This is a genomic window from Pseudomonas sp. B22(2017) (assembly GCF_002113105.1).
Lineage (GTDB): Bacteria > Pseudomonadota > Gammaproteobacteria > Pseudomonadales > Pseudomonadaceae > Aquipseudomonas > Aquipseudomonas asiatica.
Window position 1 is genome coordinate 57,672 of sequence record NZ_NEJN01000013.1, and the last position, 55,723, is coordinate 113,394.

General features: G+C 61.7%; 55 protein-coding genes, 2 tRNA genes and 3 pseudogenes (2 of these 60 only partly in view). 21 read left to right on the forward strand and 39 right to left on the reverse strand.

All coding sequences use genetic code 11. The features are described 5' to 3' along the window. From CAG18_RS21755 to CAG18_RS21765, 3 genes are all read left to right on the forward strand, one after another. Window positions 1-558, forward strand: partial view of a dihydrodipicolinate synthase family protein gene (locus CAG18_RS21755; protein ID WP_013973780.1) — the 3' portion only. The gene continues 390 nt to the left of window position 1, outside the view; the window shows 558 of its 948 coding nt (coding positions 391-948); its start codon lies beyond the left edge, outside the window; its stop codon occupies window positions 556-558. Between the two features lie 157 nt (window positions 559-715). Next, on the forward strand, window positions 716-2,293 hold the full coding sequence (locus tag CAG18_RS21760; RefSeq protein WP_085721522.1) for an aldehyde dehydrogenase (NADP(+)): 1,578 nt from the start codon (window positions 716-718) through the stop codon (window positions 2,291-2,293). Between the two features lie 2 nt (window positions 2,294-2,295). Then, window positions 2,296-3,543 (forward strand): FAD-binding oxidoreductase, encoded by a 1,248-nt coding sequence (locus CAG18_RS21765; protein WP_085721523.1) that lies wholly within the window; start codon window positions 2,296-2,298, stop codon window positions 3,541-3,543. 118 nt (window positions 3,544-3,661) lie between these two features. Here the strand turns inward: CAG18_RS21765 and xenA are convergent, their stop codons facing one another. Further along, entirely contained in the window at window positions 3,662-4,753 is a 1,092-nt protein-coding gene (gene xenA, locus CAG18_RS21770) for a xenobiotic reductase XenA (RefSeq protein ID WP_085721524.1), read from the reverse strand. Between the two features lie 50 nt (window positions 4,754-4,803). Here xenA and CAG18_RS21775 point away from each other — a divergent pair, with 50 nt between their 5' ends. Beyond that, entirely contained in the window at window positions 4,804-5,139 is a 336-nt protein-coding gene (locus CAG18_RS21775) for a helix-turn-helix transcriptional regulator (protein WP_003259528.1), read from the forward strand. 119 nt (window positions 5,140-5,258) lie between these two features. On the opposite strand, the gene CAG18_RS21780 is transcribed toward CAG18_RS21775, so the two are convergent. The 3 genes from CAG18_RS21780 to mqo form a co-directional block, all read right to left on the reverse strand. Beyond that, window positions 5,259-5,876 (reverse strand): metalloregulator ArsR/SmtB family transcription factor, encoded by a 618-nt coding sequence (locus tag CAG18_RS21780; protein WP_085721525.1) that lies wholly within the window; start codon window positions 5,874-5,876, stop codon window positions 5,259-5,261. Further along, entirely contained in the window at window positions 5,876-6,520 is a 645-nt protein-coding gene (locus tag CAG18_RS21785; RefSeq protein WP_085721526.1) for a hypothetical protein, read from the reverse strand. The genes CAG18_RS21780 and CAG18_RS21785 overlap by 1 nt, the downstream gene beginning before the upstream one ends. 244 nt (window positions 6,521-6,764) lie before the next feature. Continuing rightward, the gene (gene mqo, locus CAG18_RS21790) at window positions 6,765-8,402 is read right to left on the reverse strand and encodes a malate dehydrogenase (quinone) (protein WP_085721527.1); all 1,638 of its coding nucleotides are present in this window, start codon (window positions 8,400-8,402) and stop codon (window positions 6,765-6,767) included. Between the two features lie 404 nt (window positions 8,403-8,806). On the opposite strand from mqo, the gene CAG18_RS21795 reads away from it, so the two are divergent. Continuing rightward, window positions 8,807-9,859, forward strand: coding sequence for a proline racemase family protein (locus tag CAG18_RS21795; RefSeq protein ID WP_085721528.1), 1,053 nt, complete (start codon window positions 8,807-8,809; stop codon window positions 9,857-9,859). A gap of 152 nt (window positions 9,860-10,011) precedes the next feature. Here the strand turns inward: CAG18_RS21795 and CAG18_RS21800 are convergent, their stop codons facing one another. Beyond that, window positions 10,012-10,203, reverse strand: a complete 192-nt coding sequence (locus CAG18_RS21800) for a YhfL family protein (RefSeq protein ID WP_003254720.1) — start codon at window positions 10,201-10,203, stop codon at window positions 10,012-10,014. Between the two features lie 220 nt (window positions 10,204-10,423). Between CAG18_RS21800 and CAG18_RS21805 the strand changes: the two are divergent. From CAG18_RS21805 to CAG18_RS21815, 4 genes and pseudogenes are all read left to right on the forward strand, one after another. Further along, a pseudogene (locus CAG18_RS21805) lies at window positions 10,424-11,878 on the forward strand (TrkH family potassium uptake protein). A gap of 161 nt (window positions 11,879-12,039) precedes the next feature. Continuing rightward, window positions 12,040-13,401 (forward strand): Na+/H+ antiporter NhaA, encoded by a 1,362-nt coding sequence (gene nhaA / locus CAG18_RS21810; RefSeq protein WP_085721529.1) that lies wholly within the window; start codon window positions 12,040-12,042, stop codon window positions 13,399-13,401. Window positions 13,402-13,439: 38 nt separating this feature from the next. Further along, window positions 13,440-13,520 (forward strand): annotated as a pseudogene (locus CAG18_RS26800) (chloride channel protein); the annotation flags it as partial. Between the two features lie 448 nt (window positions 13,521-13,968). Further along, entirely contained in the window at window positions 13,969-14,712 is a 744-nt protein-coding gene (locus CAG18_RS21815) for a hypothetical protein (protein WP_085721530.1), read from the forward strand. A gap of 6 nt (window positions 14,713-14,718) precedes the next feature. On the opposite strand, the gene CAG18_RS21820 is transcribed toward CAG18_RS21815, so the two are convergent. Further along, on the reverse strand, window positions 14,719-15,201 hold the full coding sequence (locus CAG18_RS21820) for a DUF2514 domain-containing protein (RefSeq protein ID WP_085721560.1): 483 nt from the start codon (window positions 15,199-15,201) through the stop codon (window positions 14,719-14,721). Window positions 15,202-15,455: 254 nt separating this feature from the next. Between CAG18_RS21820 and CAG18_RS21830 the strand changes: the two genes are divergently transcribed. Further along, window positions 15,456-15,719, forward strand: a complete 264-nt coding sequence (locus CAG18_RS21830) for an AlpA family transcriptional regulator (RefSeq protein WP_085721531.1) — start codon at window positions 15,456-15,458, stop codon at window positions 15,717-15,719. Here the strand turns inward: CAG18_RS21830 and CAG18_RS21835 are convergent, their stop codons facing one another. The 8 genes from CAG18_RS21835 to dapA form a co-directional block, all read right to left on the reverse strand. Continuing rightward, window positions 15,720-16,661, reverse strand: a complete 942-nt coding sequence (locus CAG18_RS21835; RefSeq protein WP_085721532.1) for a hypothetical protein — start codon at window positions 16,659-16,661, stop codon at window positions 15,720-15,722. A 120-nt stretch (window positions 16,662-16,781) separates the two neighbouring features. Continuing rightward, entirely contained in the window at window positions 16,782-17,210 is a 429-nt protein-coding gene (locus CAG18_RS21840; protein ID WP_143492679.1) for a hypothetical protein, read from the reverse strand. Between the two features lie 14 nt (window positions 17,211-17,224). Beyond that, window positions 17,225-18,202, reverse strand: a complete 978-nt coding sequence (locus CAG18_RS21845; protein ID WP_085721534.1) for a site-specific integrase — start codon at window positions 18,200-18,202, stop codon at window positions 17,225-17,227. A 108-nt stretch (window positions 18,203-18,310) separates the two neighbouring features. Beyond that, window positions 18,311-18,400: transfer RNA gene (locus CAG18_RS21850), tRNA-Ser, on the reverse strand. 91 nt (window positions 18,401-18,491) lie between these two features. After that, window positions 18,492-19,202 (reverse strand): phosphoribosylaminoimidazolesuccinocarboxamide synthase, encoded by a 711-nt coding sequence (gene purC, locus CAG18_RS21855; RefSeq protein WP_004375217.1) that lies wholly within the window; start codon window positions 19,200-19,202, stop codon window positions 18,492-18,494. Between the two features lie 30 nt (window positions 19,203-19,232). Then, the gene (locus CAG18_RS21860; RefSeq protein ID WP_085721535.1) at window positions 19,233-19,991 is read right to left on the reverse strand and encodes an MBL fold metallo-hydrolase; all 759 of its coding nucleotides are present in this window, start codon (window positions 19,989-19,991) and stop codon (window positions 19,233-19,235) included. Continuing rightward, on the reverse strand, window positions 19,992-21,113 hold the full coding sequence (gene bamC, locus CAG18_RS21865; RefSeq protein WP_085721536.1) for an outer membrane protein assembly factor BamC: 1,122 nt from the start codon (window positions 21,111-21,113) through the stop codon (window positions 19,992-19,994). 15 nt (window positions 21,114-21,128) lie between these two features. Beyond that, entirely contained in the window at window positions 21,129-22,016 is an 888-nt protein-coding gene (dapA, locus tag CAG18_RS21870; RefSeq protein ID WP_061552682.1) for a 4-hydroxy-tetrahydrodipicolinate synthase, read from the reverse strand. 259 nt (window positions 22,017-22,275) lie between these two features. On the opposite strand from dapA, the gene CAG18_RS21875 reads away from it, so the two are divergent. Further along, the gene (locus CAG18_RS21875) at window positions 22,276-22,836 is read left to right on the forward strand and encodes a glycine cleavage system protein R (RefSeq protein WP_013973793.1); all 561 of its coding nucleotides are present in this window, start codon (window positions 22,276-22,278) and stop codon (window positions 22,834-22,836) included. A gap of 11 nt (window positions 22,837-22,847) precedes the next feature. Continuing rightward, complete coding sequence (locus CAG18_RS21880) at window positions 22,848-23,321, forward strand: peroxiredoxin (RefSeq protein WP_004375231.1); 474 nt, start codon at window positions 22,848-22,850, stop codon at window positions 23,319-23,321. Between the two features lie 120 nt (window positions 23,322-23,441). Here CAG18_RS21880 and CAG18_RS21885 read toward each other — a convergent pair whose 3' ends face one another. Both CAG18_RS21885 and CAG18_RS21890 read right to left on the reverse strand, forming a co-directional pair. After that, the gene (locus CAG18_RS21885) at window positions 23,442-24,512 is read right to left on the reverse strand and encodes an AI-2E family transporter (protein WP_015271461.1); all 1,071 of its coding nucleotides are present in this window, start codon (window positions 24,510-24,512) and stop codon (window positions 23,442-23,444) included. 19 nt (window positions 24,513-24,531) lie between these two features. Further along, on the reverse strand, window positions 24,532-24,771 hold the full coding sequence (locus CAG18_RS21890) for a sulfurtransferase TusA family protein (protein WP_004375233.1): 240 nt from the start codon (window positions 24,769-24,771) through the stop codon (window positions 24,532-24,534). A 122-nt stretch (window positions 24,772-24,893) separates the two neighbouring features. On the opposite strand from CAG18_RS21890, the gene CAG18_RS21895 reads away from it, so the two are divergent. Beyond that, window positions 24,894-26,330 carry a M48 family metalloprotease gene (locus CAG18_RS21895; RefSeq protein ID WP_015271462.1) on the forward strand — a complete coding sequence of 479 codons (1,437 nt, stop codon included), beginning with the start codon at window positions 24,894-24,896 and terminating at the stop codon, window positions 26,328-26,330. 118 nt (window positions 26,331-26,448) lie between these two features. Here the strand turns inward: CAG18_RS21895 and nadA are convergent, their stop codons facing one another. Both nadA and CAG18_RS21905 read right to left on the reverse strand, forming a co-directional pair. After that, window positions 26,449-27,507: a quinolinate synthase NadA gene (nadA, locus tag CAG18_RS21900; protein ID WP_003254747.1), complete on the reverse strand. Its 1,059-nt coding sequence runs from the start codon at window positions 27,505-27,507 to the stop codon at window positions 26,449-26,451. 297 nt (window positions 27,508-27,804) lie between these two features. Further along, a complete protein-coding gene (locus CAG18_RS21905) occupies window positions 27,805-29,313 on the reverse strand; it encodes a YdgA family protein (protein WP_085721537.1) in 1,509 nt (502 codons plus the stop codon). A gap of 445 nt (window positions 29,314-29,758) precedes the next feature. Here CAG18_RS21905 and CAG18_RS21910 point away from each other — a divergent pair, with 445 nt between their 5' ends. From CAG18_RS21910 to CAG18_RS21920, 4 genes and pseudogenes are all read left to right on the forward strand, one after another. Beyond that, the gene (locus CAG18_RS21910) at window positions 29,759-31,111 is read left to right on the forward strand and encodes an APC family permease (protein WP_015271464.1); all 1,353 of its coding nucleotides are present in this window, start codon (window positions 29,759-29,761) and stop codon (window positions 31,109-31,111) included. A 285-nt stretch (window positions 31,112-31,396) separates the two neighbouring features. Then, window positions 31,397-32,383: pseudogene (locus tag CAG18_RS27570) on the forward strand (HAMP domain-containing protein); the annotation flags it as partial. 102 nt (window positions 32,384-32,485) lie between these two features. Beyond that, the gene (locus CAG18_RS27575; RefSeq protein WP_371807319.1) at window positions 32,486-33,241 is read left to right on the forward strand and encodes a methyl-accepting chemotaxis protein; all 756 of its coding nucleotides are present in this window, start codon (window positions 32,486-32,488) and stop codon (window positions 33,239-33,241) included. Between the two features lie 155 nt (window positions 33,242-33,396). Then, the gene (locus CAG18_RS21920) at window positions 33,397-34,356 is read left to right on the forward strand and encodes a cation diffusion facilitator family transporter (protein WP_013973800.1); all 960 of its coding nucleotides are present in this window, start codon (window positions 33,397-33,399) and stop codon (window positions 34,354-34,356) included. Between the two features lie 234 nt (window positions 34,357-34,590). Here CAG18_RS21920 and CAG18_RS21925 read toward each other — a convergent pair. The 18 genes from CAG18_RS21925 to CAG18_RS22010 form a co-directional block, all read right to left on the reverse strand. Next, window positions 34,591-34,666, reverse strand: a tRNA-Lys gene (locus CAG18_RS21925). 60 nt (window positions 34,667-34,726) lie between these two features. After that, on the reverse strand, window positions 34,727-35,401 hold the full coding sequence (gene queC, locus CAG18_RS21930; RefSeq protein ID WP_015271467.1) for a 7-cyano-7-deazaguanine synthase QueC: 675 nt from the start codon (window positions 35,399-35,401) through the stop codon (window positions 34,727-34,729). Window positions 35,402-35,418: 17 nt separating this feature from the next. Further along, window positions 35,419-36,066, reverse strand: coding sequence for a 7-carboxy-7-deazaguanine synthase QueE (gene queE / locus CAG18_RS21935; RefSeq protein ID WP_085721539.1), 648 nt, complete (start codon window positions 36,064-36,066; stop codon window positions 35,419-35,421). Window positions 36,067-36,226: 160 nt separating this feature from the next. Next, the gene (gene ybgF, locus CAG18_RS21940) at window positions 36,227-37,033 is read right to left on the reverse strand and encodes a tol-pal system protein YbgF (RefSeq protein ID WP_054572634.1); all 807 of its coding nucleotides are present in this window, start codon (window positions 37,031-37,033) and stop codon (window positions 36,227-36,229) included. A gap of 6 nt (window positions 37,034-37,039) precedes the next feature. Then, window positions 37,040-37,540: a peptidoglycan-associated lipoprotein Pal gene (gene pal, locus CAG18_RS21945; RefSeq protein ID WP_003254755.1), complete on the reverse strand. Its 501-nt coding sequence runs from the start codon at window positions 37,538-37,540 to the stop codon at window positions 37,040-37,042. A gap of 53 nt (window positions 37,541-37,593) precedes the next feature. Next, complete coding sequence (tolB, locus tag CAG18_RS21950) at window positions 37,594-38,865, reverse strand: Tol-Pal system beta propeller repeat protein TolB (protein WP_038408273.1); 1,272 nt, start codon at window positions 38,863-38,865, stop codon at window positions 37,594-37,596. Window positions 38,866-38,891: 26 nt separating this feature from the next. Then, window positions 38,892-39,998: a cell envelope integrity protein TolA gene (gene tolA / locus CAG18_RS21955; RefSeq protein ID WP_013973804.1), complete on the reverse strand. Its 1,107-nt coding sequence runs from the start codon at window positions 39,996-39,998 to the stop codon at window positions 38,892-38,894. Continuing rightward, window positions 39,998-40,450, reverse strand: coding sequence for a protein TolR (gene tolR / locus CAG18_RS21960; RefSeq protein WP_003254760.1), 453 nt, complete (start codon window positions 40,448-40,450; stop codon window positions 39,998-40,000). Before tolR ends, tolA begins: the two co-directional genes overlap by 1 nt. Window positions 40,451-40,464: 14 nt before the next feature. Further along, window positions 40,465-41,160: a protein TolQ gene (gene tolQ, locus CAG18_RS21965; RefSeq protein WP_015271471.1), complete on the reverse strand. Its 696-nt coding sequence runs from the start codon at window positions 41,158-41,160 to the stop codon at window positions 40,465-40,467. Between the two features lie 2 nt (window positions 41,161-41,162). Next, window positions 41,163-41,615, reverse strand: a complete 453-nt coding sequence (ybgC, locus tag CAG18_RS21970) for a tol-pal system-associated acyl-CoA thioesterase (RefSeq protein ID WP_015271472.1) — start codon at window positions 41,613-41,615, stop codon at window positions 41,163-41,165. Window positions 41,616-41,740: 125 nt separating this feature from the next. Next, entirely contained in the window at window positions 41,741-42,787 is a 1,047-nt protein-coding gene (ruvB, locus tag CAG18_RS21975; RefSeq protein WP_004375289.1) for a Holliday junction branch migration DNA helicase RuvB, read from the reverse strand. Beyond that, window positions 42,784-43,401, reverse strand: coding sequence for a Holliday junction branch migration protein RuvA (gene ruvA / locus CAG18_RS21980; RefSeq protein WP_015271473.1), 618 nt, complete (start codon window positions 43,399-43,401; stop codon window positions 42,784-42,786). The genes ruvB and ruvA overlap by 4 nt, the downstream gene beginning before the upstream one ends. Window positions 43,402-43,510: 109 nt before the next feature. Beyond that, window positions 43,511-44,035, reverse strand: a complete 525-nt coding sequence (gene ruvC, locus CAG18_RS21985; protein WP_004375291.1) for a crossover junction endodeoxyribonuclease RuvC — start codon at window positions 44,033-44,035, stop codon at window positions 43,511-43,513. 185 nt (window positions 44,036-44,220) lie between these two features. Next, complete coding sequence (locus tag CAG18_RS21990; RefSeq protein ID WP_013973810.1) at window positions 44,221-44,967, reverse strand: YebC/PmpR family DNA-binding transcriptional regulator; 747 nt, start codon at window positions 44,965-44,967, stop codon at window positions 44,221-44,223. A 114-nt stretch (window positions 44,968-45,081) separates the two neighbouring features. Beyond that, complete coding sequence (gene aspS, locus CAG18_RS21995) at window positions 45,082-46,857, reverse strand: aspartate--tRNA ligase (RefSeq protein WP_023661313.1); 1,776 nt, start codon at window positions 46,855-46,857, stop codon at window positions 45,082-45,084. A gap of 95 nt (window positions 46,858-46,952) precedes the next feature. Next, on the reverse strand, window positions 46,953-47,174 hold the full coding sequence (locus CAG18_RS22000) for an FmdB family zinc ribbon protein (protein ID WP_003254776.1): 222 nt from the start codon (window positions 47,172-47,174) through the stop codon (window positions 46,953-46,955). Window positions 47,175-47,266: 92 nt separating this feature from the next. Next, complete coding sequence (locus tag CAG18_RS22005; protein WP_015271475.1) at window positions 47,267-47,596, reverse strand: ribbon-helix-helix domain-containing protein; 330 nt, start codon at window positions 47,594-47,596, stop codon at window positions 47,267-47,269. 238 nt (window positions 47,597-47,834) lie between these two features. After that, on the reverse strand, window positions 47,835-48,308 hold the full coding sequence (locus CAG18_RS22010) for a Dps family protein (RefSeq protein WP_013973814.1): 474 nt from the start codon (window positions 48,306-48,308) through the stop codon (window positions 47,835-47,837). 280 nt (window positions 48,309-48,588) lie between these two features. Here CAG18_RS22010 and CAG18_RS27415 point away from each other — a divergent pair, with 280 nt between their 5' ends. Further along, window positions 48,589-49,182, forward strand: coding sequence for a cold shock domain-containing protein (locus CAG18_RS27415; RefSeq protein ID WP_015271476.1), 594 nt, complete (start codon window positions 48,589-48,591; stop codon window positions 49,180-49,182). A 94-nt stretch (window positions 49,183-49,276) separates the two neighbouring features. Here the strand turns inward: CAG18_RS27415 and CAG18_RS22020 are convergent, their stop codons facing one another. After that, window positions 49,277-49,483, reverse strand: coding sequence for a SlyX family protein (locus CAG18_RS22020; RefSeq protein ID WP_015271477.1), 207 nt, complete (start codon window positions 49,481-49,483; stop codon window positions 49,277-49,279). Window position 49,484: 1 nt separating this feature from the next. Continuing rightward, on the reverse strand, window positions 49,485-49,904 hold the full coding sequence (locus CAG18_RS22025) for an HIT domain-containing protein (protein ID WP_085721540.1): 420 nt from the start codon (window positions 49,902-49,904) through the stop codon (window positions 49,485-49,487). 690 nt (window positions 49,905-50,594) lie between these two features. On the opposite strand from CAG18_RS22025, the gene CAG18_RS22030 reads away from it, so the two are divergent. The 3 genes from CAG18_RS22030 to CAG18_RS22040 all read left to right on the forward strand — a co-directional run bounded on the left by CAG18_RS22030 (window position 50,595) and on the right by CAG18_RS22040 (window position 54,713). Beyond that, window positions 50,595-51,863: an OprD family porin gene (locus tag CAG18_RS22030; protein WP_013973818.1), complete on the forward strand. Its 1,269-nt coding sequence runs from the start codon at window positions 50,595-50,597 to the stop codon at window positions 51,861-51,863. 160 nt (window positions 51,864-52,023) lie between these two features. Next, a complete protein-coding gene (locus tag CAG18_RS22035) occupies window positions 52,024-53,739 on the forward strand; it encodes a proline--tRNA ligase (RefSeq protein WP_015271479.1) in 1,716 nt (571 codons plus the stop codon). A 20-nt stretch (window positions 53,740-53,759) separates the two neighbouring features. Continuing rightward, complete coding sequence (locus CAG18_RS22040) at window positions 53,760-54,713, forward strand: hypothetical protein (protein WP_023661807.1); 954 nt, start codon at window positions 53,760-53,762, stop codon at window positions 54,711-54,713. A gap of 160 nt (window positions 54,714-54,873) precedes the next feature. On the opposite strand, the gene dinB is transcribed toward CAG18_RS22040, so the two are convergent. Continuing rightward, window positions 54,874-55,723, reverse strand: the 3' portion of a protein-coding gene (gene dinB, locus CAG18_RS22045; protein ID WP_161551482.1) for a DNA polymerase IV. It continues 209 nt past the right edge of the window; the window shows 850 of its 1,059 coding nt (coding positions 210-1,059); its start codon lies beyond the right edge, outside the window; the stop codon is at window positions 54,874-54,876.

Consider the following 55,723-nt stretch of genomic DNA (forward strand, 5'->3'; position numbering starts at 1 on the left):
CTGCCGGCGGTTATCTACAACAGCCCGTACTACGGCTTTGCCACCCGCGCCGACCTGTTCTTCGAACTGCGCAGCGAGTTCCCCAACCTGATCGGCTTCAAGGAGTTCGGCGGTGGCGCCGACCTGCGCTACGCCGCCGAGCACATCACCTCGAAGGATGACGACGTGACCCTGATGGTCGGCGTCGACACCCAGGTGGTACATGGCTTCGTCAACTGCAACGCCACCGGTGCCATCACCGGCATCGGCAACGCCCTGCCGCGTGAGGTGCTGCACCTGGTGAGCCTGAGCAAACAGGCGGCCAAAGGTGATGCCAAGGCCCGCCGACTGGCGCGTGAACTGGAGGCGGCGCTGGCGGTGCTGTCGTCGTTCGATGAAGGCTGCGACCTGGTGCTCTACTACAAGCACCTGATGGTGCTGAACGGTGACAGCGAATACAGCCTGCACTTCAACGAGACCGACGTGCTGACCGACGCCCAGCGCAACTATGCCGAGCAGCAGTACGCGCTGTTCCGCAGCTGGTACGCCAGCTGGTCGGCTGAGCAGAACCTGGCCTGATCACCTGATTCCAGGCCGAGCCGCAGCCCCTGTGGGAGCGGGTTCACCCGCGAACACCGGCGAAGCCGGTGCCAGGCACCGAATCGCCTGCTTCGCGGGTAAACCCGCTCCTACAAAGGCCGCGCGCTCTCTTGATATTGATTCCAAAGGAGGCTCCATGACCCTCACAGGCAACCTGCTGATCGGCCAGACGCCGGTAACCGGCAGCCGCGAAGCCATCCGTGGCATCGACCCGGCCACCGGCCAGGCGCTGGAACCGGCCTACCTCGGCGGCACCGGCGAACACGTGGCCCAGGCCTGCGCCCTGGCCTGGGCGGCGTTCGATGCCTACCGCGAAACCTCGCTCGAGCAACGGGCACAATTCCTCGAAACCATCGCCACGCAGATCGAAGCGCTGGGTGATGCCCTGATCGATCGCGCCGTGGCAGAAAGCGGCCTGCCAAAGGCGCGCATCCAGGGCGAACGTGGCCGCACCTGCACCCAGTTGCGCACCTTCGCCCGTGTGGTGCGGGCTGGCGAATGGCTGGACGTGCGGGTCGACAATGCCCTGCCTGAGCGCCAGCCCCTGCCGCGTGCCGACCTGCGCCAGCGCCAGGTGGCCCTGGGGCCAGTGGCGGTATTCGGCGCCAGCAATTTCCCATTGGCCTTCTCGGTGGCCGGTGGCGACACCGCCTCGGCCCTGGCCGCCGGTTGCCCGGTGGTGGTCAAGGCCCACGGCGCCCACCCGGGCACCAGCGAGCTGGTCGGCCAGGCAGTGGCAAAGGCCGTGAAGCAATGCGGCTTGCCGGCCGGTGTGTTTTCGCTGTTGTACGGCTCCGGTCGTGAAGTGGGCATTGCGCTGGTCAGCGACCCGCGCATCAAGGCCGTTGGCTTTACAGGCTCGCGCAGCGGTGGCATTGCGCTGTGCCAGGCGGCCCAGGCCCGCCCCGAGCCGATCCCGGTGTACGCCGAAATGAGCTCGATCAACCCGGTGTTCCTGTTCGACACCGCCCTGCAGACCCGCGCCGAGGCACTGGCACAAGGCTTCGTCGCCTCGCTGACCCAGGGTGCCGGCCAGTTCTGCACCAACCCCGGCCTGGTGATTGCCCGCCAGGGGCCGGCGTTGCAGCGCTTCATCGACGCCGCCAGCGAACACGTGCGCCAGGCTGCGGCGCAGACCATGCTCACCCCGGGCATTTTCAGTGCCTACCAGGCCGGGGTCGGCGCCCTGACCGCAAACGCCAATGCCCAGGCCGCCGCCAGTGGCCAGGCCGGGCAAGGCCCCAACCAGTGCCAGGCGCAGCTGTTCGTGACCCAGGCCGAAGCGTTCCTCGCCGACCCGGCGTTGCAGGCCGAAGTCTTCGGCGCGGCGTCGCTGGTGGTGGCCTGCGCCAACGATGAGCAAGTGCGCCAGGTGGCCGAGCATCTGGAAGGCCAACTGACCGCCACCCTGCAACTGGACGATGCCGACATCGACAGCGCCCGCGCCCTGCTGCCGACCCTTGAGCGCAAGGCCGGCCGCATCCTGGTCAATGGCTGGCCGACCGGTGTAGAGGTATGCGACGCGATGGTCCACGGCGGGCCGTTCCCGGCCACCTCCGATGCCCGCACCACTTCGGTGGGCACGGCGGCGATCCTGCGCTTCCTGCGCCCGGTGTGCTACCAGGACTTCCCCGATGCCCTGCTGCCGCAGGCACTGAAACACGGCAACCCGCTGCAGCTTCGGCGCCTGCTCGACGGTAAACGGGAAGGCTGAGCATGGTCGAATCCGCTGAAACCGATATCGCCGTGGTCGGCGCCGGCATTGTCGGCGTCGCCTGTGCCCTGCAACTGGCCCGCAAAGGCCGCCGGGTAACCCTGGTCGACCGTCAGGCACCCGGTCGAGGCGCGTCCTATGGCAACGCCGGGCACCTGGCCACCGAGCAGGTATTCCCGATTGCCGATCTGTCGATTCTCAAACGCCTGCCGCGCATGTTGCTGGACCCGATGGGCCCGTTGCGCCTGGACTGGAAGTACCTGCCCAAGGCCATGCCGTGGTTCACCCGCCTGCTGCTCAACCTGCGCCCTGGCCCGTTCCAGCGCAGCGTGGCCGGCATCCGCTCGTTGAACGAAGGCAGCCTGGGTGCCTGGCAGCGGCTGCTAGGCTCGATCGGGCGCGGCGAACTGTTTCAGGAAGATGGCTCGCTGCTGGTGTTCGAGCGGCCGGAGTCGCGCCAGGCCCTGGAGGCCTTGCGGACGCGCATGCAACAGCAAGCGGTGGCGGTGGACTTCTGGTCGGCCGACACTGTGCGCGAGGCGGCGCCGCAACTGAGCCCGTCGTTGCTGGGAGGGCTGTTCTTCCCGCGTACCGGACACTTCATCGACCCCTACCGGGTGGTGTGCGAACTGTTCGAAGCGGCCAAGGCCAATGGCGTGCGTTTTGTCCAGGCACAAGTCGATGGCGGGCGGCTGCACAGCGGCGGGGTCAGCCTGGCCAGCGATCAGGGCACGCTCGATGCCCGCCAGGTGCTGATCAGTTGTGGTGCGCATTCCGCGCGGTTGACCGCCGCACTGACCGGCAAGCGGGTGCCACTGGACACCGAGCGCGGCTACCACCTGATGTTGCCTGGCGAGCATCAGCGTTTGCCGTTTGCAGTCACATCGCTGGAGCGCAAGTTCATCATGACGCCCATGGCCGAGGGCCTGCGCCTGGCCGGCACGGTGGAGTTCGCCGGGCTGGACGCGCCGCCGAGCATGCAGCGGGCTTGGCAGTTGCACCGCTTGAGCAAGGGGTTGTTCCGGAGGGACCTGAGTGTTGAGGGAGCGACGCCCTGGATGGGCTTCCGGCCTTCGTTGCCAGATTCGTTACCGGTGATCGACCGGGTGTGTGATGGGCGGGTGCTGTTGGCGTTCGGGCATCAGCACCTGGGTTTGACCCAGGCGGCGGTGACAGCGGAATGGGTGGGGCGGTTGGCCGAGCGGGCCAGTGGACCGGAGATGGGGGCTTACCGGTTGGATCGGTTCTAGATTCGGGGGCCGCTGTGCGGCCCTTTCGCGACACAAGGCCGCTCCTACAGGGGACCGCGTACGCTTGTAGGAGCGGCCTTGTGTCGCGAAAGGGCTGCGCAGCAGCCCCCGGTATCACTCAGCGATAACGCTCGAGCCAGTGCGCATACGGTGCAGGCAAGGTCCAGGAGGCTTTCTCCACCCCCAACTCCTTGGCCGCAAAGTAAGCCCAGTGCGGGTCTGCCAGGTGCGCACGCCCTACCGATACCAGGTCCAGCTGATTGGCTTGCAGCGCTGCTTCCGCCAGTTGCGGCGTACCAAAACCCCACGCCGAGGTCACCGGCAGCTTCGCCTCACGGCGCACGCGCTCGGCAATCGGCCCCATGAACGCCGGGCCCCACGGGATATTGGTGTCGGGAATGGTGAAGCCGACACTCACGCTCAGCAGGTCGAGGCCGCCAGCCTTGAAACGGCGCGCCAGTTCGATCGACTCTTCCAGCGTCTGCTCATCCCGGCCGTCGTACTCCAGCACACCAAAACGCGCGGTCAGGGGCAGGTTCTCTGGCCATACCTCACGTACCGCTGCCAGGGTTTCCAGCAGGAAGCGGCTGCGGTTGTCGAAGCTGCCACCGTAGGCGTCGGTACGCTTGTTGGAGTGCTCGGAGAAGAAACTCTGGCCCAGGTAACCATGGGCAAAGTGCAGCTCGATCCACTCGAAACCGGCATCGCGCGCACGGCGGGCGGCATCGACGAAGTCCTGTTTGACCCGGGCAATGTCGTCCAGGGTCATCTCGCGCGGCACTTGTGGCAGGTGCGCGCCGAAGGCGATGGCGGACGGGGCAATGGTTTCCCAGCCGCGGGCGTCGTCGGCGGCAATGTGGTCGTCACCTTCCCACGGGCGGTTGGCGCTGGCCTTGCGCCCGGCGTGGGCAATCTGGATACCTGGCACGGAACCGGCGGCCTTGATTGCCTGCACCACCGGCACGAAAGCCTGGGCGTGGGCATCGCTCCAGATGCCGGCGCAACCGGGGGTGATGCGCCCTTCCGGTGCCACGGCAGTGGCCTCGACCACCAGCAGGCCGGCACCACCACGGGCCAGGCCGGCCAGGTGCACGTGGTGCCAGCCGTTGATCATGCCGTCCTCGGCCATGTATTGGCACATCGGTGGAATGGCAATGCGGTTGCGCAGGGTGACGTCCTTGAGGGTATACGGTTCGAACAAAGCGGACATGGGCAAGCTCCCGGGCTATCTGATTACGATAGTTCGATCATAATCGAACTATGGCAATTAATGATAGCCCCGTTATCATGACGACCATGCGAGCCTATCAACATCCCAATTCTGAAGACCTCACCCTGGAACGCCTGCTCTATGCCCTGAGCGACCCGGTGCGCCTGGGTATCGTGCGCCACCTGGCGGGCGTGGCCGAAGCCAGCTGTGGCGAGCTGGACGGCGGCCGGCCGAAGTCGAGCATGTCCCACCATTTTCGCGTGCTGCGTGATGCGGGGTTGGTGCATACCCGCAATGTGGGGACTACCCACATGAATTCGTTGCGTAGCGAGATGCTGGGGGAGCGGTTTCCCGGGCTGCTGGACTGCATTCTGCGGCAGCAGTGATTTTCCTGTGCCGGCCTCTTCGCGGGTAAACCCGCTCCTACAGGATAATCACTGTCTTCAAGACCTGTGCGATCTCTGTGGGAGCGGGTTTACCCGCGAAAGGGCCAGAACAGGCAAAATCAATCTTCTTTCTTGCCCAGGGCAAACCGGCATACCTGCCCTCCCCTGAGCATGCACTCCTCATGGCTCACCTCGGCCCCACCCAAGGCCCCGATCAGCGCCAGGTCCAGCTCGCACACCACCGGGTGAGCCTTGGCCAGGTGATGGAACACGCAATTGTGCGCAACGATCTGCGGCTCGCCCCCCGAGCGGAAGAACACCTGTGCCTCGTACCCGGCATTGTTCATGTGCTCGACGATGCGTGCTTCATCCACCACTTGATGCTCCAGGTCCGCCGCCAGCTTGCGCCCCAGCTGGCGCATCAGCGTCAGCAACGCCTCCTGCCCCAGCAAGCCGGCCACTTCCGCAATCAGCAGGTTGGCCAGCAACGGGTACTGCCGCGGGAACAGTTCGCGGGCCTGTTCGGTCAGCTCGTGCAGCTGCTCCGGGCGTCGCCCGGTGGGCCGGGTAGCGCCACGCTTGACCAGGCCGTCGCGCTCCAGCGCTGCCAGGTGCTGGCGCACCGCCGTGCGGGTGATTGCCAGGGCCTGCGCCAGGTCGTCGATGCTCATGCCGGCCGGCTGGAGCAGCAACGCATGGAGCAGGTCCTGTTGGGTACGGCCCAGGCCTTCGAGCATCAGAATTTGTCCGGGAACTGCTTGACCAACGCCGCAGCCAGAGCGTCGGAAAGGGTCAGGATATGCTCGCGCATCATCGCCCAGGTGCGCGCCTCGCCTACGTAGTCAGCGGCCGCCAACTGGTCGATCTGGGCCACGTGGTGCCCGCCGTGGGCGCTGAGCAGCGTCAGCAGGGTCGGCTCGGGCAGGTTCGGGTTGGCCTTGGCCAGAAACGCGGCAATGGCCTTGGCATTGCTGTTCAGCTCGTTGACCGCGGCTTGCTGGCCTTTTTTGTCCTTGGCCACGGTGGCGTCGCTGTAGTGCTTTATGGCGCCCCAGTGGCCGGCCAGCAGCTTCAGCAACTGATCGGCGGCAGGCTGGCCGTACAGCGGGGCAATACTGTTGGCGATCCTGGTGGCGTCGGTGACCACTTCCTTGGCAGCGACTTCGGCCTCCTTGGCATTGCCGGCTTGATTGGCCACGGCATAGTTGCGCACCCAGAAGATGTGCTCGACCCACAGGTCGCGCAGGGCCATGCGTGTGGTCATTGCAGCAGATTCGGCAGGTTTGGCGGCAGGGGTTTCGCTGGAGTAGGAGTAGCTTTGGCTCCATGCCGGCTGGGCGCACAGGGCTAGCAGCAGTAAGGCGGCAATCTTGATGTTCATGACGGCACCCTCCTGGAGGGGATCGACTGACAAGATTAATTTAAGCATAAAAATATGTTTTTATTGGGGCTGAGCTGGGTTTCCGATCAGTGGTTTCCTGAGCTGGCCCCTTCGCAGCACAAGGCTGCTCCTACAGATACGGCGCCGTACCTGTAGGAGCAGCCTTGTGCTGCGAAGGGGCCGGACACAGGCAACAAAAAAGCCACGAGGTCTCCCCCGTGGCTTCTGTCACAACAATGGCCGATTACAGCGCCATGTCATTCTCAGGCTTGCTCTCGACCGGTTGGCTAGGTGCAACCGTGGTGCCGACGCTCTCGTCGATCACCGGTGGTTTCTCCAGCTGCAGCACTTCAGCGGTGTAGTTCCACTCTTTCTGGGTGGCCGCCGCCGAGTCGTTCAGCTTGGTGCCGTAGCTTGGCACGATCTGCTTGATCTTGGCCTGCCACTCTGGGGTAGCGACCTTCTCCTTGAACACGGTTTCCAGCACGTTCAGCATGATCGGTGCAGCAGTCGAAGCACCTGGCGATGCACCCAGCAGGCCGGCAATGGTGCGGTCTTGCGAAGCGACCACCTCGGTGCCCAGCTTCAGCACGCCACCCTTCTCGGCATCACGCTTGATGATCTGCACGCGCTGGCCGGCCTGCCACAAGCGCCAGTCTTCCTTCTTGGCGTTCGGGAAGTAGGTACGCAGGGCTTCGAAGCGGTCGTCGTCAGACAGCATCAACTGGCCAGCGAGGTATTCCACCAGCGGGTACTGATCGATGCCGACCTTGGTCATCGGCCACACGTTGTGGGTGGTGGTGCTGCTCAGCAGGTCCAGGTACGAGCCGTTCTTCAGGAACTTGGTCGAGAAGGTGGCAAATGGGCCAAACAGGATCACGCGCTTGCCATCCAGCACGCGGGTGTCCAGGTGCGGAACCGACATGGGTGGCGCACCGGTCGAGGCGATGCCGTAGGCCTTGGCCATGTGCTGCATGGCCACGGTCGGGTTCTCGGTCACCAGGAACGAGCCACCCACCGGGAAACCAGCGTATTCCTTGGCTTCAGGAATGCCCGACTTCTGCAGCAGCTTCAGCGCGCCGCCACCGGCACCGATGAACAGGAACTTGGCGTCGGTAGCCGATTCGCTACCGTCCTTCAGGTTCTTGTACTCGACGTGCCACGAGCCGTCCTTGTTGCGGGTGATGTCCTGCACTTCGCTGGACAGCTTCAGGTCGAAGTTTTCCTGGGTTTTCAGGTGGCCGACGAACTGGCGGGTGATCTCGCCGAAGTTGACGTCCGTACCGATTGGCGTCCAGGTCACGGCCAGCTTCTGGTTCGGGTCGCGACCTTCCATCATCAGCGGGACCCACTTGGCGATCTGCGCGTGGTCCTCGGAGTACTGCATCGGGCGGAACAGCGGGCTGGCCTGCAGCGCGTCATAACGCTTTTTCAGGAACTTGATGTTGTCATCGCCCCACACGAAGCTCATGTGCGGAGTGGTGTTGATGAACGAGTGCGGGTTCTTCAGCACGCCCTGGCGGACCTGCCACGACCAGAACTGGCGGGAGATCTGGAAGGCCTCGTTGATTTCGATGGCCTTGGCGATGTTGACGTTGCCGTCCTTGTCTTCCGGGGTGTAGTTCAGCTCGGCCAGCGCGGAGTGGCCGGTACCGGCGTTGTTCCAGCCGTTGGAGCTTTCTTCGGCCACGCCATCCAGGCGTTCGACCATTTCCATCGACCAGCTTGGCTCCAGCTCGTGCAGCCACACGGCCAGGGTCGAGCTCATGATGCCGCCGCCGACCAGCAGCACATCTACTTTCTTGGTTTCTGCGGCGTGCGCTTGCATGACGCTTGCAGCGACAGCCAGACCCAGCAAGGTCTTGCCAGCTTTCTTGAACATTGATCGATTCCAGTCAGGAGAACAGAGGGCGGGCCTGTGGCTGGCCCAGGTAAAGCATGTTCTGCAGCGCAGGCTTGTTGTTGATCATTGTTCAGCAGCCAGAGAACCAGAAAACGACTCGGCCTTTTGTCGAATTGACCGACAAGGCTGAATCGTTTTTCCGATTGTAACTTAAATGCCAGCACAAACAAATTGCCGGCCCGGGAGTCAAGGTGGCGGGTTGTCTCAGGCCTGTGCGCCCGTGTGGGAGCGGGCTTGCCCGCGAAAGGGCCGGCACAGGCCTGCGCAAATGCCATTCAAAAAACCGGTCACCCGATCGGATTTATTCGACTTACAGCCCCGCCCCACCGCTTTATCCTGCGCCCCAGACCCCGCCTCAATCCGATCAGAACAGGGCCGCCCATATGTCATTCAAACGCACCATCCACGCCGTCGACACCCACGCCGGCATCCCCATGCGCGTCATCACAGGCGGCGTACCGCACATCCCCGGTGACAGCGTACACGCCAAGATGAAATGGCTCGAAACCAACGACGACCAGTTGCGCAAGCTGATGCTGCGTGAACCGCGCGGCTATCCGGCGCACTGCTGCAACATCATCGTCCCGCCAAGCCACCCCGAGGCCGACGCCGGCTACATCATCATGGAGCAGATCGAGTACCCGGTGATGTCCGGCAGCAATACCATCTCGGTGGCCACCGTGCTTTTGGAGATGGGCATGCTGCCGATGCAGGAGCCGCTCACCGAGCTGGTGCTGGAGGCCCCGGCCGGGCTGATCCGCATCAAGGCCCGATGCGAGGGCGGCAAGGTCAAGGCCGTCACCTTCCAGAACGTACCAGCGTTCGCCGCACACTTGGATGCCGAAATCGACGTACCGCACCTGGGCAAGGTGCGCGTGGACGTGGGCTGGGGCGGCATGTTCTATGTAATCGCCGACGTGCGCCAGTTCAAAGGCCTGCAACTGATCCCGCAGCACGGCGCCGAAATCGCCCGGGTATCGTCGATGATCCGCCAGGCGGCTATCGAGCAACTGCCGGTGGCACACCCCGACTACCCCGACATCGGCATTACCATCTCGCAGCTATCCGGCCCCAGCGAAGACCCCAACGCCGACTGGAAGAACGCGGTGACCATGACTTGCGGCGAGTTCTCGTGGGACGACCCGGCCACCTGGACCGGGGCGCTGGACCGCTCCCCGTGCGGTACCGGCACCTCGGCGAAGATGGCCACCCTGCACGCCAAGGGCGAGCTGCCATTGCACCAGGACTTCCGCCATCAGGGCCTGCTCGGCAACATCTACACCGGCCGCCTGATCGATGAAACCAGCATCGGCGGCAACGAGGCCGTGGTACCAACCATCACCGGCAAAAGCTGGATCTACGGCCTGAACACCTTCGTGCTCGACCACGACGACCCGTTCCCCGAAGGCTTTACCATCGGTGATATCTGGGCCTGAGCCCAGGCAGCGTTCAATGCACTGGTATCCGCGAGCCGGGCCTTCTGGCAAGACCTGCATCTGAAGTGGCCACAAACAAAAACCCCCGGCCATGTACATGACCGGGGGCCTTGGATCACGCCGCAAGCGTCGCGATCAGGGTACCGCCAAGATTACTGCTGCTGAGGCAGTTTATCGATCGGGCCGCAGCCACCGATGATCTTGGAGATGGAAACCGAAGGGTGGAACAGGTAGTCGTAGGTGCAGTTTTTTGGCTGGTTGTAAACCTGACCAGTGCAACCCGACAGCAGGGCAACACCCGAAACGACAGCAACGGCTACAGTAGCCTTGAACAGCTTTTTCATACTAAGTCCTTTAAATGAATCATCTTCGGCCATCGTCTGATGGCGGCGGGATGATACAGAACCCTGGCATTGGATCCAAGCCGCAAGGTGCACTGGCTAGTTGCACCTGTGCAACAATCGAGTGGCTCTGTATGAACTGTCCTAAGACATTACGGCTTTTTTACTCGACATTGCTGTACGGCAGGCAATACTGCCGGCATTGTCCGCACGAGCTCAACTAATGCCGCTTCCAGCGTTGCGCTTCATAGCCTTCATTATTGGTGTATTCCTGATCACCTTGGCCGTCAGCATGGTAATCCCGATGCTGACACCGCTGCTGTACGACCGCAGCGATGATCTCGGCGCTTTCGTCTAGTCAAGCCTTATCGTGCTCTGCGCAGGCCTGGTCATGGTGGCCCGAGGCGCTCCCGGCGCACCGCAACTGCGCGCCAGGGACATGTACCTGCTTACAACGGCAAGCTGGGTCATCGTTTGCGCATTTGCGGCCTTGCCGATGGTGTTCATCCGGCACATCAGTTACACGGACGCGTTCTTCGAAACCATGTCAGGGATCACCACCACCGGCTCAACGGTACTGACCGGGCTGGACAATGCATCGCCCGGGTTGCTTATCTGGCGGTCTTTGCTGCACTGGCTGGGCGGCATCGGCTTTATCGGCATGGCTGTCGCGATCCTGCCCCTGCTGCGCGTAGGTGGCATGCGCCTGTTCCAGACCGAATCTTCGGATTGGTCAGACAAAGTGACACCCCGCTCGCATGTTGCGGCCAAGATGATCCTGATCATCTATGTGGGCCTGACAGTCTTGGGAACATGGGCGTTGTGGGCTGCCGGCATGACCCCGTTCGAAGCCATCAATCATTCGATGGCACTGATTTCAACCGGTGGTTTCTCTACCTCCGATGCCTCGCTGGGCCACTGGGGGCAGCCTGCGGTGCATTGGGTAGCCGTTGTCATCATGATCCTCGGCAGCCTCCCTTTCACCCTGTATGTGGCCACGCTGCGTGGCCATCGGCGCATCCTGCTCGATGACCATCAAGTCCGCGGTTTCATTGGCTTTCTCGTCTTCATCTGGCTCACGGTCGGAACCTGGCTCTGCTTGCACAGCGATCTGTCATGGTGGGATGCGTTCCGTATCGTGGCGGTCAACGTCACCTCCGTGGTGACCACCACGGGCATTGCCGTGGGCGACTACACGCTCTGGGGCAGCTTCGCCATCATGCTGTTCTTTTACCTGACGTTCGTCGGTGGCTGCTCGGGGTCTACCGCTGGAGGCCTGAAGATATTCCGTTTCCAGGTGGCCGCGGCCTTGCTTGTCAGCAGCCTGAAACAGTTGATCCATCCAAGGGCAACAATCTCGAAGAAATACAATGGGCACCCGATCGATGAAGAGATCGTGCGCTCACTGCTGACGTTTTCGTTCTTCTTCTCAGTCACCATCGCGGTCATCGCCCTTGGCCTCTCGCTGCTAGGGCTCGACTGGACAACGGCATTGAGCGGGGCCGCTACCGCCGTGTGCAACGTCGGCCCGGGGCTGGGAACGCTTATCGGTCCTGCAGGTAATTTCGCCTCGTTATCGGACGCTGCCAAATGGCTGCTGACTGTCGGCATGCTGCTTGGACGGCTCGAAATCCTGACCGTACTGGTACTCGTCTCTCCAGCTTTCTGGCGATTCTAGGCCAGAGGTTACCCGCCCATCTTCGCGCTCATTCACGGTCACGTCATAGCCTTGAGTAGCGGTTGTTCGGTAGACTACCGAACGGGTGCCAGCTGCACGGTGCAGTGGGGCAGGTTAAAGAACAGCGCAGGTCGGGCCGCCATGCGGGAGTACTTGCGCCTATGCAAAAAAAGGAATTGTCTCGCGCCCAGGAATTGGCCGAGCGTGCCTTCGCCAACCTTGAACGCTTTCTGCACATTGAAGCGGTCAGCGGCATCGTTCTACTGGTTGCAGCTATTGCTGCGCTTATCTGGGCCAACTCCCCGGCTGCCGAAAGCTACGACGCCCTTTGGCACACACCGTTGACGATCGGCGTGGGTTCGCTGATCTATTCACAGTCGCTGCATTTCTGGATCAATGATGGCTTGATGACCATCTTCTTCCTTGTCGTGGGCATGGAGATCCGTCGCGAGATCCACGAGGGCGCACTGTCCAGCCTTCGGCAGGCCATGCTGCCCATGGCAGCCGCCATTGGCGGTGTAGCCGTACCCGCGCTCTTCTACCTGGGTTTTGGTCACGCTGCGGCGGAACAACAAGGCTGGGCCGTACCGACGGCTACGGATATCGCCTTTGCGGTAGGTGTCCTGGCGCTGCTCGGCAAGTCGATCCCGTCCAACGTCCGCGTGTTTCTGCTGGCCCTGGCCATCATCGATGACATCATCGCAGTACTGATCATCGCGTTCTTCTACTCGGGCGGCCTCGATTACAGCGGTTTCGGGGTTGCGCTGATCGGCCTGCTGATGGTGATCGGGCTGCAGAAGATCGGAGTGGGTTCGGCCTACGCGTACATCATTCCCGGCTTTGTGACCTGGCTGGGCATCCTGTTGACCGGAGCCCACCCCACCCTCGCAGGCGTTGTGCTGGGCCTGATGACGCCAGTGGTCGCAATGCCGATGCGCGAGCGACCACTGGATGCAATCAGCCGATTCACCGGAGAGCTGCTGGGGCGCGCCAGGGCGCCCGAGCGCGATGCCAGCGACCTCATGGACCCGTTGAAGCACCTGCGCCTGGCCCAGCGCGAGCTGGTGCCGCCAGTGGTGCGCATGCAAGGCACCCTGCACCCTTGGGTAGCCTTCGGCATCATGCCGGTGTTTGCCTTGGCCAATGCCGGGGTAAATCTTTCGGGTGTCGATTTGTCAGCCGAGGCCCCGCAGTGGGTGATGATCGCCGTCGCTGTCGCTCTGGTAGTTGGCAAACCCTTGGGCATCGTCAGCGTCAGTTGGCTGATGGTCCGCTTGGGCTGGTGCGCGCTTCCCGCCGGGGTGAGCTGGCGCAGCATCACCTTGGTCGGGCTGCTGGCCGGCATCGGTTTCACCATGTCGATCTTCATTGCCAATCTCGCCTTCGTTGATCCTGGCGCGCTGGGGGCGGCGAAACTTGGCGTGCTTTCGGCATCGGTGATTGCAGCATTGCTTGGCCTGGCCTGGGGTGCATACAGCATCCGTAAAGCATCTGCCATGACCAAAGCAAGTTCGATGACCTAGAAAACCTGACTGGCGACCCACTTCTATCACGCAAGTGGGGTTCGATACTTGCCGGGGGCGCAGTGGGCATTGCGGCGGCCTTAAACGCGCCTCTGGCCGGTATGGTGTTTGCCATCGAGTAAGCAAGCCGCACGTTGGAGCAACGCCGGTGCTCTTAGCCGAAAGCTATGCCCGACACGGCCTCGCATGTTCAATTTCTGCCCTGAATTTGCCCTAACCCAATGGCCAGAAACGACGAAGCCCCCGAAAACTTTAACGTTTTCGGGGGCTTCGGCTACTTCGCGTATGGCGGAGAGATAGGGATTTGAACCCTAGGTACTGTTGCCAGTACAACGGATTTCGAATCCGTTTTCGACCTCATATTTTTTTAAGCTTATTTTGTAAATCCCAACAAAATCAGACACTTCAACACACCATGACACAACAGTATTCCACACAATTCGGGGGATTCATTCCCCCAAAATTCCCCCAAGATCTTTGATAGCATTTCGACACCGGAAAAGGCGCGCGGGGAGTCGTTGCCCACCCGGAGGAACCTCGACTGACTGCTTGCGCTAGAGAGTGGCAATGGATATCAAGAATAACCCCGTAGGTCGGCTGCATGACATCCTTCGTGAGGCGTACAGCTTTAAAAACACAGAGGTCACACAGCACGTCTGGCAAGCAGTTCTTGACGCCCCAGCGGATGATCTTGGAGGGCTGTTGAAGCTGCTGTCTGATTTGATCGTTCTTAATGGGCAAGCCAAGCAAGCCGTGATAGACGGCATTCAGGGTGACCAAACGCTGTACCTCGCTCCCTTTAAAAAGACTGATCAGATGTTTGCAAGGATTGACCTGAGCGGTGGCTGGAACAATTCCAAGCAATTCTTGGACGAGACCACCCTAAACGCTTTAGCTTTCGGAAATCATGCGCTTGAAGCAAAGCATGGGAAATGTAAGCTGAGCTCAGAGCAAACGATCGACTTCATTGAGAAGCTGGACCAGCTCCTGCGTGACTGCCTCGACTCAGACCTACCTGATTCATTGAAAAAGCTTTTCCACAAAAACTTGGAGTCTCTGCGCCAGGCGCTGATTTCCTACAAGATTTCAGGCGTCCAAGGGCTTGAAGATGAGGTAGACAGACTGATTGGGGCTATGTCCCGTCACAGCGCAGAGATCTTGGACCAAGCAGATGAATCTTCGAAAGGATTCATGAAGTCCGTTTTCGAAGTAATCGGCAGTATCAATGAATCAATACAACTCGCTGAGACGGCGATGAAATTGTCCGGCCCAGCAGTGATTGCACTCTTGCCGATTATTCAGTCGCTGTGAAGCACACTACCCGGAAGGTTTAATCGCATCATACTCCCGTGCGCACTGCTCTCCAGCGATCTTGGCTTGGTCATAAGCCTGCGCCAGCTCTCGATTCGTTGCGACAGACCGGCTGAGCAGGTCGGAGAGCACCATGGCGGCGCGGGTGGCTGTCTGGCCTCTGGCGACAGCGCCGGTATCCGTGCCGGGGCAACTGACGGTGGCGGCGAGCTGTGTGGCGTCACTGCGCAGCCGCTGGCCAGCAGCATCGGCGTCATCAGCGCCAGCATTAGCAATCGTTCGTTCTTCCTGAGCATTGGCTCTCGCCTCCTCCTGCGCCATGGCGCGTCGTTTTTCTTCCTGTCGGGCACCCCGCTCGCCGATCACTTCGGCCAACCGGTCACCGCTATCTCGTTGCGCTGATGCCTGTCCGGCGTTCGCTCGCTCGACCGAGAGACCGTGCTGGTATGCCGCCCAGTGGGATCCCAGCAGCACAACAACCGCCGCTATGGCCTAGCAATGCCTTCAACCGGGCCCATCAACCGGCTCATGTATTTGGAGGCAAGGCGCTGGGCCATAGACTTGGTCGCCTCGCTGCGGGGATCTCCGGCCGAGGTGGTGGTAGAGCGACTGTCCGGCGCAACGGTAGGCCGACCAGGCAGCTATGTGGCCGGCATCGAATCCGTGATCAGTGAATTGAAGATGACTGACGCGACAGCTCAGCGTGACAACCAAAATCTGACGCGTCAGGTCGGGAGGAAGGAATGAGCGAAGAGACCGAGGTGCTGACGGTTGAGGGCCTAGCAAAGCTGCTGGGCCGCACCGAGGCATCGATCAGGGAAGGGATTCGCCGAGGCGTGCCGTGGCTGCCAAAAAGTTTCAAAATGGGCAACCGGCACTGCTGGCTGAAGCAAGATGTCTACCTTTTTCTAAATGAACTAAAATCCGGCAAACCGCATTCGGGCAAGACTGGAAGAAAACGCAAAAATCCTCTTCCAAGCCTTAAACTAGCACATAGCCAAACTTGATCAATCAATTTCGAGATACAGAGCGATAGGGTCAACCACCAGCTCGCTTCCTTTCCCATCGGTAAACAAGGAGTCAAGCTGTTGGAAGCACTCTACCGCACGCATGATCATATTTCTAAAACCATCGCTCTCGGACTCCTCATTTTCAGAGGGCAGAATGGAAGTCTCAGATTTTTTTACCCGATTAGTTTGGGTAACAATGCCCACCAGCACAAGTTCAACATCCGAAAAGCGAGAATAGGTTTTATAAATGAAATTCTCTTCATTCCTAAGGCAGTCTCTTTTCATATCTGCCTTTACCAGGAAATCGCCAGCGCTCATAAGAACGTCGAGCCGATCCTTCAAATGTGTTGAAATCAAACCCGCCAAAGTGGCATAGTTTGCCCTCTCATTCTCAGATTCGAGTTTTGACTTTTCCGGCTCAGACAATACCGCCAGTTTCTTTCTAAGTATGCCGGCACGACCTGATTTGGATGTCGGGTCTTCAAGCTGAAGTATCTCTTGAATAACTTGCTCACGCTCATCATTCCGCGAAACCACCGAGATGGCATCTTGCATGTCAACCAAAGAACCCATGACCTTCGCAATTTCGGCAGCATCTAGGAATTGCACCCGAGCTCGCACTCGGATCATTTTCTTACCTGACGCTATGAAACTTTCAATATCGGTGTCACTTGTGGCAAAGAAAAGCTTGTCCAACTCCGTTAACTTAGACTCAAAGATAGAATATGCATAATCATGGAGAAATTTTTTCTCGATATTCGATGATGCGCTGGCAACTATCTCGCCAATCTTGCGACCGCTAAGAAAAGGTCCCGATTGGTGGCCTTCAGCCGATGCCGTTTCTCGAGACTCTTGAAGAATATACTCCGTCACTCCTTCCATAAGCTGAGAAGACATAGAGTACATTTTATACTCATCGAGGTAAACGAAGCTTTTCACGCACAGAAGTCCTTTTTAAAAAATCTTCATAGTATTTTTTTCGAGTGTTCACAATTGACCACCCTACTAGAATCAAACCAAAAGCCCCGGCGAAAATACTAACTACAACTATCGCAGTATTCATGGCACTTCCCTCAATTGAGCGTGCGCGGTAGCAGCAGTTATTCTATCATAAACAGCCAGATACAGCAATATAGACACAAAGTCAAGACCCGCAGTAACTTTTAAAATCAACGTTAAATTGATATTGTTTCCCAGCTCTGAGAACAGCACCAGTAGATAGAAGGCAGAAAATAAGGTAAGGAATAAAGCCGCACATCCTGCAAAAAGCTGCCTCCAATGATTATCATCTGTTGTCGTATACTTCATTTCCGTAAACACAGACACCTGCAGCACAATACCCAGAGCGATAAAATCTGAAGCTGTAAACGGCTGAAAACTGCCTGCGTCGTTCAGAAACAAATACGTAGAAAGCCGAAAAAAGATCGGAATCATTCCAAAAACAACAGTGAACAGTAGCCAGCGACGCCTGCCATACTTATTAACCATTCGAGATCTCTGCGTTAACCAAGTTTTTCAGCCAAATGATCAGGACTAAGATGCGTATACCGCTTGAGCATCGCCAGGGTCTTGTGGCCCGTTATACTCGCGACTTCCATCATGGTGAAGCCGCGCTCGAAGAAACGACTGCTCGCCTCATGGCGCAAGTCGTGAAGGCGCAGGCCTTCAATTCCGGCCGCCACGCAGGCCCTGGGAAAGTAGTTGCTGATCGTATTGAGCGCCAGACTGAAGTACCGCCCGCCACTGATCGGCGTGGGCAAGCCCTCCAGTAGGGCGATCGCCCGGGAGGACAATGGCACAGCGCGCCGCTCGCCGTTCTTGGTTTCTTCCAGATACGCCACCTTGCCGCGCACCTGGTCGCGGCGCAGCAACAGCAGTTCAGACCGACGCATCGCTGTTTCCACCGCCAGCTCGATGAACACTGGGAGCTGGGCATTCATCTGACCGGCCGCCTTGTAGAGGGCGGTGAGCTCAGCCGGCGTAGGACGCCGATCTCTCTCCTTGCTGCCCTTTGGCATCCGGATCGCCCGGCACGGGTTCGTCAGGCCCTCGATGCCCCATTCCTTGGTGGCCACCGTGTACAGATGGCTGATCACCGCCAGGTTGAGGCGAACCGTCGCTGTCGACTTCCCTTCTTTCAGCTCAGCATCGCGGTAACAGGCCATGTCGCTCGAGCGTATAGCGGCCAGCGCCTTGCTCGAGAGCTTGTGCTCCTTCCACTTCCGGATGCGGACCTCTTCCTGCTTGGCGCCCTTCTTGGTCGAGGTTACCTCTGACAGGTATCGATCCAGGGCCTCGGACAATGTGGTGCTCTCGGCTTCGCGCATGTCGACGAAGCGGGCGCGAGACATATCACCCTCGATCTCGGCAGCCCAGCGCTGGGCTTCTGCCTTGGTATCAAAGGTGGCGGAGAGGGTTGGATATCCTTTGCGGCGGATCTGGGCGCGCCAGGCTTCACCGCGCTTTTCGTAGTAGGCCATGGCGGAATGATAGCGAACGCTTGGGGGAAATACACGCTCCCCCATTCCCCCAAAATTCCCCCAAATGAAAAAGCCCCGAGGGCTATACAGCGCTCGGGGCCTTTAATATGGCGGAGAGATAGGGATTTGAACCCTAGGTACTGTTGCCAGTACAACGGATTTCGAATCCGTCCCGTTCGACCACTCCGGCATCTCTCCAATGCCGCGCATCATACCAGCGTTCTTTTAAAACGCAAACCTTTTTTTAAAAAAAATCGCGTGGTATCAGGCGCTTGCGTGAACGCACCGCTTACAGCGGCACGCCCAGGCGCTTGGCAACTTCTTCGTAGGCTTCGATAACGTCGCCCAGGCCCTGACGGAAGCGGTCCTTGTCCATCTTCTTGCGGGTCTCTTTGTCCCACAGGCGGCAGCCGTCCGGGCTGAACTCGTCGCCCAGCACGATCTGGCCATGGAATACGCCGAATTCCAGCTTGAAGTCGACCAGCAGCAGGCCGGCGTCATCGAACAGCTTGCTCAGCACTTCGTTGACCTTCAACGACAGCTTTTTCATTTCGGCCAGCTGCTCGGCAGTGCCCCAGCCAAACGCGACAACGTGGGATTCGTTGATGAAGGGGTCGCCCTTCTCGTCGTTCTTCAGGAACAGTTCGAAGGTGGACGGCTCCAGCTTGATGCCCTCCTCCACGCCCAGGCGCTTGACCAGGCTGCCGGCGGCGTAGTTGCGCACCACGCACTCGACCGGGATCATGTCCAGCTTCTTCACCAGGCACTCGTTGTCGCCCAGCAGCTTGTCGAACTGGGTCGGCACACCGGCTTCTTCCAGTTTCTGCATGATGAAGGCGTTGAACTTGTTGTTCACCATGCCTTTGCGGTCGAGCTGTTCGATGCGCTTGCCGTCGAACGCCGAAGTGTCGTTACGGAACAGCAGGATCAAGCGGTCGGCGTCGTCGGTCTTGTAAACCGATTTGGCCTTGCCGCGGTAGAGTTCGTCGCGTTTTTCCATGATTGGGCTCCGCTTGCTTGAGGTGTTGGGCTAGGCGATTTCGCGCCAGTCGAGCCCGTGTTCCTGATTCGCCACCTGGAGCCAGTCCGGGTCGCACCCAAGGGTGTCGACGAAGCACTGGCGAGCCAAGTGTGGCAGGTTGTTCTTGCTGCTGAGGTGGGCCAGCACCAGGTGTTGCAGGTTGCTCCAGCCCAACTCGTGCACCAGGCGCGCGGCCTGGTGATTGTTCAAATGTCCTTGCATGCCACCCACCCGCTGCTTCAGGAAGGCCGGGTAGTGACCGCGTGCCAGCAGGTCGCGGCAGTGGTTGGCCTCGATCAGCAGCGCATCCAGGTCCTGGTAACGCTCCAACAGCAGCGCGTCGTACGAGCCCAGGTCGGTCAGCATGCCGAAGCGCCGCTGGCCGTCGCTGACCACGTACTGCAGCGGCTCGTAGGCGTCGTGCTCGACCCGCGCCGCGGTCACTTCCAGGCTGCCGATACGCAGGCTTTGGCCACAAGCGAGAAAACCGGCCACCTCCACCGGCTTGCGCATGCCGCGCAAGGTCCCCTGGCTGAGGTAGACCGGTACATTGTAGCGCCGTGACAGCAAGCCGACCCCATGCACGTGGTCGGCATGTTCGTGGGTGACCAGTACCGCACTGAGCTGGGCCGCCGACACGCCGAGCAGCGCCAGGCGCCGCTCGGTCTCACGCAGGGAGAACCCGCAATCGACCAGGATGAACGTGTCACCACTGGCGATCAGCGTGCCGTTTCCCTGGCTGCCGCTTCCGAGTACCGCGAAGCGCACTTAGCCCAGGTGGTCCTGAATGGCGCTCAGCACGCGGCGGGCGACATCGGCCGGGGCCACGGTGTTGATGTTCTTCTCGACCGTGACCTGCACGCTCTCACCCACCTTGCTCAGGCGAACCTGGTAGCGCTCGGCACGGGCTTCACGCTCTTCCTTGGTCGGTTCGCTGCCGAACATGCGGCCGAAGAAGCCAGGCTGGTTCTGCTTGTCTTCAGGCTTTTCAGACAGGTTGATGTAGTACAGGCCAAGGCTGCGGTTGATGTCCTCGACACGCCACTCGCCACCCTGCTCCAGGGCACGACCCACGCTGGACCAGGCGCGGTCCAGGTCGGCGCCCAGGTACAGCACCGGGTTGCCGCTGCCGTCTTCGCTCAGGCTGACGCGGCTTGGCGCGTCGAAATCGCGCGCGGCCAGCAGCGATACCGAACCGCCCTTCTCGGCGCTGCGGTTCATGCTGGCAAGCATTTCGTCGACCAGCAGGGCATCGGCACCGGTGTTGCTGGAGGTGGACGGGAAATCGGGCTCGGCAGTGCTGCCAGCCGGGCGCTCGACGCTGACCACATACACCTCGGAGGTGTTGCGCTGCACGCCAGGCTCCATGCGCACACGCACGCGCACTTCACTGTCAGCACTGCTGGCAGTGCTGGCCAGGCGCTGGCCGAGCGATGCCGACAGTTCGTCGAAACGCTGCCAGGCGGTGTTGAATTCGCCGGTCTGCGGACGCTCTTCGGCGATGCGGAAGCCGTTGTCCTCGAAGAACTGGCGAGCCACCGGCCATACCTCGGCCGGCGAATGCTGGGCCAGCACCCAACGGCTGCTGCCGCTGCGCTGCAGGCTGTAGTCGGTAACCTGGGCGGCGCCACCGGTCATCGGTTGCGGGCGCGGCACCTCGAACTCACCGGTGGCGCTGTCGTCGGCGACGTTGCGCGGGATCGGCAGCAGCGGGTCAAGGCGCTTGACGTTGCTGGCGTCCGGCGGCAGCTGCATCGGCGCAGTCGGGCGCGCCTGCAGGTAATCGCTGCCGCGGTCGCGGAAATAGCCATCCTCGCCCCACAGCCAGCCACACCCACTGGTGCTGGAAATGATCAGGGCAAGGGCGGAAAGACCAGCCAGTCGCTTCATGCGGTGTACTTCCTCTTAAACCAGTACGCCGGACTGGCGCAAGGCAGTACGGACTTTTTCGTGGCAACCTTCGCTCAACCAGGTCAGCGGCAGGCGAATGCCTTTGTGCATCAGGCCCATTTCGACGAGCGCCCATTTCACCGGGATCGGGTTGGCTTCGCAGAACAGGTCCTTGTGCAGCGGCATGAGTTTTTCGTTGATTGCGCGGGCCTTCTCGGCATTGCCCGCAAGGGCGGCCTCGCACAGGTCGGCCATTTCGCGCGGGGCGACGTTGGCGGTGACGGAGATGTTGCCTTTGCCGCCCATCAGGATCAGCTCGACGGCAGTCGGGTCATCGCCGGACAGGACGATGAAGTCCTTGTCGACGCCATCAAGGATGGCCTTGGCGCGTACCAGGTCGCCGGTGGCTTCCTTGATGCCGATGATGTTCTTGACCTTCGACAGGCGGATCACGGTATCGGCCTGCATGTCGCAGGAGGTGCGGCCGGGTACGTTGTAGAGAATCTGCGGGATGTCGACGGCTTCGGCGATGTGCTTGAAGTGCTGGTACAGGCCTTCTTGCGTCGGCTTGTTGTAGTACGGTACCACCAGCAGGCAGGCGTCGGCACCGGCATTCTTGGCGTTCTGGGTCAGGTGCACGGCTTCGGCAGTGGAGTTGGCACCGGTGCCGGCGATGACCGGGATGCGGCGGCTGCTGCGCTTGACGCGCTCAACCACGTGCTTGATGACCAGGATGTGTTCTTCGACATCCAGCGTGGCGGACTCACCGGTGGTGCCGACAGCGACGATCGCATGGGTGCCGTTTTCCAGGTGGAAGTCTACAAGTTTGTCGAGGCTGTCCCAGTCAAGACGCCCTTGTGCATCCATGGGAGTGACCAATGCCACCATACTGCCCGCAATCATGTAACTGCTCCTGCCGGAAAAAGAGAGCGGTAATGGTACTGGGGGCATCGGCCTTGCACAAGCGAAGCAGGCGGGCGGAGCATTCCCCTCGGCGCCTTATTTCGCTACCCTTGATGCTTTGATCGGTGCAGCGCGGCCCGCCGGGCCGTCGACCTTGCTCCCCGCCAGCGTCCACGACCTCGCATGCGAGCCCCGGGCCCTGCCGACAGGAGGCTTTCGCCCGTCCTGTGCCGACCGCTCATCGCTTTAGGAATGCTGCATGTCCACCCCCACCGTCCGCGAACAATTCCTTGTCATCAGTGCCCTGGGCCCGAACCCCATGGAACTGGCCAACGTCCTCAGCCGCGCTGCGTTCGAGAACCGCTGCGCGGTGGTCACCTCGCGCCTGAGCCGCCACGGCGAGACCAGCGCCCTGGTACTGCAGGTTGGTGGCAGCTGGGACGCCCTGGCACGCCTCGAAGCCATGCTGCCGGGCCTGGGCAAGAAGCACGGCCTGACCCTGGACGTGGTGCGCAGCGCCGACCAGGAAGTGCGCCCGCAGGCCCTGCCCTACGTCGCCTACGTCAGCGCCGCCTACCGGCCGGACATCATCAACGAGCTGTGCCAGTTCTTCCTCGACCACCGCGTCGAGCTGGAAGCCATGACCTGCGATACCTACCTGGCACCGCAGACCGGCAGCAGCATGCTCAACGCCCAGTTCACCGTGATTCTGCCGGCCGGCACCCAGATCAGCTGGCTGCGTGACCAGTTCCTGGACTTTGCCGATGCCCTGAACCTCGATGCGCTGATCGAGCCATGGCGCCCACAGAACCCAATGTAAGGAAACCGACCATGGCTGTAGCACTCGACCAACCCGTTGCCGACTTCCAGGCCCAGGCCACCAGCGGGCAAACCGTCAGCCTGGCCGAGCTCAAGGGCCGGCAGGTGGTGGTGTACTTCTACCCGAAGGACAGCACCCCGGGCTGCACCACCGAGGGCCAGGGTTTTCGTGACCAGCACGATGCCTTTGCCGCAGCCAACACCGTGGTGTTCGGCGTGTCGCGTGATGGCATCAAGTCGCACGAGAACTTCAAGGCCAAGCAAGGCTTCCCGTTCGAGCTGATCAGCGACAAGGACGAAGCCCTGTGCCAGCTGTTCGACGTGATCAAGCTGAAGAAGCTGTATGGCAAGGAATACATGGGCGTTGACCGCAGCACCTTCCTGATCGACAAGGACGGTGTGCTGCGCCACGAATGGCGCGGGGTGAAGGTGCCCGGGCATGTGGACGCAGTACTGGCTGCTGCCCAGGCGCTGAACAAGGCTTGAGATTGATGGGGCTGCTTTGCAGCCCATTCGCAGCACAAGGCTGCTCCTACAAGGGTTTGCGCGGTATCTGTAGGAGCAGCCTTGTGCTGCGAATGGGCCGCAAAGCGGCCCCAATTGCATTCAGAGCATCGGCGAAACACTAGGCTCCTGCCGCGGCCAGGCATCCAGCACGGCCTTGATCAAGGTCGCCAGCGGGATGGCAAAGAAAATCCCCCAGAACCCCCACAACCCGCCAAACAGCAACACCGCGCAGATGATGGCCACCGGGTGCAGGCTCACCGCCTCGGAGAACAGCAGCGGCACCAGCACGTTGCCGTCCAGCGCCTGGATGATCGCGTACACCGTCATCAGGTAGATGAACTGGTCACCCCAGCCCCACTGGAACAGTGCGATCAACGTCACCGGCACGGTCACCACAACCGCGCCCACGTAAGGCACCACCACCGACAGCCCCACCAGCAGCGCCAGCAACGCGGCGTAGTTGAGCCCCAGGCTGATGAAGGCGATGTAGGTGGCAATGCCGCAGATCAGGATCTCGATGCCCTTGCCGCGGATGTAGTTGGCGATCTGCCGGTTCATCTCGCTGCCCACCCGGTTCAGCAGGCTGCGCTGACGTGGCAGGTAGCCGCTGACCCAACGGCCGATCAGTTCGCGGTCCTTGAGAAAGAAAAACACCAGGATCGGCACCAGCACCAGATAGATCATGGCGTTGACCAGAAGCGGCAGGCTCGATAGCGAGAAGGTCAGTGCCCACTGGCCGAATTTGCCGATTTCTCCGCGCACCGACTCGATGGCATGCAGCACCTGCTCGTCCGACACCAGGTGCGGATAGCGCTCGGGCAACAGCAACAGCAGCGACTGCCACTTGCCGAGCATGCCCGGCAGCTCGTTGAACAGGGTGATCAACTGGTGCCAAAGCAGTGGCACCAGCACCAGCATGAACACCGCCAGCGCGCCCATGAACAGGGCGAACACCAGCATCACCGCCAACCGGGTGGGTACCCGCAAGCGCTCCAGGGCATTGACCAGCCCCTGCATCAGAAACGCCAGCACCATGCCCGCCAGCACCGGCGCAAGCATGCCACCCAGGGTGAGTACCGCAGTAAAAGCCAGGAACAACAGGACCGCCAGCACCACCGCTTCCTCATCGGAGAAGTAGCGCTGCATCCAGTCGCGAAGCACTTTGAACATTGACGATCCTTGGAAAGACTCAGGCCTTGCGTAGCCAGTAAGTGTAGGTACCGGCCTCGGCCGTTTCCCGCAGCAGGGTATGACCGGCCAACTGGGCAAAAGTGCGGAAGTCGCGCTGGGAGCCGGCGTCGGTGGCGATTACCTTGAGCACCGCGCCGCTGGCCAGGCGGTTGAGCTCCATCTTGGCCTTCAGCAGCGGCAAAGGGCAATTCAGCCCGCTGGCGTCCAGTTCGGCGTCACAGGTCAGGGTTTCACTCATTGCGGGGCTCTCCAAAGGCATTGCCAGGCTGTATCTGGATTTGGCCGGCTAGGATAGCGCCACTGGTCGCCAACGTGTGAGCCCGCTACAGTAGGTATCTTTGACCGACGCGAGCTTCATGCATGAATCTACTGCGCCCTACCCTGCTGACGCTGGCCTGCCTGTTGGCCCTTCCCGGCCATGCTGACGACCTGCCATCACTGGGTGATGCCAGCTCCGCGATCGTCTCGCCGCAACAGGAGCACCAGCTCGGCCGTGCCTGGCTGAGCCTGCTGCGCGGCCAGGTCAACCAGCTCAACGACCCGCAGCTGAAGGACTACGTCGAAACCAGCGTGTACCGCCTGGCCGAAACCAGCCAGCTGCAGGACCGCCGCCTGGAATTCATCCTCATCGATAGCCGCGAGCTCAACGCCTTTGCCGCCCCGGGCGGCATCGTCGGGGTAAACGGCGGGCTGTTCCTCAACGCCCAGACGGAAGGCGAGTACGCCTCGGTACTGGCCCACGAACTGGCGCACTTGTCGCAGCGCCACTTCGCCCGCGGCGTCGAGGCCCAGCAGCGCATGCAACTGCCGATGATGGCGGCGCTGCTGGCCGGTATCGTGCTGGCGGCCGGTGGCGGCGGTGATGCCGGTATCGGTGTGATCGCCGGCACCCAGGCGGCGGCGATCCAGGAACAGCGGCGCTTCTCGCGGCAGAACGAACAGGAAGCCGACCGTATCGGCATCCAGAACTTGGAAAAGGCCGGCTACGACCCACGCAACATGCCGACCATGTTCGAGCGCCTGGCCCGGCAGTACCGCTACGACGCCAAGCCGCCGGAATTCCTGCTGACTCACCCGGTAACCGAGTCGCGTATCGCCGACACCCGCAACCGTGCCGAGCAGGCCCCCAAGGGCGGCGTCGAGGACAGCATGCGCTACCAGTTGATCCGTGCCCGGGTGGCGCTTACCTACGAAGGCACCCCGGGGCTGGCGGCCAAACGCTTCCGCGCCCAGCTGGACGAAGACCCCAAGCTGGACGCCGCGCGTTACGGCCTGGCCCTGGCGCAGATCAAAGGTGGCCAGCTGAACGAGGCGCGCGAGCTGCTAAAGCCGCTGCTGGCCAAGGCGCCCAACGACATTACCTACAACCTGGCGCAGATCGACCTGGACATCACCAACAACCGCCTGGCGGATGCGCAGCAGCGTGCTGAACGCATGCAGGGGCTGTACCCGGGCAACTACCCGCTGAAGCAGGTGCGTGCCGATCTGCTGGTGAAACTGAACAAGCCCGCCGAGGCGGAAAAGGTGCTAAACGAACTGGTGAAGAGCCGGCCGGATGACCCGGACGTGTGGTACGACATGGCCGAAGTGCGGGGCCTTTCGGGAAATACCATTGGCTTGCACCGGGCGCGGGCAGAGTACTTCACCCTGGTGGGCGATTTCGACCAGGCGATCCAGCAGCTGGATTACGCCAAGCGCAGGTCGGGCGCAAACTTCCCGCTGGCAGCACAGATTGACCAGCGCCAGCGCGAGATCATGGAGCAGCAGCGCATGGTTCAGGAAATGATGGGGCGCTGAATATTGAGGGAGCGCTTCGCGCTCCATTCGCAGCACAAGGCTGCTCCTACAAGGGAATGTGATCTCTTGTAGGAGCAGCCTTGTGCTGCGAATGGGCCGCAGAGCGGCCCCAGCAATCTCAGGCGTTACCGGACAACTTCAAGCGCGCTGCCTGGGTAAAGTCCAGCATCCGGTTCAACGGCTTGATCGCCTTCGGCACCAGCGCCGGGTCGACAAAGATCTCGTTCGTGCCATTACGCAGGCAATCCAGCACACGCTCCAGGGTGTTCATCGCCATCCACGGGCAGTGCGCGCAGCTGCGGCACGCCGCGCCGTTACCGGCGGTGGGGGCTTCGACGAACTCCTTGTCCGGGCACAGCTGCTGCATCTTGTAGAAGATGCCGCGGTCGGTGGCGACGATGAAGGTCTTGTTCGGCAGGGTCTGGGCAGCCTTGATCAGCTGGCTGGTGGAGCCCACCGCGTCGGCCAGCTCGATCACCGCTTCAGGCGACTCGGGGTGCACCAGAATCGCCGCATCCGGGTACAGCGCCTTCATGTCGGCCAACTGGCGCGACTTGAACTCTTCGTGAACGATGCAGGCACCGTCCCACAGCAGCATGTCGGCACCGGTTTGCTTCTGGATGTAGCGCCCCAGGTGCTGGTCCGGGCCCCAGATGATGGTTTCGCCGTTGTCCATCAGGCTTTCGACGATTTCCAGCGCGCAGCTCGAGGTCACCACCCAGTCGGCACGGGCCTTCACGGCTGCGGAAGTGTTGGCGTAGACCACCACGGTGCGCTCGGGGTGCTGGTCACAGAAGGCCGAGAACTCTTCCACCGGGCAGCCCAGATCGAGCGAACAGGTGGCCTCCAGGGTGGGCATCAGCACGCGCTTTTCCGGGGTTAGGATTTTCGCCGTCTCGCCCATGAAGCGCACACCGGCAACGATCACGGTTTCGGCCGGGTGGTTCTTGCCGAAACGGGCCATTTCCAGCGAGTCGGACACGCAGCCGCCGGTTTCTTCGGCCAGCGCCTGGATGACCGGGTCGCAGTAATAGTGGGCGACCAGCACGGCGTTCTGGGCCTTGAGCTCGGCAGCGATGGCCGCACGGTATTCGGCCTCCTGCTCGGCTGTCAGCGGGTTTGGCTGCTTGGCGTCGAGGTGGGCCTGAACCAACAGGCGTTCGGAAATCTGGGTCATGATCGCTGGACCTGCAGGCGCGTGCGCGCGTCAAATCGAGTGTATCACCCGGCCCTGACAGATCGGCTAAGGGTGCCGGACGGCACAAAGGCCGCCACGGCCCTCTGCGGGCGCGGATTATTATCGGAGGCCGAAGGCTACAGACAATCCAGCGAATTCTAAAGTGGTTTTTGTGTTGCCTGTGCTGGCCCTATCGCCGGCAAGCCAGCTCCCACAGGATCACTACTGCCAGCAACATTTGTGCAATCCCTGTGGGAGCCGGCTTGCCGGCGATAGGGCCGGTACAGGCTTAGCCGATCAGCCCTGCGGCGACAGGGCCGCCAGCTGCGCCGCCATGAGCATGGCGAACTCTTCCACGGTCATCTTCTTGCCGTTGAAGTCGACCATGCCGTCGGCATAGTGCAGGCTGCTCACCACATCATTGCCCTGCACAGTGGCCATGCCGCTCTGCAGCGCCATCATGCCGACCATTTCCCCGGCCTGGCTCGATTGCATGGCGATGGCCTGGGCGTCGGCCTGGCCATCCAGCAGTGCCTGCAAGGTTGCCAGGTCACCGATCATCGGCTTGGACAACGACAGCTTGCTCTTCACCTCGGTGATCAGTTGCTTGCTCAACTGGTCAGGCGGCAGGTCGAAGCTGGCCGGGGCGGCGAAGCCCATCGACAGGTCGAAGCGGCTTTCACCATTGGCAGTCCTGAACGACAGGTTTTCCACCGCCACCCGGGGCTTGGCAGCCAGCAGTTTCTGCAGCTCGCCCTGGAACCTGGCCTTCTCCTCATCGTCCATCTGGATTTCTGGCACCGGCTGGCCAGCGGCAGCTGCGGCCTCGAATTCCGGCAGATGCGCCTGGTACCACGTCGACAACGCCTGTAGCGCCGGCGCGTTGACCGACGTGATGCTCACCGCCATCTGCGCCTTGCCCACCGCACGGCCATCCCAGGTGATATCCCCGACCTTGTACTCCACGCGGCCACCCACGGTATCCGGGCCCTCAAGGGTTTGCAGGGCGTTCTGCTCCAGCCCCTTGACCACCAGCACCTGCTGTTTCGGCCCCAGGGTGACCTTGGTTTCGGCCAGTGCCAGGTCGACGTTGCCAACGTAGATGGCCTCGTGCGCGGTGGCCGCCAGTTGGCCGCCGACCTTCAGCCCATTGAGCTCGAAGGTGGCAGGCGGCTGGTCATCGTGTACCAGTTTCATCACGAACCGATCGGCCTGGCCGTGGAAGCTCGAGGCCTTGCCTTCCTGATCACCACTGACTTGCAGTTGCATGCCCGAGAAGTCGAGGCTGTTGCCATCCGCTTCGTCGAGCTTGACCGGAGCCAGGTGCACCTGGCTGACCACATTGCCGTCGTAGCCCAGGCTGGTCTGTGCGCTGACCGGGGCCTGCTCGCCCGCTGCGGCGAACCACGGCGCGGTGGCGTCGTCCTTCTGCAGCGTGCTGTTGCTGACTGCCAGCACCGGCATCAGCTTCAGTGCCTTTACCCGCGACCAGGGGAACGGGCCGTGCTCGATCTGGTCGGTCACGCCAACGTCGAAACTCACCACTTCGCCTTCGCCCAGGTTGATATCGCGGGCCTTGAGCCGGTACTGGGCGGTACTGCTGAAGAAATGCTGCTCCAGCGATACCCGTTCGATGCTCATGCTGCCACCGGTACTCACCAGGGCCTTCTTGAGTTCCGCGTTGCTGCGGACCAGGGCGTTGTCCAGCTCCGCAGGCAGCTGCTTGCCGGTGTACCAGGCGCCAGCGGTGGTTGCGACGGCGATGGCGATAGCCAGGCCGGAAAGGATGCCAACTGATTTCTTCATGAATAGAACCGATTGCTGTCCATATGGGCTTCGTAGGCGGCCAAGGGCCACACAGGACGCCAAGAGTACCACTGCCGCCCAGCCCTGGCGCTGGCCAGGCTCGAGAAATCCGGTTTTTGGGAAACGCCTGACAGACCTGCCAAGGGAGACCGGCATTCGTTAATTTTTGCGAACACCAAAATTGATCACAACCGCAAAAAAACGCGCAAAAACCGAACAAAACCCCACTTTAATCGATAAATATTTCAATCCAGCAACATGTTGTCATGTTTAACTTGACACCAAGCTACCCATCGTTTTTTATTTTCACCACTTTGCGCGCTCCCCCGCGCCCCCGCTGCTCCAACAATAAAGGTGAACAACATGGAGCCCACCCGCTCGCCCTTGCCGCATGCGCAGTACACCGTGCCCGCCGTTTACGCCCAGCCGCAGGAGCCATGCCAGCATGCAGCCTGACCACAGCGCTTCCGGCAACGGCCAACTCCGTAAAACCCTGCGTCTCTGGCACGTTATCATCATCGGTCTGGCCTACCTGACCCCGATGACCGTGTTCGACACCTTCGGCATCGTTTCCGGTATAACTGCCGGCCACGTACCCAGCGCCTACATCCTGGCACTGGCCGGGATCCTGTTCACCGCCGTGAGCTACGGCACCCTGGTAAGGCGCTTCCCGCAGTCGGGCTCGGCCTATACCTACACCCAACGCGCGATCAACCCGCACGTCGGCTTCCTGGTCGGCTGGTCGTCGTTGCTGGACTACCTGCTGCTGCCAATGGTCAATGCGTTGCTGGCCAAGCTGTACCTTTCGGCCATGTTCCCGGAAGTACCGGAGTGGATGTGGGTGGCCGGCTTCGTAACCCTGATCAGCCTGATCAACATGCGCAGCGTTAACCTGGTGGCGCACTTCAACCTGCTGTTCGTGGCCGTGCAGGTGGCGATCATCGCCGTGTTCATCTACCTGTGCGTGCGCGGCCTGGACCAGGGTGAAGGGCTAGGTACCGCCTGGAGCCTGCTGCCGTTCGCCGACAATCAGACCCAGCTCAGCGCCCTGGCCGCCGGTGCGACCATCCTGTGCTTCTCGTTCCTCGGCTTCGACGCGGTGACCTGCCTGTCCGAAGAAACCCGCGACCCGGGCAAGACCATCCCTCGCGCGATCTTCCTCACCGCCCTGATTGGCGGCCTGGTGTTCATCACCGTGTCGTACTTCATCCAGGCCTACTTCCCGACCATGTCCCGTTTCCACGACCAGGAAGCAGCACTGCCGGAAATCGCCCTGTACGTCGGCGGCAAGCTGTTCCAGTCGATCTTCATCGCCTGCACCGTGATCAACACCATCGCCTCGGGCCTGGCCTCGCAGACCAGCGTGTCGCGCCTGCTGTACGTGATGGGCCGCGACAATGTGATCCCGGCCAGCCTGTTCGCCCGCCTGCACTCGCGTTACAAGACGCCAGTGCTGAATATTGCGGTGGTGGGGCTGATTTCGCTGTCGGCGATCTTCTTCGACCTGGTCACCGCCACCTCGATCATCAACTTCGGTGCACTGGTCGCGTTCAGCTTCGTCAACCTGTCGGTGATCAACCACTGCTACCTGCGCGAAGGCAAGCGCCAGGGCCTGGCCAACCAGCTGACATACCTGGTGGCACCCACCATCGGCTTCTGCATCATCGTCTCGCTGTGGCTGGACTTGAACGCACATTCGCTGCTGTTCGGTGGCGTCTGGGCACTGCTCGGCCTGCTGTACCTGGCCTGGCTGACCAAAGCCTTCAGGGACTCCCCACCCAACTACATCGCTGAATGACCCATGCTGCCGACAACGCCCGCGCCTGATCGCGGGCGTTGCATTTGCTCGTAAAGGAAAGCCCTCATGCCGCTGCGTCGCCTCTCCATCCAGTGGAAGATCACCCTGCTCGCCGGCCTCTGCCTGCTGGCCATCGTCGCCCTGCTGGTAACCACATCGCTGGCCCAGGCGCGGCGCAGCGCGGCATTGGTCAACCAGGCCAATACCGAAATGCTCGACAGCAGCGCACGCCTGCGCCTGCAGGCCCATGCCGAAACCCAGGCCCTGCGCATCCAGCGCTATTTCATGGACGCCTACCAGTACGGCAATGGCTTTGCCCGCCTGGTGCAGGTGCTCAAGGCCCGTGGCGGCAACGACCTGCGCGCCGAACTGACGCGCCAGGCCCGTGCCAGCCTGGCGGGCAACCCGGATGTGATCGGCCTGTACCTGGTGTTCCAGCCCAACGCCCTGGACCCGGACAGCCAGTACCTCGGCCAGGATGCAATGGGCAGCAATGAGAGCGGGCGCTTCTCGCTGTACTGGTCACAACCCCGTCCCGGCACCCTTGAACTTGAAGCCATGCCGGAATCGATGCTCGGAGACGCAAGCATCGGCAGCAACGGCGTGGCGAAGAACCGCTGGCTGACCTGCCCGCAGGACACCGCCAGAACCTGCATGCTCGAGCCATATCTAGACGAGGTGAATGGCCGCCAGGTACTGATGACCAGCATCGCCCTGCCACTGCTGGAGCACGGCAAGGTGGTCGGCGTGGTCGGTCTGGACATCGGCCTGGCCAACCTGCAGCAGTTGAGCGTGGACGGCCGCCGGGAGCTGTTCGACGGCCAGGGCCAGGTCAGTATCGCCAGCGCGGCCGGCCTGCTGGCCGGCAACAGCCGCGACGACAGCAAGCTCGGCGAGCCCATGGACAAGGTGGTAGCCGACGGCCTGCTGCGTGTTGCCCACCCGTTCACGCCAATCCCTGATGCCGCCCCCTGGCAGGTATTGCTGGAACTGCCGGAAAGCGTGCTGCAGGCGCCAGCCGTCGCCCTCAACCAGCGCCTGGATGCGCACAACCACAGCGCCAACCTCACCAGCCTGCTGGTTGGCCTGGGCGCTGCGGTAATCGGTTTGCTGCTGGTGTGGCTGACCGCACGCGGGGTGACCCGGCCAATCCTGGCCGTGGCCGCGCGCCTGGAAGACATCGCCAGCGGCGAAGGCGACCTTACCCGCCGCCTGGAGTATGCCCGCCAGGACGAACTGGGCCAGCTTACCGGTTGGTTCAACCGCTTTCTCGACAAGCTGCAGCCAGTCATAGCCCAGGTCAAAGGCTCACTGCAGGAAGCCCGCGGAACCGCCGACCAGTCGGCAGCCATCGCCAGCCAGACCAGCACCGGCATGCAGCAACAGCACCGCGAAATCGAACAGGTGGCCACCGCCGCCAATGAAATGAGCGCCACCGCCCTGGATGTCGCCCATAACGCCTCGCAGGCGGCCCAGGCCGCACGCGCTGCCGACAAAGCCAGCCGCGAGGGCCTGCAGCTGATCGACAGCACCCGGCAGGGCATCGACCGCCTGGCCGCTGGCATGAACACCGCCATGGACGAGGCGCGCGCGCTGGAAGGCCGCAGCGGGCAGATCGGATCGGTGCTGGAAGTGATCCGCACCATTGCCGAGCAAACCAACCTGCTGGCGCTCAACGCCGCCATCGAAGCCGCCCGTGCAGGCGAAGCCGGGCGTGGTTTTGCCGTGGTGGCAGATGAAGTGCGTGGTCTGGCCCAGCGTACCCAGTTGTCGGTGGAGGAAATTCGCCAGGTCATCGAAGGCTTGCAGCAAGGCACCCAGGATGTGGTGGGCGCCATGCACGAAGGCCAGCGCCAGGCCCAGGACAGCGCCGCGCGGATGGAACAGGCGCTGCCGGCGCTACAACGTATTGGCGAGGCAGTGGCGGTGATCAGCGACATGAACCTGCAGATTGCCTCGGCGGCTGAAGAGCAGAGCGCCGTAGCCGAAGAGGTGAACCGCAATGTGGCCGGCATTCGCGATGTGACCGAATCGCTGGCAGGCCAGGCCGATGAGTCAGCGCGGATCAGCCAGGCCCTGAACCGGCTGGCCAACCAGCAGCAGGCGCTGATGGAGCAGTTCCGCGTCTAACCTGTCAGGGCCAGTGCGCCTTCTTCGCGGGTGAACCCGCTCCCACAGGGTTTTGCGCCAATCTCGAAGGCGGTACCAACTTGTGGGAGCGGGTTTACCCGCGAAGAGGCCCAGGCAGGCAACACAGCATCACCGTTTCTTCTAGAGCACATCTTATGCAAACCGCAACCAGATCCACCTTCTTCGACATCAGCAGCGAACAGGGCCTGTTACGCACCTCGATCGCCGTCACCCTGTTCATCGCCGTCATCGGCATCGCCTTCGGCCTGGCCTCGGGCTCGTTCTCCATCGTGTTCGACGGCGTCTATTCGCTGGTCGATGCCAGCATGAGCGGGCTGTCGCTGGTGGTGGTCAGGCTGATTACCGCGCATACCACCAGCGTGCAGATGTCACGCAAGTTGCGCGAGCGCTTCACCATGGGCTTCTGGCACCTGGAGCCGATGGTGCTGGCGCTCAACGGCATCCTGCTCAGCGGCGTGGCCATCTATGCGCTGATCAACGCCGTCAGCAGCCTGCTGCAAGGCGGGCGCCACCTGGAGTTCGGCATCGCCATGGTCTACGCGGTGCTGACCGTGATCGCCTGCGTGACCATCGCTGTTGTCGAGGCCCGCGCCAACCGCAAGCTGGGCTCGGACTTCGTGCGCATGGACGTCAAGGGCTGGGTGATGTCGGCCAGCATCACCGCCGCGCTGCTGATCGCCTTCTGCTTTGGCTATGCGGTGCAAGGCACATCGCTGGAGTGGGTGTCGCCGTATATCGACCCGGCGGTGCTGGCGCTGGTCTGCCTGGTGATCGTGCCGTTGCCGATGTCGGTGGTGCGCCAGGCCCTTTCGGAAATTTTCCTGGTAACCCCTGGCGACCTCAAGCTGCACGTGGATGAAGTCGCCAAGGCCTTCGTCGCACGCCATGGGTTGCAGTCGTACCGCGCCTATGTGGCCAAGGTCGGGCGCTCGCGGGAGATCGAACTGTATTTCATCGTGCCGAAGGCCATGGCCGCGAAAACCATCGATGAATGGGATGCGTGGCGCAACGAGATCGGTGATGCCGTGGGTGGTGAAGGGCCGGACCGCTGGCTGACGGTGGTGTTTACCGGGGATCCGGAGTGGGCTGAGTAAGACATCTGGAGTCTGCACAGCCCCCTGTAGGAGCGGCCTTGCGTCGCGATCGGGCTGCGCAGCAGCCCCAGGGCTTCAGCAAAAACGCACAAATTGCTGGGGCTGCTACGCAGCCCGATCGCGACGCAAGGCCGCTCCTACAAGCAATCGCGTAAACCGAGCAATAAAACTCGGCCAACGGAAAACGAAAAAGCCCGCCACCGTTGCCGGTAGCGGGCTTTGACGTACTGCATATGGTGGGTCGTGTAGGATTCGAACCTACGACCAATTGGTTAAAAGCCAACTGCTCTACCAACTGAGCTAACGACCCGTTGGATGGCGCGTATAATACTGATTTCTAACGGGAAATCAACACCCCATCAAACTTTTTTCAAAAGTACCGCGTCGGGTCTTCGACACCAGCTGCCTTGAAGCCGTCGGCACGCAGGCGGCAGCTGTCGCATTTGCCGCAGGCACGGCCGTCATCATCAGCCTGGTAGCAGGAAACGGTCAGGCTGTAATCCACACCGCGAGCCATGCCGGCCTGCACGATCTGCGCCTTGCTCAGGTTCTGCAGGGGCGCCTGGATACGGAAGCCCTGCCCTTCGACGCCGGCTTTGGTCGCCAGGTTGGCCATGCGTTCGAAGGCTTCGACGAACTCGGGGCGGCAATCGGGGTAGCCGGAGTAATCCACGGCGTTCACACCAATGAAGATGTCGCGGGCTTCCAGCACCTCTGCCCAGCCCAGGGCCAGGGACAGGAACACAGTGTTGCGCGCCGGCACGTAGGTGACCGGGATGCCTTCACCCGGGGTTTCCGGTACGTCGATGCTGCTGTCGGTCAATGCCGAGCCACCGATGCCGTCAAGGTTCAGGCCAATCACCTTGTGCTCGACCACGCCCAAGTCACGGGCAACGCGGGCGGCGGCGTTCAGTTCGGCGCGGTGGCGCTGGCCGTAGTCGAAACTCATGGTGTAGCAGCTGTAGCCTTCGGCCTTGGCCATGGCGACCACGGTGGCCGAGTCCAGGCCGCCGGACAGCAGGATTACTGCGCGTTTGTCGGTCATGTGTACTTGCTCCTCAATCAACGTCCGGGTTCGTCGTTCCACAGCAGCTTGTGCAGCTGCAGCTGGAAGCGTACGGGCAGGTTGTCGGCGACGATCCAGTCCGCCAGCTCGCTGGCGTTCACCTGGTGGTGGCTGGGCGAGAACAACACCTCGCCGGCACGCTCGGCCAGGTTGTACTGGATCAGCTTGGAGACCGCCCAGTCATAGTCCTCACGGGAACAGATGACGAACTTGACCTGGTCGTTGCGGGTCAGCTGCTCGATGTTCTCGTAGCGGTTACGTTGCGACTCTTCGGAGCCTGGGGTCTTCAGGTCGACCACGCGGCTGACGCGGGTGTCGGTGCCGGCAATATCCAGCGCGCCGCTGGTTTCCAGCGACACTTCGTAACCGGCGTCACACAGGCGCTGCAACAGCGGCAAGGCGTTGGGCTGGGCCAATGGCTCGCCGCCGGTGACGCAAACGTAGCGCGGCTTGAAGCCGGCGACCTGCTCAAGGATCGAATCGAGGGTGCGAACGGTGCCGCCACTGAAGGCATAGGCACTGTCACAGTACTGGCAGCGCAGAGGGCAACCGGTGAGGCGCACGAATACCGTGGGCAACCCAGCCGTTCGCGTTTCACCCTGCAAGGAGTAAAAGACTTCGGTGATGCGTAATGTGTCTTGCATGCTCGCCACGGGCGTGACAGCTAAACAGGCTGCCCGCCTCCGTCAGGCACTGTCGCGGACTCGACATAGCGTTATCCGCAGCAGCGTGTTTACGAAAAAAGGGCATTGATTCTAACGAAAAAACCCGCGACAAGCGCGGGTTTCTTTCAAACGTAACTGCCTAGAGCTTTTGCAGGTCACGCTGGGCCAGTTGCGCGGCCGAGGTGCCAGGGTACTGGGTAATGACCTGCTGCAGGATACCCTTGACCTTGTCGGTATGGCCCATGCGGCGCTCGACGTCGGCCAGCTTGTACAGCGAATCCGGCACCTTGCTGTGCTTCGGATACTTCTGGCTGACTTGGGCGAAGGCCTGGCTGGCAGCCGGCAGGTCGCCCTTGGCCAGATTCACTTCCCCCAACCAGTACTGGGCATTGCCGGCGTACTGGCTGTTGGGGTACTTGCGCAGGAAGGCGTTGAACGCCTGGCTGGCCTTGTCGAAGTCTTTCTGCTTGATCAGGTCGAAAGCGGCATCGTAGTAGAGCTTTTCTTTCGCCGGATCACCGGGCTCGCTACTGGCGGCCGGTTGTTGAGCAGCAGCACCTGCTGCTGCATCGGGGGCGGCATTGGATGCACCACCACCGGAGGAATTGTCAGGGGTCGCGGCAGGCGCGGCGCCACTGTTGATGCGACGGTCCAGGTCCTGGTAACGCTCCAGGTTTTCCTGCTTCATGCGCGACACATCGTTCTGCAGTTCTTCGATGATGCCTTGCTGGCGGGAAAGCTGATCCTGCATCTGTTGCAGCTGCATGAACAGCTGGCCCTGTGCAGAGGCAGGGGCCGAAGCCCCTGACCCGGCATAGGCGCCGCTCGTGCCATAACCCGCAGGCGGATAGCTGCCTGCGTTGTCATCAACTACAGGGACCTCAGCCCAGGCCGCAAGCGGCAGGCTGAGTGCGAGGACGGTTACTACACGGCGGCCCATACGCATAAGAACTTACTTACGCAGTTCTACGCGACGGTTCTGAGCCCAGGACTGCTCGTCGTTGCCAGTGGCAACCGGACGCTCTTCACCGTAGGAGACCAGTTCCAGCTGAGCAGGGGAAACGCCCTGCAGAACCAGGTAACGCTGAACGGCCTTGGCACGACGCTCACCCAGAGCCATGTTGTACTCGCGGGTGCCGCGCTCGTCGGTGTTGCCTTCCAGGACAACGCGGTTGCCGTTGGCTTTCAGGTCCTTGGCGTGAACGTCCAGGGCGCGCATGGCTTCTGGCTTCAGGTCCGAGCTGTCGTATTCGAAGTAGAAGGTGGTGATTGCGCGCAGGGCAGCTTCTTCGCTCAGGGAGCCGTCAACAGCGCCAGTGTTGGCACCGTAGCCAGCGTTCGGATCTACAGCAGCGCCTTCGCCTGCGTTGTCACCGCCCTTCGAGGAGCAACCTACAGCTACGGCCATGGCCAGAGCCAGCGCAGCAAATTTACCAAACTTCAGCATTTCCATCGTGAAACTCCTAATGAAACCCCAGTGTGTTAAGCAAAAGTATTACGCCGCAATCAGTTCAGGTAAGGGGACCAGGACGGTTCTCTGACTTCGCCTTGAGCGGTAGGAAGTGGGAGCCTCACGCGGCCATTAAGCGACACGAGCATCAAGACTCCCCGGCCCTGCTGGCGGGTGGCGTAGATTAGCATGGTGCCGTTTGGCGCAACAGTGGGAGACTCATCAAGACTCGTTTCAGAGAGAATCTTTACACTTCCGCGTTGCAAATCCTGGGCCGCAACTTTGAAGTTGGTGAAGCCCTGCTGGCGATGGATCATCACCAGGGTTTTTTCGTCCGCCGACAGTTTCGGGTTGGCGTTGTAGTTACCCACGAAAGTTACACGCTCGGCACCACCGCCACCGACCGACTGCTTGTAGATCTGCGGCTTGCCGCCACGGTCGGAGGTGAAGTACAGAGTGTTGCCATCCTTGCCCCAGAACGGCTCGGTGTTGATGCCCGGGCCAGCGGTGACACGGCTGATTTGACGCGAAGCCACGTTCATCACGTAGATGTCCGGGTTGCCGTCCTTCGACAGCACGAATGCCAGGCGCGTGCCGTCCGGCGACCAGGCTGGCGCACCGTTCAGGCCTTCGAAGTTGGTGACCTGCTCGCGGCGACCGGTATCGATGTGCTGGACGAAGATGCGCGGACGCTTCTGCTCGAACGAGACATAGGCGATGCGCTTGCCATCCGGTGCAAAGCGTGGCGACAGGATCGGCTCGCGCGATTGCAGCAGGGTGACCGCACGTGCACCGTCATAGTCCGAACGCTGCAGGGTATAGCGGGTGTTGTTGGTGGAGAAGCGCTCGGCCGTCACGTACAGCATACGGGTGGAGAAAGCACCCTTGATGCCGGTGAGCTTCTCGAACGACTGGTCGGCAATGTAGTGCGCCATGTCGCGCAGCTGGTCGACGCTGCCCGCCACGCTACCGGTCAGCACTTGCTGCTCGGTGGCGACGTTGAACAGCGCGTACTGCACCTGCAGGCGACCGCCCGACGGCACGATGCTGCCGACCATCACGTACTGCGCACCCAGCGCTTTCCAGTCACGGAAGATCACTTCGCTGGCCTGCGACGGCTGGCTGATCATGTTCTGCCGCGGAATCGGCGAGTAGTAGCCGGAGTTGCGCAGGTCGTTGCCGATGATGTCGGCCATGTCTTCCGGCAGCACGCTGCCGCCCTGCAGACCGAACGGCACTACCGCGATGGGCGTGGCCCGGTCGCTGCCGCTGGTGACCAGGATGTTCTTTTCCTCTGCAACGGCCATGCCTGCCACGCAGCACAGCATGACCAGCAGTCCTCTCAGACGTTTAATCACAACGCTAGATCCTCAGGTGTAAATGTCATCTTGAACGAACGATATTGGTTGAAATCGCTCGGCTTCATACCCTGCATCTCGGTCAGACGACCGATGTTCTTCACTGCTGCCACCGCCGAGCTGTCGTACGGGCCGTCACCACTGGACCGGGCCACGCTGACGCTGGTGATGGTACCGTCCGGCAACATGTTGATCTGCAGGACCACCGTCATGCCCTTGCGCGCGGAAGGCGGACGAGCCCAGCCCTCGGCCGCGCGCATGCGGATCAGGTCGTCGAAGTCGCCGGCCACCTGGTCACCCTGCTCGTCGGCCAGCGCCTGCTGCCGTTCGGTGGTGTCGGACAACAGCTCGGCCAGGGCCTGGGCTTTCTTGTCTTCCGCCGCCTTGCGGGCCGCTTCCTGTGCCTTTTTCTTCTGGGCATCTGCAGCGGCCTTTTTCTTGGCCTCTTCAGCTGCCTTCTTCTTCGCTTCCTCGGCTACCGCTTTCTTCTTGGCGTCCTCGGCTGCTTTCTTCTTGGCCTCTTCGGCCGCCTTTTTCTTGGCGTCCTCGGCGGCTTGTTTCTTCGCCTCTTCAGCGGCCTCTTTCTTGGCCTCTTCTTCGGCTTTTTTCTTTTCTTCCTCGGCCTTCTTCTTGGCGATGTCGGCCTGCTGCTTCTCGGCAGCCTTCTTCGCCTCTTCGGCCTTCTTGGCTTCGGCGGCCTTCTTGGCCTCGGCGGCCTTGGCGGCCTCGGCAGCTGCCTCGGCTTTCTTGGCTTCGGCGGCCTCGCGGGCCTCCTCGGCCTTTTGAGCAGCGTCGGCTTTCTTTTGTTCCGCGGCCTTCACGGCCTCCTGCTCGACCTTCTTCTGTTCCAGCTGCTCGACTTCGGTCTGGCGCGAAGCGGTTTTCTTCGCTTCCCCGGCAATCTTCTGATTGGTCTGGGTGGTCGCCTGGCTCTTGGACTTGAGCTGGTACAGGGTAGCCTGGACGATCGGCTTGGATGGCGGCAGCTCAGGCGTCATGGCAAAACTGACGAACAGCAGGGCGAACACCAGCACATGCAGGCCGATGGCCCAGATACTGGGCCAGAAGTAGCTTTCCGAGGCGGATGGCTCTCGCTGTTGCATCAGGGCGCCTCGGTAATCAGGCCAACGTTACCGACACCGGCCTTCTGCAACCCGCCCATGGCACCCATGACCGCGCCATAGTCGACAGCCTTGTCGCCACGAATGAACACCTGGGTCTGCTTGCCCTGGTCACGGCCGGCGGCAATGATCTTGGTCACCGCGTCGGTCATGGCTGGCAAGGTCATGGCCTTGTCCATCTGCTTGTCGGTATCGACTTCGCTGCCGAGGTTCCAGTAGTAGGTCTTGTCGGCCTTGATGGAGATGGTGAGGATCTGGACGTTGTTGTCCTGCGGCAAGGCTTCACTGGAAACCTTGGGCAGGTCTACCTTGACGCCCTGGTTGAGCATGGGCGCCGTCACCATGAAGATGACCAGCAGTACCAGCATCACGTCGATGTAGGGCACCACGTTCATCTCGGCGACGGGCTTGCGTTTGTGGCGAACTCGGGCCATGGGCTTCTACCTGATTACTCTTCGCTGGTGTGCACTTTGCGGTGCAGGATCGCCTGGAACTCGTCGGCGAAGGTGTAGTAACGGCCGATCAGCACTTCGCTGCGCGCCGAGAAGCGGTTGTAGGCGATGACCGCCGGAATTGCCGCGAACAGGCCGATGGCGGTGGCGATCAGCGCTTCGGCAATACCCGGGGCGACCGTGGCCAGGGTGGCCTGCTGGGCGCTGGCCAGGCCGCGGAAGGAGTTCATGATGCCCCATACGGTACCGAACAGGCCGATGTACGGGCTGGTCGAACCGACGGTGGCCAGGAACGGCAGGCTCTGCTCGAGCTTTTCTTCCTCGCGCGAGATGGCGACGCGCATGGCACGGGCAACGCCCTCCATGACCGCGTCCGGGTCAACACCTGGCTGCTGGCGCAGGCGCGAGAATTCCTTGAAGCCGGCACGAAATACCTGCTCGACACCAGAATCCGGGTCTGGGTTACTGCCTGCCTGGCGGTACAGCTTGGACAGGTCGATGCCCGACCAGAAGCGCTCCTCGAAGGCATCCAGCGCACGACGACCGGCGCGCAGCATGGTGCTGCGCTGGAAGATCATGACCCATGAGGTGACCGAGGCGGCCACCAGGGTCAGCATTACCAGCTGTACCAACACGCTGGCATTGCTGACCAGACTCCACATGGAGGTATGGTCGACGACGTTAGCTTCCACGCTTATTCTCCTGCATTCGATTGAGTACCCGAGCCGTCCGCCGCAAAGGCGTCACGCAGCTCCGGGGGTATGGCTCGGGGTTTGAAAGTGTCGGCGCGCACGGCGGCCACCAGGAACTGCCCTTCACAGAGCAGCGTTTCATCCTTTTCCCGCCAGACCTGCTGCACGAAGCGCAGGCTGGCGCGATTGAGTTCAAGTACTTGCGCGGTGACCCGCAGCTCGTCGTCCAGCCGCGCCGGCGCGTGATAGCGCGCTTCGCTGGAGTGGACTACGAACAGCAGGTTGTCTTCGGCCAACTGCGCCTGGGAAAAGCCCAGGTGCCGCAGCCGCTCGGTACGCGCGCGCTCCATGAATTTCAGGTAATTGACGTAATACACCACCCCACCGGCATCGGTATCTTCGTAATAGACACGACAACGGTGTGCGAACGGTTCCAGGCCATTTTGCGCGCGCATACTCTAGTGCTTACTCCTCAGCTTGCCAATCCGCTATGGCAACTGTTTTTTCTTCATTAATGTCTTATTGCCAGCGCACCCTCGGCATGCCAGCGGTAGGACCACGAAAAGCCGTTTTCGATCTGTCACTCATCGCCCGTTTCGGAAAAATCACCACCCTCCCCCAGGCGCCCGGGCACGTTCAGGCCAAAGTGCAGGTAGGCATGCCGGGTGACCACGCGGCCGCGCGGCGTGCGCATGATGTAGCCTTGCTGGATCAGGTACGGCTCGAGCACGTCCTCGATGGTGTGGCGCTCTTCACTGATGGCTGCCGCCAGGTTGTCCACGCCGACCGGGCCACCGTCGAACTTCTCGATCATGGTCAGCAGCAGGCGGCGGTCGGAGTGGTCAAAGCCGCGCTCGTCCACGTCCAGCAGGTTGAGCGCCATGTCGGCCACGGCCTTGGTGATCTGGCCCTTGCCGCGCACTTCGGCGTAGTCGCGCACGCGGCGCAGCAGGCGGTTGGCGATACGTGGCGTTCCACGGGCCCGGCGGGCGATCTCGTAGGCACCCTGGTCTTCGATGGCCAGGCCGAGGATGCCGGCCGAACGGCTGACGATGGTGGCCAGGTCCTTGTCGCTGTAGAACTCCAGGCGCTGGACGATACCGAAGCGGTCCCGCAGCGGGTTGGTGAGCATGCCGGCACGGGTGGTGGCACCGACCAGGGTGAACGGCGGCAGGTCCAGCTTGATCGAGCGGGCAGCAGGCCCTTCGCCGATCATGATGTCGAGCTGGAAATCCTCCATCGCTGGGTACAGCACCTCTTCGACGACCGGTGACAACCGGTGGATCTCGTCGATGAACAGCACGTCGTGCGGTTCGAGGTTGGTCAGCATGGCCGCGAGGTCGCCCGGGCGCTCGAGGATAGGCCCCGAAGTGCTCTTGACCGACACGCCCATTTCCTGGGCGATGATGTTGGCCAGGGTGGTCTTGCCCAGGCCGGGCGGACCGAAGATCAGCGTGTGGTCGAGCGACTCGCTGCGGCCACGGGCGGCCTGGATGAACAGCGCCATCTGCTCGCGCACCACCGGCTGGCCGATGTACTCGTCCAGCCGCAGCGGGCGAATCGCACGGTCCTGGACTTCTTCACGGTCGCGGCCACTGGCGGCGATCAGGCGGTCGGCTTCGATCACTTGGTAATCATCCCTTTCAGGCTGCGACGAATCAGTTCCTCACTGCTCAGGCCGGCCTTGTCCTTGATCGCGGCGATTGCCTTGCTGGCTTCCTGCGGCTTGTAGCCCAGCGAAACCAGGGCGCTGACGGCATCGGCTTCGGCTGTGGATGCGCTTGCGACCGGCAGCGGCCCGTCGGAGACCAGGGTAAACATGGCCGGGGAGGTTTCCCAAGCCTTGAAGCGGTCCTTGAGCTCGACCAGCAGGCGTTCGGCGGTCTTCTTGCCGACACCGGGCACGCGCACCAGGGCCGAAGTATCCTGGGCCTGCACGCAGCGCACCAGCTCGTCCACTTCCAGCCCGGACATGAGCGCCAGGGCCAGCTTCGGCCCTACGCCGTTCAGGCGGATGAGCTCGCGGAACAGCTCGCGCTCACGCTTTTCGGCAAAGCCGTAGAGCAGGTGAGCATCCTCGCGCACCACCAGGTGGGTGTGCACGGTTACGGGTTCGCCCACCTTGGGCAGACGGTACAGCGTGGTCATGGGAACTTCCAGTTCGTAACCTACGCCGTTGACGTCGATAATCAGGTGCGGCGGCTGTTTTTCCGCCAGGGTGCCGCGCAAACGTCCAATCACGTTCCGATCCTTCCTCTCGGGGAGCCGGTCAAAGACCGCTCAACCCTATCAGCAAATGCAGCGGGTGAACGCATCACCCGAACAAAATGTGTATCAGCGCATGAAGCGCCTAGAGACGCAAGCGCCCGCCGCGCCGCCGTGCCGTGGCCAGGCCATGCGGCACCAGGCTGGAACGGGTGTGGGCGTGGCACAGGGCGATAGCCAGGGCGTCGGAAGCGTCGATCTGCGGCTTCTGCGTCAGTTTCAGCAGGTGCATGACCATCATCATCACCTGCTCCTTGTTCGCCCCACCGGTACCGGCTACCGCCTGCTTGACCTGGGTGGCGCTGTACTCGGCGATTTCCAGGCCGGCTTCGGCGGCTGCGACGATGGCCGCGCCACGGGCCTGGCCGAGTTTGAGCGCCGAGTCGGCGTTACGGGCCATGAACACCCGCTCGATGCCCATGGTTACCGGGCCGTGCTGGGCGATGATTTCACCCACGCCACGAAAAACGATCTGTAATCGCTCGTGCAGCTCGCCGCTGCCGGTGCGAATGCAGCCCGACGCCACGTATTCGCAACCACGGGCGGTCTGGCGTACCACGCCATAGCCGGTGATGCGCGAGCCGGGGTCGATACCAAGAATCAGAGTCATAGTGCCTGTCGAAAAATTGATGCATCTCTGCAAACTGTACCGGCCCTTTCGCGGGTAAACCCGCTCCCACAGGTACTGCACCGACTCTGAATGTGGTGCAGTACCTGTGGGAGCGGGTTTACCCGCGAAAGGGCCGGTACAGGCGCTGACAAACTTGAAGAACTGGCATGGATCGCCAGGACACGTTAGCCGAGGTTTTCCATGATCTCATCGGAAATCTGGGCATTGGAGTAGACGTTCTGCACGTCATCCAGGTCTTCGAGCATGTCGATCAGCTTGAGTACTTTCTCGGCACCGTCCTGGTCGAGTTCGGCGCTGGTGGTCGGCTGCATGACGATTTCAGCGTCAGCGGCCTTGAAGCCAGCCTCTTCCAGGGCATTGCGCACGGCGTAGAAGCTGTTGAACGAGGTGAACACGTCGAACGAGCCGTCGTCGTTGGCCACCACGTCGTCGGCATCGGCTTCCATCGCCGCTTCCATCAGCGCGTCTTCTTCCACGCCCGGAGCAAAGCTGATCTGCCCCTTGCGCTCGAACAGGTAGGCCACCGAACCGTCGGTGCCCAGGTTGCCACCACACTTGGTGAAAGCATGACGCACGGCGGCGGCAGTACGGTTGCGGTTGTCGGTCATGGCCTCGACCATGATCGCCACGCCACCCGGACCGTAACCTTCGTAACTGAGCTCTTCGACGTTGTCGCTTTCGTTGGTGCCGGCACCACGGGCCACGGCACGATCAATGATGTCGCGGCTCATGTTGGCACCCAGGGCCTTGTCCAGCGCCAGGCGCAGGCGCGGGTTGGATGCCGGGTCAGCACCACCCTGCTTGGCAGCGACCGTCAGTTCGCGGATCCACTTGGTGAAGATCTTGCCTCTCTTGGCATCCTGGCGCTCTTTGCGGTGCTTGATGTTCGCCCACTTGGAATGACCAGCCATAACGACTCCGAATCCTTTGAATCACAAACAGCCCCGCCCCTGTAGGGGGCGGGACGGGAAATTGCCTGCGCCGGAACGCAAAGGCGCATCCATGTGGATGCGCCCGGGGACTGCTTACTCGACCTTTGTCTGTTCGCGCAGTCGGATGTGCAGCTCGCGCAGGGCCTTGGCGTCGACCAGGCCAGGGGCCTGGGTCATGACGCACGCGGCGCTCTGGGTTTTCGGGAAGGCGATCACTTCACGAATCGACTGGGCACCGGTCATCAGCATGACCAGGCGGTCCAGGCCGAAGGCCAGGCCACCGTGAGGCGGTGCACCGAACTTCAGGGCGTCGAGCAGGAAGCCGAACTTCTCTTCCTGTTCTGCCGCTTCGATGCCCAGCAGGCGGAACACGGCCTGTTGCATCTCTTTACGGTGGATACGGATCGAACCGCCACCCAGCTCAGTACCGTTCAGGACCATGTCGTAGGCACGGGACAGGGCCACGGCCGGGTTGGCCTCGAGCTCTTCCGGGGTGCACTTCGGCGCGGTGAACGGGTGGTGCAGCGCGGTGAAGCTGCCGTCCTCGTTCTCTTCGAACATCGGGAAGTCGACCACCCACATCGGTGCCCACTCGCAGGTCAGCAGCTCGAAGTCGTGGCCCAGGCGGATACGCAGCGCGCCCAGGGCTTCGCTGACCACCTTGAACTTGTCGGCACCAAAGAACACGATGTCGCCGTCAACGGCGCCAACGCGGTCGAGGATGGTGTTGAGGTTGGCCTCGGGGATGTTCTTGACGATCGGCGACTGCAGGCCTTCGACACCCTTGGCGCGCTCGTTGACCTTGATGTAGGCCAGGCCCTTGGCACCGTAGATACCGACGAACTTGGTGTACTCGTCGATCTTGCTGCGCGGCATGCTGGCGCCGCCAGGCAGGCGCAGGGCGGTAACGCGGCACTTCGGATCGTTGGCCGGGCCGGCGAACACCTTGAAGTCGACATCCTTGAGCTGGTCGGCAACGTCGACCAGTTCCAGCGGGATACGCAGGTCCGGTTTGTCAGAGCCGTAGCGGCGCATGGCTTCTTCGAAGGTCATGTGCGGGAATTCGCCGAATTCCAGGTCCAGCACTTCCTTGAACAGCTTGCGGATCATGCTTTCGGTCAGGCCCATGATCTCGCTTTCATCGAGGAAGCTGGTCTCGATGTCGATCTGGGTGAATTCCGGCTGGCGGTCGGCACGCAGGTCTTCGTCACGGAAGCACTTGGCGATCTGGTAGTAGCGATCGAAGCCGGCAACCATCAGCAACTGCTTGAACAGCTGCGGCGACTGCGGCAGGGCAAAGAAGCTGCCGGCATGAGTACGGCTGGGCACCAGGTAGTCACGCGCGCCTTCCGGGGTGGCACGGGTCAGGATCGGCGTCTCGACGTCAAGGAAGCCGTTTTCGTCGAGGAAGCGACGGATGCTGCTGGTGATACGCGAACGCAGGCGCAGCTTGTCGGCCATTTCCGGGCGACGCAGGTCGATGAACCGGTAGCGCAGGCGGGTTTCTTCGCCGACGTCGGAGTATTCGTTCAGCGGGAACGGTGGGGTTTCCGCTTCGTTGAGCACGTTCAGCTGGTAGCCGAGGATCTCGATGGCGCCGGAAGCCATGTTGGCATTCACCGCACCTTCAGGGCGCTTGCGGACCTTGCCGGTGATCTGCACGACGTATTCGCTGCGCACGCGGTCGGCAGCGGCGAAGGTTTCGGCGCGATCCGGGTCGAACACGACCTGGGCCATGCCTTCGCGGTCACGGATGTCGAGGAAGATCACCCCGCCGTGGTCGCGGCGACGATGGACCCAGCCGCAAAGGGTGACTTCCTGGCCGTCCAGGCTCTCGTTCAGTTGGCCGCAATAATGGCTGCGCATCATGATGGTGGTTTCGCTTCTCGTGATTCGTGTATTCGGTGGAGGCCTTGGCCGCCCGGAGAGGGCTAATACTGCAAGACCCGGTCACAGCATTCAACTCAGTCGGCCTTGTCGCCGCCTGCCAGATTCTTTTTCGCCCCGGTCTTGAAGTCGGTTTCGTACCAACCGTTACCGCTCAGGCGGAAGCCTGGCACCGACAGCAGCTTCTTCAGCGCCGGCGCCTGGCAGGCCGGGCAATCGGTCAGCGGCGCGGCGCTGATCTTCTGCAGCACTTCCATGCGGTGCTCGCAGGATGCACATTGATAGTCATAAAGGGGCATGGGTGTCTCTCGTCAACCACAACGCTGGCTGCCGGGGCAGCAAAAAGCGGGATTATATATGGTTAACAAGCACTGCGCAGCCCGCCAGGCGATCAGCGCACACTTGGCGGGTCCAGCAGCCAGGCGACGCAGATCACCCGGATCAGCCCGCTGAAGTTGCGCACCCCGCCTTGTCGCAGGTGCACCTCACGGTCCACATAGGACAGGACCGCACTGACCGAGCAGCGGTTGGCCGCGGCGATGCGCTCCAGGATACCCCAGTAGACGGCCTCCAGCCGCAGGCAGGTGGAAAAACCGTTGAGCCGCACCGAGCGTGACACGGGCTGGGTCTGCAACATGTCGAAATCCGCTTTGAACGGGTCGATGCACTGTTTACCCGGCCAACGCCCCTGGCCAGCCACACGCTTGCTTGCTTGCGTCATGCGCCACACTTCCTCGTCACAGGTACCAGGTGGCCTATGAAGCGCTGTTGGGCGAGCTTAAAGCAGCGGCAAAATCTTCCTGCACAAAATTGCGCAGGACCTGTAGGAGCGGCCTTGTGTCGCGATGGGCTGCGAAGCAGCCCCGGAAATTTGTGCAATGCGCTCAAACCGTGGGGCTGCTTCGCAGCCCATCGCGACACAAGGCCGCTGCTACAAGGGCCGGTACAGCGCTGGGTATCTACTTGCCGTCGAGCAGTACCCGCAGCATCCAGGCGGTCTTCTCGTGCACCTGCATGCGCTGGGTCAGCAGGTCGGCGGTCGGCTCGTCACTGACCTTGTCCACCACCGGGAAGATGCTGCGCGCGGTACGCACCACGGCTTCCTGGCCCTGCACCAGCTGGCGGATCATCTCGTCGGCATGCGGCACCCCTTCCTCCTCCTTGATCGAGGAGTGCCGCGCATAAAATGCATAGGACCCCGGTGCCGGGAAGCCCAGGGCGCGGATGCGCTCGGCAATCGAGTCGACCGCCAGCGCCAGTTCGTTGTACTGCTCTTCGAACATCAGGTGCAGGGTGCGGAACGACGGACCGGTGACGTTCCAGTGGAAGTTATGGGTTTTCAGATACAACACATAGGTATCCGACAACAGGCGGGACAGCCCATCGACGATGGACTTGCGATCTTCTTCACTGATACCGATATCAATTGCCATGAAGTTCCCCTTTCCATAAGGCGTGAGACCCAAGCGGGTGCCGACCACTGTAGCAACACTTGGTCTGCACCGCATGTGACATGGCGCAACACATCGCCCCTCGGGGACAGCGGTTTGAGTAGCCTGCGGCTTTACTGTTAAATAGGCATGGTGCCACCCGTGCGGATTGCCATTTGCCGGGTGCATAGGCTGGCCTGCCGCGTGTTCGCGCTCTACACCTCATGCGCACCGTGCTACCAGCTCTTCCTGTGATCGGCCTTATCAACTGTGAGCCAACCCCATGTTCAAAATCGTCCATCTGGTGACGGGCGTGGCAGCCTTGCTGCTATCGCTCATGCCCAGCCTGAAAACCGATGCGTTACCCTTCCTGCAACAACCCGACGCGGTCTACCTCGCCCTGCTCGGCCTGCTCAACCTCGTACTGGCCCCCGTCGTGCCACTGTACTACCGCGGCGCGCGGCAGCAACTGCAGCATCTGGCCTGCGCCCTGCTGGTGGTGGCTGTGGTGCTGCAGACCCTGACACTGCTGGCCCGCCCGGAAATGGGCAACCTGGCCGCACTGGTCTGCGCAGCGCTGGCCGTGGCCGTGCACCTGGCCGTGGGCTTTGCCCGCAGCCCCCGCAAGGCACGCACCAGCCAGCACGCGGCGCAGGATGCCGGCAATCGTGATACCGGCACCGTGAAATGGTTCAACACGTCCAAAGGCTTCGGCTTCATCTCCCGCGACTCGGGCGATGATATCTTCGTGCACTTTCGCGCCATTCGTGGCGAAGGCCACCGCATCCTGGTGGAAGGCCAGCGCGTGGAGTTTTCCGTGATGCACCGCGACAAGGGCCTGCAGGCCGAGGATGTGGTCGCGGTAACCCGCCGCTGATCCTGTTTGCAGAAACCATCCCTTGTGGGAGCGAGCATGCCGCACCCACAAGGTTTGTGTGCATCCAGCGGAATATGTGTAGCAGGTTCAGGTATCAATAATGAGGCGGCGGCGCCTCGTCCCCTTCGCTGCCATACTGGCCAACCATCTCTTCGTAACGCTTGATCAGCTCGGCCATCTGCAACTGCAGCCGCTCGATCACCCGGCCCTGCTCGACCACCACGTCATTCAATGCCTGGATGGTGTCATCCTGAAACGCCAGGCGGGTTTCCAGTTCGACCACTCGTGATTCAAGCGGCATATCAGGCCTCCTGGTAACCGGCGAGATGCATCCCGCGCAGGCGCTGGCGGATGGCTTGCACCTGGTCGTCGGTGTACGCCGCCGCCGGGCACTTGCCCCACACCGGTGCCGGCCAGGCCGCGTCGTCGCGCTGGCGCACGATCACGTGCATGTGCAACTGGCTGACCACATTACCCAAGGTAGCAACGTTCATCTTGTCGGCGCTGTAGCTGGCTTTCAGCGCTTCGGCCAGGCCGATGGTTTCCTGCCACAACTGCTGCTGCTCTGCAGCATCGAGCTCGAACACTTCGCTGATGCCAGCGCGCTTGGGCACCAGGATGAACCATGGATAGTTGGCATCCTTGCTCAGCAGCAACTGGCACAGCGCAAACTCCCCCAGCACCAGCGAATCCTGCTGCAAACGCGAATCGAGGACGAACACGGCAAATCTCCTTCAGGCAGAACCAACCCGCTTCACGCGGAAAACAGGCCTGCAAGGATACCCTGCACGTTCCCGGTAACACAGCGCTACTTTTCGCACCAAAATGAGGCTACCGATACCCCTCGCACCACACTTGTCACCCCGCGGGTGACGCGGCATGAACAAGTTGCGGTAACACATTGACTTTCATGACAGCTTTTCAAATTTTAACGATTCTTGACTGCGCTACCGCATCAGGCGGCTCCCGCCCCGTGTTTACGGCACTTTCCGACCCCCGGTAGCAGGTTTTGTGAAAATTTCATGAAGCGTTGTGAATTTTGAGCACGCTTGTTGCATTCCTTTCACGCCAAGTCGGCACGACATCTGCATCGGCGGGTGAACGCGACAAATAACAACAGCGACAGTGGTTACCAGGGAGTTTCCCAACCGGAATCGGTAGTTACAGGTTCTTTACGGTGAAAGAAGCAGCGCTGGTGTTGACGGCCCTTAAACCGGGGCGTGATTTGCGACATGGAACTACCTAAAAGCGACATGGAGAAAAAGTTCCGAAAAGGATGCTTATACCCATATCGCCAAGAACAGTCAGCGTGCTATACATTTTCGCCGACATAACAAGAAAGAGCTGCCCCATATAACTAGAACACTTGGACGCAGCGGTACTCTTCCTAAAAACCAAAGGAGCAAATCACGATGCGCGTGATGAAGTGGAGCATGATCGCCCTGGCCGTTGCGGCAGGGACCTCGCAGTTGGCATTGGCCTCTTCCCAGGACGAGTCCAAAGGTTTCATCGAAGACAGCAAGCTGAACGTCAAGACCCGCATGCTGTACTTCAGCCGCGACTTCCGTAACAACCCAGCCGGCACCCAGAGCCGTCGTGAAGAAACCGGCCTGGGCTTCCTCGGCACCTTCGAGTCCGGCTTCACCCAGGGCACCGTGGGTGTGGGTGTCGATGCCATCGGCATGCTCGGCCTGAAACTGGACAGCGGCAAGGGCCGCGCCGGTACCGGCCTGTTCCCTACCGGCTCTGACGGCCGTTCGCAAGATGACTACTCCAAGGCCGGCGGCGCGGTTAAATTCCGCATCTCCGACACCGTGCTGAAAGTGGGTGACCAGTTCACCGCTCTGCCGGTCTTCGCCACCGACGACAGCCGCCTGCTGCCTGAAATCGCCCAGGGCACCCTGATCACCAGCAACGAGATCGAGGGCCTGACCCTGCACGCTGGTCATTTCACCAGCCTGACCGCCCAGGAGCAGACCAACCGCGACAGCTTCGGCCTGAAGGAAGCCAACGTGGTAGGTGGTACCTACGCCTTCACCGACAACCTCAGCACCAGCCTGTACTACTCGAAGGTTGAAGACTACTGGCGCAAATACTACGCCAACGTCAACTGGGCTCTGCCGATCTCGGACAAACAAGGCCTGGTGTTCGACTTCAACATCTATGACACCAAGAGCGAAGGCTCGGCCGAGTACCGCGCATTCGATGGCGACAAGCTGGACAACCGCGCGTTCAGCCTGTCGGGCGCCTACAACATTGGCGCTCACACCTTCACACTGGCCTACCAGAAAGTCACCGGCGACGGCGACTACGGCTATGGCATCGACGGTGGCGGCACCATCTTCCTGGCCAACTCCGTGGCCCGTTCCGACTTCAACGCCGAAGACGAGAAGTCCTGGCAGGCTCGCTACGACCTGAACTTCGCCGAATACGGCATCCCGGGCCTGACCTTCATGACCCGTTATGTACGCGGTACCGACGCCAACGTGGCCGGCACCAGCAACGGCAAGGAATGGGAACGCGACGTCGACATCAAGTACGTGCTGCAGAGCGGCCCGGCAAAAGACCTGAGCTTCCGCGTGCGTCAAGCCACCTATCGCTCTTCCGATGGCGTCTACTACGATTCCCCATCGATCGACGAACTGCGCCTGATCGTGGAGTACCCGCTGAGCATCCTGTAAGCCTGGCTTGCAGTGCCCCGCAATTGAAAAAGCCCGGCGATCACGCCGGGCTTTTTCTTGGCTGACAAGCGTCACGCCCTGGGGCATCCTGTACGCCTTCGTTTCGCCCCCGTACAATGCGGGGTCATTTCAATGTCTTAGGCAATCGACACGGCTCACCATGCGCACCAGTCAATATTTGCTCGCCACCCAGAAAGAAACCCCTGCCGACGCAGTGGTCATCAGCCATCAGCTCATGCTGCGTGCCGGCATGATTCGCAAACTGGCCTCTGGCCTGTACACCTGGCTGCCGATGGGCTTGCGGGTTATGCGCAAGGTCGAGGCCGTGGTGCGTGAGGAAATGAACGCCGCCGGCGCCCTGGAAGTGCTGATGCCCAGCATCCAGCCCGCCGAACTGTGGCAGGAATCCGGCCGCTGGGAACAGTATGGCCCCGAGCTGCTGCGCCTGAAGGACCGGCACCAGCGCGACTTCTGCGTCGGCCCGACCCACGAGGAAGTGATCACCGACCTGGCCCGCAACGAGCTGTCCAGCTATAAACAGCTGCCGCTCAACATGTACCAGATCCAGACCAAGTTCCGTGACGAGATCCGCCCGCGCTTCGGCCTGATGCGCGGTCGCGAGTTCATCATGAAGGACGCCTACTCGTTCCATGCCGACCAGGCTTCCCTGCAGGAAACCTACGACCGCATGCACCAGGCGTATAGCAACGTGTTCACCCGCCTGGGCCTGGACTTCCGCCCGGTGCAGGCCGACACCGGCTCCATCGGTGGCAGCTATTCGCACGAGTTCCACGTACTGGCCGAGTCCGGCGAAGACGACGTGATCTTCAGCGACAGCTCCGACTACGCCGCCAACATCGAGAAGGCAGAGGCCATCCCGCGTGAAACCGTGCGCCCAGCCCCTACCGAGGAGCTGCGCCTGGTCGACACGCCAAACGCCAAGACCATCGCCCAGCTGGTGGAAAACTTCGGCCTGCCGATCGAGAAAACCGTCAAGACCCTGATCGTGCGCGGCGCCGAAGAAGGCAAGCTGGTAGCACTGATCGTGCGTGGCGACCATGAGCTCAACGAAATCAAGGCGGCCAAGCTGGAACAGGTTGCCGACCCGCTGGTCATGGCCACCGACGCCGAACTGCGCGAGGCCATTGGTGCCGGCGCCGGCTCGCTCGGCCCGCTGAACCTGCCGCTGGAAATCGTCATTGACCGCTCGGTTGCCCTGATGAGCGACTTCGGCATTGGCGCCAACATCGACGACAAGCACTACTTCGGCGTGAACTGGGAGCGTGACCTGCCGGTTCCACAGGTCGCCGACCTGCGTAACGTGGTCGAAGGCGACCCGAGCCCGGACGGCCAGGGTACCCTGGTGATCAAGCGCGGCATCGAAGTGGGCCACATCTTCCAGCTCGGCACCAAGTACAGCGAGGCGCTGAAGTGCCAGGTACTGGGCGAGAACGGCAAGCCGGTAACCCTGTCCATGGGCTGCTACGGCATCGGTGTGTCCCGCGTGGTCGCAGCTGCCATCGAGCAGAGCTACGACGAAAAGGGCATCATCTGGAACGACGCCCTGGCCCCGTTCCAGATCGCCCTGGTACCGCTGCGCTACGAAACCGAGGTGGTTCGCGAGGCGACCGACAAGCTGTACGCCGAGCTGACTGCTGCCGGTTACGAAGTGCTGCTGGACGACCGTGACAAGAAGACCAGCCCAGGCATCAAGTTTGCCGACATGGAGCTGATCGGCATCCCGCACCGCATCGTCGTCAGCGATCGCGGCCTGGCCGAAGGCAACCTGGAGTACAAGCACCGCACCGAGCAGGACGCCCAGGCGTTGCCGCTCAATGAAGTGCTGACCTTCCTGCAGGCCCGCGTTCGCCGCTGATAACCAATGCACGAGTGATCATGTTCAAGCGAAGTACCTTTCCCCTGGGGGGCGCCGCACTGTGCGGCGCTCTGCTCGTCAGCGGCTGCGCCAACCAGATGTCCCAGCGCAGCGACCATGAGGAGCGCGTCGAGCGCAAACTGCTCGAGCACACCCTGCAGATCGATGTCGGCGAGCCGAAGGTGATGGAGCTTCCGCAACGACGTGTGCGCGTGCATGAGCAGAAGCGCTTCGAAGTCACCGAATTCGAAGTCACCCGCAGCTATGACCGCTACACGCCTTACCAACCCTGGCGGGAGATCTACGAGATCCCGCTGGGTGCGGTGGCCGTGGTGGCAGGCGTGGGTGCCAACGTGGTCAATGTCTTCGCCCTGGGCAACCTCCCGGAAAGCATCACCCACGACTGGCTCAGCTACGGCGTGGACGGGCTCAACCCGTTCATGAACGTGCCGTCCAACGGCCGTGCCCAGCAGAACCTGGCCGGAATCAGCGAAGTGCAGAAAGGCAAGCGCGAGGAATCTACCAGCGTGCCCTGGAGCGAACGCCTGGTCGAGGTCAAAGCCGGCAAGATGACCCACGAGCTGACCACCGACAGGAACGGCGTGCTGCGCCTGAACCTGCTCGACAGCCCGTTCTCCGAGCAGAACCTCAACCACATCGGTACCCTGCACCTGCAGGTGCTGGATGAGGACAACGCGGTACGTGGCGATGCCAGCCTGCTGGTCAGCGCCACCCTGCGCAACAAACTGCTCGAAGCCCATGAACTGATCTTCGATGACCTCGAAGATGACGATGTCGGCCAATGGGTTCACCGGGTCAAGCGCTTGTCCGAACTCGGCCTGGAAGAAGAAGCCAGTGAAATGGAACAGAGCCTGATCGAACTGACCCGCAACGATCCGGAGTTGCAGCAGGAGTTTCTGCAGTCGCTGACCAAGGCCACTGGCCGGTTGGTGGCCGACCCGGGCGCGCAGTAACCCGCATCACGCAATACCTTGTAGGAGCGGCCTTGTGTCGCGATGGGCTGCGAAGCAGCCCCATGATTTCAGCCTTGATGCATGAATTGCCGGGGCTGCTTCGCAGCCCATCGCGACACAAGGCCGCTCCTACAGGGACCGCGTTAAATTGGCGGGCCATTTACTGAGGCGGGAACAGCTCCAACTGCTCATGCGCCCCGCGCAAGTCGCGCAACCTCACGCCTACCCCAAGCAAGCGCACCGGCTTGCCACCACGGGCAAACGCCTGACCCAGCAACTGGCGATAACTCTCCAGGTCCCTGCCCGCCCCCGCCTGCTCCATGGTGGTCTGGCTGAAGTCATGGAACTTGACCTTGACGAAGGGTTTTTCCGGCCGGTAACTGCTGTCCATGCGGGCGATACGCTCGTTCAGGCTCTCCAGAAGTTCGGGCAGCCGTGCCAGGCAACTGGCCAGGTCCGGCAGGTCGGTGTCGTAGGTGTTTTCCACGCTGACCGACTGCCGGCGACTGTCATTGTGCACGGCACGCTCATCGACACCCCGTGCCAGCCCCCACAAACGCTCGCCAAAGCTGCCGAACTCGCGCACCAGCGCCAGACGCGACCATTCGCGCAGCTCCAGGCAGGTTTCGATACCCAACCGCGCCAGCTTGTCTGCCGTTACCTTGCCCACCCCGTGCAACCTGGCCACCGGCAGGGCGGCGACGAATGCCTCCACTTCGCCCGGGGTAATCACGAACAGGCCATTGGGCTTGCGCCAGTCACTGGCGATCTTGGCCAGGAACTTGTTTGGCGCCACACCGGCCGAGACAGTGATATGCAGGGTGCGGGCGACACGGCGGCGGATATCCTCGGCAATGCGCGTGGCGCTGCCCGAGTACCACTGGCTGTCACTTACATCCAGGTAGGCTTCGTCCAGCGACAGCGGCTCGATCAGTTCGGTGTAGTCACGGAAGATCGTGTGGATTTCCCGCGAGGCTTCACGGTAGGCCTCGAAGCGCGGCTTGACGATC

Bases quoted from the DNA above. Each gene is read 5' to 3' on its own strand.
- CAG18_RS21760 (WP_085721522.1), top strand. From the start codon at position 716: ATGACCCTCACAGGCAACCTGCTGATCGGCCAGACGCCGGTAACCGGC.
- CAG18_RS21765 (WP_085721523.1), top strand. From the start codon at position 2,296: ATGGTCGAATCCGCTGAAACCGATATCGCCGTGGTCGGCGCCGGCATT.
- xenA (WP_085721524.1), bottom strand. From the start codon at position 4,753: ATGTCCGCTTTGTTCGAACCGTATACCCTCAAGGACGTCACCCTGCGC.
- CAG18_RS21775 (WP_003259528.1), top strand. From the start codon at position 4,804: ATGGCAATTAATGATAGCCCCGTTATCATGACGACCATGCGAGCCTAT.
- CAG18_RS21780 (WP_085721525.1), bottom strand. From the start codon at position 5,876: ATGCTCGAAGGCCTGGGCCGTACCCAACAGGACCTGCTCCATGCGTTG.
- CAG18_RS21785 (WP_085721526.1), bottom strand. From the start codon at position 6,520: ATGAACATCAAGATTGCCGCCTTACTGCTGCTAGCCCTGTGCGCCCAG.
- mqo (WP_085721527.1), bottom strand. From the start codon at position 8,402: ATGTTCAAGAAAGCTGGCAAGACCTTGCTGGGTCTGGCTGTCGCTGCA.
- CAG18_RS21795 (WP_085721528.1), top strand. From the start codon at position 8,807: ATGTCATTCAAACGCACCATCCACGCCGTCGACACCCACGCCGGCATC.
- CAG18_RS21800 (WP_003254720.1), bottom strand. From the start codon at position 10,203: ATGAAAAAGCTGTTCAAGGCTACTGTAGCCGTTGCTGTCGTTTCGGGT.
- nhaA (WP_085721529.1), top strand. From the start codon at position 12,040: ATGCAAAAAAAGGAATTGTCTCGCGCCCAGGAATTGGCCGAGCGTGCC.
- CAG18_RS21815 (WP_085721530.1), top strand. From the start codon at position 13,969: ATGGATATCAAGAATAACCCCGTAGGTCGGCTGCATGACATCCTTCGT.
- CAG18_RS21830 (WP_085721531.1), top strand. From the start codon at position 15,456: ATGAGCGAAGAGACCGAGGTGCTGACGGTTGAGGGCCTAGCAAAGCTG.
- CAG18_RS21840 (WP_143492679.1), bottom strand. From the start codon at position 17,210: ATGGTTAATAAGTATGGCAGGCGTCGCTGGCTACTGTTCACTGTTGTT.
- CAG18_RS21845 (WP_085721534.1), bottom strand. From the start codon at position 18,202: ATGGCCTACTACGAAAAGCGCGGTGAAGCCTGGCGCGCCCAGATCCGC.
- purC (WP_004375217.1), bottom strand. From the start codon at position 19,202: ATGGAAAAACGCGACGAACTCTACCGCGGCAAGGCCAAATCGGTTTAC.
- bamC (WP_085721536.1), bottom strand. From the start codon at position 21,113: ATGAAGCGACTGGCTGGTCTTTCCGCCCTTGCCCTGATCATTTCCAGC.
- dapA (WP_061552682.1), bottom strand. From the start codon at position 22,016: ATGATTGCGGGCAGTATGGTGGCATTGGTCACTCCCATGGATGCACAA.
- CAG18_RS21875 (WP_013973793.1), top strand. From the start codon at position 22,276: ATGTCCACCCCCACCGTCCGCGAACAATTCCTTGTCATCAGTGCCCTG.
- CAG18_RS21880 (WP_004375231.1), top strand. From the start codon at position 22,848: ATGGCTGTAGCACTCGACCAACCCGTTGCCGACTTCCAGGCCCAGGCC.
- CAG18_RS21885 (WP_015271461.1), bottom strand. From the start codon at position 24,512: ATGTTCAAAGTGCTTCGCGACTGGATGCAGCGCTACTTCTCCGATGAG.
- CAG18_RS21890 (WP_004375233.1), bottom strand. From the start codon at position 24,771: ATGAGTGAAACCCTGACCTGTGACGCCGAACTGGACGCCAGCGGGCTG.
- CAG18_RS21895 (WP_015271462.1), top strand. From the start codon at position 24,894: ATGAATCTACTGCGCCCTACCCTGCTGACGCTGGCCTGCCTGTTGGCC.
- nadA (WP_003254747.1), bottom strand. From the start codon at position 27,507: ATGACCCAGATTTCCGAACGCCTGTTGGTTCAGGCCCACCTCGACGCC.
- CAG18_RS21905 (WP_085721537.1), bottom strand. From the start codon at position 29,313: ATGAAGAAATCAGTTGGCATCCTTTCCGGCCTGGCTATCGCCATCGCC.
- CAG18_RS21910 (WP_015271464.1), top strand. From the start codon at position 29,759: ATGCAGCCTGACCACAGCGCTTCCGGCAACGGCCAACTCCGTAAAACC.
- CAG18_RS27575 (WP_371807319.1), top strand. From the start codon at position 32,486: ATGCAGCAACAGCACCGCGAAATCGAACAGGTGGCCACCGCCGCCAAT.
- CAG18_RS21920 (WP_013973800.1), top strand. From the start codon at position 33,397: ATGCAAACCGCAACCAGATCCACCTTCTTCGACATCAGCAGCGAACAG.
- queC (WP_015271467.1), bottom strand. From the start codon at position 35,401: ATGACCGACAAACGCGCAGTAATCCTGCTGTCCGGCGGCCTGGACTCG.
- queE (WP_085721539.1), bottom strand. From the start codon at position 36,066: ATGCAAGACACATTACGCATCACCGAAGTCTTTTACTCCTTGCAGGGT.
- ybgF (WP_054572634.1), bottom strand. From the start codon at position 37,033: ATGCGTATGGGCCGCCGTGTAGTAACCGTCCTCGCACTCAGCCTGCCG.
- pal (WP_003254755.1), bottom strand. From the start codon at position 37,540: ATGGAAATGCTGAAGTTTGGTAAATTTGCTGCGCTGGCTCTGGCCATG.
- tolB (WP_038408273.1), bottom strand. From the start codon at position 38,865: ATGCTGTGCTGCGTGGCAGGCATGGCCGTTGCAGAGGAAAAGAACATC.
- tolA (WP_013973804.1), bottom strand. From the start codon at position 39,998: ATGCAACAGCGAGAGCCATCCGCCTCGGAAAGCTACTTCTGGCCCAGT.
- tolR (WP_003254760.1), bottom strand. From the start codon at position 40,450: ATGGCCCGAGTTCGCCACAAACGCAAGCCCGTCGCCGAGATGAACGTG.
- ybgC (WP_015271472.1), bottom strand. From the start codon at position 41,615: ATGCGCGCGCAAAATGGCCTGGAACCGTTCGCACACCGTTGTCGTGTC.
- ruvC (WP_004375291.1), bottom strand. From the start codon at position 44,035: ATGACTCTGATTCTTGGTATCGACCCCGGCTCGCGCATCACCGGCTAT.
- CAG18_RS21990 (WP_013973810.1), bottom strand. From the start codon at position 44,967: ATGGCTGGTCATTCCAAGTGGGCGAACATCAAGCACCGCAAAGAGCGC.
- aspS (WP_023661313.1), bottom strand. From the start codon at position 46,857: ATGATGCGCAGCCATTATTGCGGCCAACTGAACGAGAGCCTGGACGGC.
- CAG18_RS22000 (WP_003254776.1), bottom strand. From the start codon at position 47,174: ATGCCCCTTTATGACTATCAATGTGCATCCTGCGAGCACCGCATGGAA.
- CAG18_RS22005 (WP_015271475.1), bottom strand. From the start codon at position 47,596: ATGACGCAAGCAAGCAAGCGTGTGGCTGGCCAGGGGCGTTGGCCGGGT.
- CAG18_RS22010 (WP_013973814.1), bottom strand. From the start codon at position 48,308: ATGGCAATTGATATCGGTATCAGTGAAGAAGATCGCAAGTCCATCGTC.
- CAG18_RS27415 (WP_015271476.1), top strand. From the start codon at position 48,589: ATGTTCAAAATCGTCCATCTGGTGACGGGCGTGGCAGCCTTGCTGCTA.
- CAG18_RS22020 (WP_015271477.1), bottom strand. From the start codon at position 49,483: ATGCCGCTTGAATCACGAGTGGTCGAACTGGAAACCCGCCTGGCGTTT.
- CAG18_RS22030 (WP_013973818.1), top strand. From the start codon at position 50,595: ATGCGCGTGATGAAGTGGAGCATGATCGCCCTGGCCGTTGCGGCAGGG.
- CAG18_RS22035 (WP_015271479.1), top strand. From the start codon at position 52,024: ATGCGCACCAGTCAATATTTGCTCGCCACCCAGAAAGAAACCCCTGCC.
- CAG18_RS22040 (WP_023661807.1), top strand. From the start codon at position 53,760: ATGTTCAAGCGAAGTACCTTTCCCCTGGGGGGCGCCGCACTGTGCGGC.